Here is a 57,671-nt window from a genome sequence, read left to right as displayed (position 1 = left end):
ATTATCCATAACAATATAGCCGCCATCCCTTTTAATATAAGACTTTATATATTTAAGATTGATAAAATGAGATCGATGAGGCTTGTAAAATGTAGTTTGATTTTCAAGAAGTTCAACAAAATAGCGTAATGGCTTACTAATTAGAAAGTCCTCTGTATTTGAGGTGAAAATTTTTGTGTACATGCCATCCGCATTCATACAGATGATATTATCGAATTTTAAAAAAATAATACCATCTGCTACAGGTAAGGCAATCTTATCAAAAGATGATTTTTCTAAAGAAGCCTTAAGTTCTTCTAACTTTCTATTGGTCTGTGACTTGCCAGTAAATTTCAAGGCCTTATCAACTGCTTGCTTAATTTGGTACGCGCGCACTGGTTTTAACAAATAGTCTATAGCAGATAGCTGAAAGGCTTGTATGGCATATTCACTATAGGCTGTAGTAAATATGACTTCAAAATTAAATACCTCTTTTTCAATAAAATCTAAAATTTCTAAACCAGAATGTTCAGGCATTTCAATGTCTAAGAATACAATAGTAGGTGTTTCAGATTTAATAAGCTCAACACCTTGCAACAGGTTGTCTGCTTCAAAAATAGTTGTTATTTTAGGACAGTTTTCTTCAATTAAAAGTCTAAGAACGTGTCTTGCTCTTTTTTCGTCGTCTATTATTAATGCTGTCATTACTGTATGGGAATATTGATGGTTGCACGTGTACCTTTTGGGTCTTCTGTATCACCCAAGTCTTCAATTTGCACGCCAATTTTATGCTTAGACTTGTAGTTCAAAAGTTCTAATCGACTTTGGTTGGCTTTCAGGGCAAAGGACTTATGAAATCTCAATTGTTTAGCTTTGATCTCATTGGCTTTTTTTCTGCCTATTCCGTTATCCTCTATGATACATTGCACAAAATTTTTGTCAAAATTCAAAAACTGAACCGTCAGTATACAGGTACCTTTTTTATGTAGAAGTCCATGCTTTATGGCATTTTCTACATAAGGTTGAACAAGCATAGTAGGAATTTTAGTGTTGTCCATATCTAAAACTTCGTCTACAATAATATCCGTTTGTAAATAGTCTTCAAAACGCAACTGCTCTAACTCTAAATATAGTTTTAAACTCGCTATCTCGTCGCTAAGCGTAATAGACAATTCGTCACTAAATTTTAGATAACGCCTTACCAAATCCGAGAATTTACCCAAATAATCACTTGCCAAATTGCGCTCGTTCGATAAAATATAATCTTGAATGGAATTCAAAGCATTGAACACGAAATGTGGATTCATTTGTGATTTAAGTGCCTTTAGCTCAGAGTTTCTGTATTGCTTTTCTAAGGCCAATTGTTTCTGTGCTGCTTTTAACTCTGAAGCAATAAGCTCTTTTTTTCTTTTAGTCTGTTGTTGTTTAAAATACGTTAGAAATGTAAATAACAATAATAGTAAGACTACACTACTTGCTATGAAATAGAGTTGATTCTGCTTGGCTTCAGTCTTTGCAATCTTGGCTTCCTGTTCGGCTATTTCCTTAAGGTTAATCGCTTTTTCTGTATCGTATTTAGTTCTTAAATCTTCTATGGTCTTCATCTGTTCTTCAGAAAAGACACTGTCCTTAACCTCGTATGATTTTTTTAAATACTCAGATGAGCGTTTATAATCCTGAATGTTACTGTAATACTCGCTTTGGTTAGAGTATACGTAGCGCAATTGCCTAAAATTGGTGCCTTGTGCTTCGTATATTTCTAGAGCCTTATTATTGTAATCAATGGCTTTTTTGAAGTCCTTTAAACCAGCATAAACTTCTGCCAAGTTCAAATATGTATGTGCTTGGTTGGTTTTTTGATTGGTTTCCGTAAAATAATCAAGAGCATTGTTCAAAGACCTTATGGCATCCTTAAATCGTTTACTCTTAGTGTAAACGCGTCCCAAAGAGCCTTCTGCTATGGCAATACCTACTTTATAACCTTCACGTTTGGCGATACTCTTTGCTGCTTTATAATGAAATGCTGCCTCATCGTAATTTGTGAGCTGTTCAAGTGCACTGCCCAAATAAAAATGTGTTGCTGGTAATTGCGGATGGTTGGGATTTTCGGTTTTTAACAATTTTAAGCTTAAGTCGTAGTTCTCAATGGCTTTTTCTGGTTCATTCATTAAATCGTAGATACGACCTAAATTGTTAATCGTCCTTATCTGTCCGTAATTGGTATCTAAACTATCCTGAATACTTTTGGATTGCAACGAAAATCTTAACGCTTCTTCATACTTACCAGTTTGGTAAAAATACGCACCATAATTGTTTAAAGCGTCAATTAGCCCTTCATTATAGCCGGTAGACTTGCTCAGATTAATGGCTTCTTTAAGCACACTATCGTTATTTGAAATATCCTTTGCCGTGTACTGTGCCGAAAGCAAATTAAGCAAATCTACCTTTTTAGTTTTTTCTAATTGTGGCTTATTTATTTCGACAAGCAAGCTATCTAAATCCACAATTTGTGCACTTGCGGCTTGAATACCAATAAGAAAAAGAAGAACAGCATTTAGTATCATTTTTAGCATAAGGCGATTTAAAGAATTTAAAAATACCATAAACCACATCAAATCTGAAGTCATAATTTCTGAATTGTCAGTTACAGTTTTTAAAGCCTAAATATAGCTTGATTCATTTAGAAGTCCAGAACGTCATTTCAGAAATTCAATAAGAATATCACTAGTGTAAATGAACATATTTGTGTTCTAAAAATAAAATTTAACCTAGTTATGAGGAACATTACAATTTATTACGCACAAGCTGTGCGTAAATCAAAATTACTCATTGTCCTAAGCTTATTTTTCTTAGGACTTTGTAGTGCACAAAACACAATTTATGTAAATCAGAATGCCACAGGAAACAATGATGGTACCAGTTGGGCAGATGCTTTTATTTTATTAGAATCTGCTTTAACAGCCGCAACACAGAATACAGATATTTGGATTGCTGGTGGAACGTACAAACCAGATGTTCCAGGCGGGTCGAGGTTTAGTACTTTCTTAATTTCTCAACCTAATGTCAGAATCTATGGTGGATTTGCAGGTAATGAAACCCAATTGAGCCAGCGTATCTATGGACAGAACGAAACTATTCTTTCGGGTGATTTAAATGGTGACGACAATGCCAACATTGATTATTTTGAACCTACACGGTTAGATAATAGTTATCGTGTTTTACAAATTCTATCCCTTTCTGATGGCATTGTACTTGACAGGTTGACAATTACAGGTGGCCACTCTAACGCGGCTAATAATACAGATGGTGCGGGTATTAGAGTTGGCTCAACAGATTTAACAGTTACCGATTGTAAAATTTACAGAAATGTAGCAAGGAATAGAGGTGCTGGAATTTATCTTAATCTAGGAGGTGGCAATGGCACCCAAAGAACATTTGAGGTCAACCGTTGTCAGTTTATTGAAAACCTCACCAGAGAAGGTGCTGGAATTCACTATACGCATAACAGTAATGATGCATTGAACTTTAGCGTCAGAAACAGTTTATTTATAAGAAACGAAACAAGAAATATTGGAGATCCAGGAACCTCTGGAAGTTCTTGTTTTTTTAGTTCAGTGGGAAATTACACAGCGGATTGGACTAACAATACCAGTGCATTCAATATCGAAAATGGTACATTTCATAATGGTCCTCAAAATGCTATTAATCATCGTACTACCTTAACTGTTAGCTCACCAGCTACAAATGGTCAAACGTTCTTTATTTATAATAGTATATTTTACAATAACACTTTATTCAATGGAAATCCTTTGCCAGGTTTAGGATTCAATAACTCAACTGCGTTTCCATTTTTTAATATCTCGAATTCAACAGATGAAGGTGGTTTTGCAAATACTCTAACAAGTGCAGGGCATACTTGGACAGCTGTAAATACATCAAATCCTCAATTTGTAAATCCCAATAATAATGACTTTAGTTTAGCAGGTGCATCACCAGCTAGAGATACTGGTAATGCCAATGCACCTTTTGGTAGTTTAGATGTAGAACACAATACAAGAAATCAAGGTTTTACAGTAGATAGAGGTGCTTATGAAGCCACGCCAATTCCGCCGGGTACCATAGTCTACGTAGACCAAGATGCCACTGGCGCAAATGATGGTAGTAGTTGGGTAGATGCTTTTACAGATCTGCATTCTGCATTAAATGCTGTCGCGTTTCAAGGGCAAATATGGATAGCTGAAGGCACATACAGGCCATCACCAACAGGATTTAGAACAGAATCCTTTATTGTAGACACACCAGAAATAGAAATTTATGGTGGTTTTGCAGGCACAGAAACCCAGTTATCTGAACGTATTTATGGTACAAATATAACCTATATTGATGGCGACAATTTTGGTGACGACAATGGTAGCAGTCTAAATTATTTTAGTGCAGTGCGTATTAACGACAACGCATTCAATGTTATTGAAATTACAGGCAACGGTTCTGGTGTGGTGTTTGATTCTGTTTTTATAAAAGGCGGACACGCGAACTCTGGGACATCCACACAATCTGGTGGTGCCATTCTTGTAGATGAAAGTGTTACTGAGTTAACCCTAAATAAAGTCATAGTAGCCGATAATATTTCTAGAAATACAGGTGGTGCCATTTCATGGTCACCTAACAACAGTGCTCAACTAAACATATATGGTTGCCGTTTTGCAAGGAACTACAGTAGAAACGGCGGCGCATTATTTTTTAGCATTACAAATTCTGGTAATTATAACATTGAGATAATCAACAGTATTTTTGAGTTCAATCTCGCTGCAGACATTGGGAATGTACAAGGCAGAGCAGGAAGTAGCTTATACGCTGCGGTTAACAATAGTTCCGCAACATTGAACACATTATTGGTAAATAATACCTTTGCCGCTAATACAGATGGCGGGACAATATTAGCTCAATCACAAAGAACTACAGTGGCCATTGGTCAAATAAGTGGTTCTGCTAGTACCAATGTTTATAATTCTATTTTCTGGGAAAACCTAAATAGTTCATCATCTTCAACTAGTTTGGCCAACGCAGTTGGAAGCCTAAATTTCTCATCTGGCAGCTGGGATGTAAGGTATTGTTTAGATGCTTTTTTCTTTAGCAATATCACAGGTAACTCTAATGCTACGGTTAATAATATCATAACCCAGGATCCTTTATTCGCATTAGCTGCTAATTCAAACCATCAATATTCTATTATAAATGGCTCACCAGCCATAGATGCAGGTAATAATTCTTTAGTGCCCGCTAATAGTATCACAGATCTCTTAAATAATCAACGTATATTTAGTACTAATGTTGATATGGGAGCTTATGAGTTTAACTCAATACCATTGAGCAGTAATGGTTTAAATAATACATCCAATACTGATATAAAAATCTATCCAAATCCAACTACCGATTTTCTGAATATTGCTACTAATAATAAGGTTTTACAACTTAGAATTTTTGACATTAATGGTAAAGAATTTTTGAATAAGGAACAAAGTACTACTACTATTGATATTAGAAACTTAAATAGTGGTATTTATTTTATTCAATTATTTATTGATAACTCTAGCGTCATTACAAAAAAGATAGTGAAGCTATGAATAAGGATAGTTTTTAGTTTAGTTAATAGAGAAAGCCCGATAAACTCCTAGTTTGCTGGGCTTTTTTAAATTAAATAAAAAAGCCGCACCTAAAAACGAACAAAAGGTACGGCTCAACTATATTAATAGTAGTTAATAGCAATTATAAGACACACTTATAATGTATTGGTCACATATATTATTCAGGAAAACTATTAAGGTTTAAGGTTTTTAATGCTTGGTCTTTGTCTTCATAAATAAAGTAAACCTTAAGTTCTGGATGTGATTTTAAAAACTCAGAAACTTTTTCAATTCCCATAGCCTGAAAAGCAGTTGCATAGCCGTCTGCAGTCATACAATCGCCTGCAATTACAGAGACACTCAGAATACTTGTTTTAGTTGGATACCCAGTTTTAGTATCAATGATATGGGCATATTTGTTTCCGTTTTCATCGATTTTAAATTTTCGGTATGTACCAGAAGTAGCCATAGCTTCATCTCTTAATTCAATGGCTTTAAATACAGATTGTTCTCCATCAAAACGAGGTTCGTCTAAGCCAACTTTCCATGGTGATTTTTTTTGAATATTTTTTCCTTTTGCTCGTATTTCCCCACCTATTTCAACTAGGTAATTTACTATATTTTTCGATTCTAAAAATTCTGCGATTACATCTACACCGTAACCTTTAGCAATGGCATTAAACTCTAAATAAGTAGAGGGAGGTTTACTAATGATATTGTTTGTAAGTTTTATTTTGTTAAAACCTACAAACTGCATCAAACTATCAATTGTAGTGCTGTCGGTTAAAAATTTATTGGTTTCAGCACCAAAATTCCATGCGTTAACAACATTGCCTATAGTTGGGTCAAAAACACCTTCGGTTTTTTCGTAAATAGATTTCGAAGTATTAAAAACTTCAACGAAATAATGATCTACTTCACTTATTTTATTTCGGTTTAATTTAGAAATATCAGAATTAGGAATATATGTTGATAGTGAATTGTTTACCTCATTAAACAAGCTATCTATTTCTTTTGAAAAATCTGTATTCTCATTATCAGCATATTGAATAGTAAATCCTGTTCCGAAAACAGGCCCTGATAATTTTACCAACGTGCTGTCTTTTTTCTGTTGCTCTTCTTTACAAGAAAAACTAACAAGAACAGCGAGTAAAAGGATTATTTTTTTCATGATTAATTTAAATTCATTTCTATGACTTGGATACCATTGTATTCTATAAGGTATTCTTCGTTAAGGTAGATTGGTAAATTTTCGCCATTAGGGTTTCCAAGCCCAACTCCTGCATATAAAACTTTAGCATCCTTTTCATAAGCATGTTTCTTGAAAGTTTCCATCCAAACTACATCGTAATTATTAGGATTCTCAGGTAGTATTACCGCTCTTACAACAACAAAATAGTACTGACTGTTCTTATCGATACAAACAAATTGTGGATGTCGTTTTAGCTTGCTATTTACCGCAATAAATTCAAAACCACGAGATTCTAAATCTTTACCTACATGGTTCATGGCCAGGTTATGAAGTTCTTGTGCTGTTAGTGCTTTGCTCATGTTGCAAAGATACAAAGATGCTTACTTAAATCTAACAAATTTTGCGCTACTAAATGTATAATTAGAAACAGGTGTAATAGCGTCATCTTCTAATTTATACCATGGTGAAATAGAAGAGTCGGTTAAGTTTTTTACAAGATGTACACTTTGTGCTGGAGTATTGCCTTGAAACAATAGAAATAATTTTTCGCCTTTGTTATTAATGGCTTCGTCGCAAAGCATTACAATATGTCCTGGACTACCACCTTTTATGAGCATATCTCCAATTTTCAAATCTTTAGATTTAATAGATTTTAGTTCATTGTAAAGCGACAATGTACCTGAGTAAGTGTATATAAGATTTAAATAATTGTAAAAATTTTCTTTACTATGATTAGCTCTTGCTGTTTTATGAAAAGAGACTTTATTTCCATTAATTTTTGGTCGGTAACCTTCTGCATATTTTGTCCATGAGCAATAATGACCAGATGTAAAGTTAAAGCCAATTTCATCCTTTCTGTTATTATCCCAAAGGTATTCGCTTCTTATTCTAATAAGGGCATCTGCACATTGCTGCAAACCATTTTTCGGTACAGGCACTTGTAAGATACCGATATGTCCTCGTTGCCAAAAGTAATCTGTATTATCGTAGTTTATAATTTTGCTGCCAAAGGCTTTGAGTTTATAATTTCTAAGGTATTCTTCAAAACCACCTTTTGGATATGCAACACGTTTGTAGCCTTCAGGTATGTTAACTCTAGATTTTATGGTTAAACTATCCTTATTAATTAAACTTGGGGTTTCGATTACTGCTTTAACCGTATCGTAAGCATTCTCAACAGGTTTAAATTGAAATGCAACAAAAACCAAACCAATGATAAACAAGAGGAGTATTAGTTTCTTCATAACCGATAAACGTTATTTTTTAAAGATTTCGTATTATATTCCTGTTTTTATTTAACATCAATATGTATCCACTATCAAAACGTTTGGGTTTAATCTTAGGTCCTTTATTGTTCATCCTCCTTCAAGTTTTTCAGTTTAGCTTGATTTCAGAAAAAGCTGATGTTGTTATTGCGGTTGCATTTTGGATGATTATCTGGTGGATAACAGAAGCAGTTTCTATTTCGGTAACTGCCTTGTTGCCTTTGTTTCTATTTCCTTTGTTTAAAGTGATGCCAATGGATGAGGTTGGTGCTAATTATGGAAGTCCGATTGTATTTCTATTTTTTGGTGGTTTTGTTTTGGCGTTAGCTTTGGAAAAAGTAAATCTACATAGGCGCATTGCCCTAAGCATAATAAGACTTACAGGTACAACTCCCAATAAAGTTATATTAGGTTTTATGCTGGCTACAGCTTTTATGAGCATGTGGATAAGTAATACGGCTAGTGCTGTGGTAATGTTGCCAATTGCCATGTCTGTAATAAACCTACTTATAAATGATGCTGATGGTTTTACCAAGCAAGATCAAAATTTTGCACTAAGTGTAATGCTTGGTATTGCGTTTTCTGCCAATGCTGGTGGAATAGCAACAATTATTGGTACGCCGCCAAACTCTATTCTGATCGGTTTACTAGAGAATGAATACAACATGGAAATATCCTTTTTGAATTGGTTAATTGTCGGTTTACCTTTTTCAGTCATCTTAATCACTATAATTTATTTTGTTCTGATAAAAATGTTCCCGAATAAGGGGTTGATATTTGATGCTTCAAAAACAGTAGTTGAAGATGAATTAAAGAAATTGGGTAAGCTCTCACCAAAGGAAAGACAAGTGCTGATAACATTTGCTGTAATAGTGTCGCTTTGGATTTTTAGAACAGTAATTAATGGTGTATTTCAAAAACTTGAACTAACAGATACCATGATTAGTATTCTGGGTGCTTTAGCTTTGTTTACTGTACCTTATAGATTAAGCAAAGGCGAGTTTATTTTAGAATGGAAAGACACCCAAAAATTAGCTTGGGGAATATTGATTTTATTTGGTGGCGGACTGGCTTTAGCAAAAGGCATGTCTGCAAGTGGTATTGTAGATATGGTGGCAGAAACGATTTCTAAAAGTGAAATAAGTGTTTTATTCACAGCTTCGTTACTTATCTTCTTAATGTTATTTATGACGGAGTTAATGAGCAACGTCGCATTAACAGCTGTGTTAGCGCCAGTAGTGGCTGGTATTGCCATCGGACTAGAAGTACCAATATTATATTTGCTTATACCTGTTACCATGGCAAGTAGTTGTGCATTTATGTTACCAATGGCGACACCGCCAAATGCAATTGTATTTGCCAGTGGTTTTGTAAAAGTACATCAAATGGCAAGGGTAGGAGTGATATTAAACCTTATCTCCGTACTCTTGTTAATTTTAATGTTTCGGTATGTATTACCATTAATTTTTTAAAAATTCAATTATGAATTTTAAAACCGTAAAACCAATATTTATTGTAAATCTTTTGATTTTAAACCTACTCTTTTTTAACTGTAAGTCAGTAGAAAAATTGCCAGACCCACTACAAGCAGGTTGGAAAGGAAAGAACGTTTGTGAAGTTGTTGAGGAGAACAAATCTGTACGTATCTTAAAATGTAAGTTTCCTCCAAATGTGGGTCACGAGAAACACTATCACAACCCACATTTTGGTTATACCTTATCTGGAGGTAAATTTAGAATTACAGATACAACAGGTACTAGAGAGGTAGATGTGCCTGAAGGTTATAGCTTTTCTAATGATGTTAAAACAATCCATAAAGTGTTAAATATTGGTGAAACTACAGCGGTTTTTTTGATTGTAGAATACAAATAAATTAAATAATTAGTATCTTTTATTGCGAAAAAGAAAGACTATGAAAACTACAAGCAGACGTTTTGATGAGGCTTTGAAAAAACTCTACACAGCCTTTCATAACAAAACACTCAATCCCGAAGACTGTAAACAATGTGCCGTAGGGAATATTCTAGATAATAATGATATCTGGAAACATATGACCAATTTGCACGGTTCTATTAAATTAAACTATGTTGGCTTAGTACATCAAAATTTAGGTAGACGATTTAATGGTTACACACCAATAGAGTTGTTAAAAATTGAAGCTTCTTTTTTAGAAGGTTGCGGTTACCGTTTGGGCAAGACCTATTGCCATAAGCCTGATTTCTATAAAAGTCAAGATATATTATTTAATGGATTAAATGCCGTTGTTGCAACTTTATGTGAGTTGGATGGCGTTAAAAATATTATGGATTGCAGTTCGCTGTTTGATTATGAACTTAAAGATGATTTCAATCTACAACGTGCTTAGGTACCAAATACTGAAACCTATTAAAAAAGCAATGCCCAACCAAGACAAAATATGTAAGCCTAAACTCGGTTTCCAGGCTTTTGGAGTATGTTTGCTACAGAGCAGTTTGTAATTTATTATAGCATAGAAAGGTGCTGTTACAAAAGATAGAATTGTAGCTACTTTAATCAATAATCCCATCTCAGAAGCTAGAACTAAAAAGATAATTATGGTGCCGAAGGTCAAAATTAGTATCCAACTTAGATAACCTTTTCTGTAGCTTTTATTGTTTAATATTTCTAAACTTTTGTTCATGGCTCTAGGTGAAGCATCTAGAGTAGTGATAGTAGTGCTAAACATGGCTGTAAATGCGGCAATACCAATAATAATATGTGCCCAATCACCAAGACTTTTGGTATATAATTCTATAAGTTGATTAGAAAATACAGCAGCTTTATTACTAAAGCTATTACCAGAATCGTACATTATAAAGTAGCCTAAACTGACAAAAGCAATTCCTAAAAGTATAGCGCCAAAAAAACCGACGTTGAAATCTAATAAGGCATTCTTTGGAGTAAATGAACCTTCGTCTTTTTTCTTTTCTAATGCCCAAATAGAATGCCATACAGAAATATCTAAAGGTGCTGGCATCCATCCCATAAAGGCGATTAAAAAAGCAATTTCAATTTTATTGTTTGGTAATACCTGATTGAAACCTATGGTTCTCTCAAATTCAGTAAAAGCAAAATAGACAGCAACCAAAGTGCTTATGGTAAGTATAATTATAATCACCTTAATAAGCTTGTCTAAGGTGTTGTATTTTCCAATTAATAGAATGAACAGACAAATAAAGAGTAAGATAATAGTCCAGATTTCTACACTGCTTATGTTTTCAATACCAAAATTTAAAAAAGAAATATCACCAAAGAGTGAATTGGCCAAGCCAGCCGTAACGATGGTTACAGCAGCTTGAATTGTAAACATAGTAGCTAAGCTTAAAATGAAATAGGCCATTAAAATAGGCTTACCCATTTTATGATAACCTTCTAGCAAACTCTCTCCCGTTGCTGAAGCATATCTTGGTCCAAATTGAAAAAAAGGATATTTGAATAAGTGAACAAGCAATAATGCCCATAAAAGACCTAAACCAAAATCAGCACCAGCTCTTGTAGACTGTACCAAGTGCGAAACACCAATTGCTGCACCAGCAAATAGTAAACCAGGACCTAATTTCTTTATTTGAGATAACATTACGTTTTAGTAATAATAGCTGCTAATAGCTTTTTTGCTCGTAATAGTTTTACCTTCACGTTGTTAATGGGTTCTTTAAGTTCCTCGGAGATTTCTTTGTAGCTTAATTCTTGAAAATACCTTAGATTAATAACTTCTTGATAATGCGGTTTCAGTTTTTTAATATCTCTGAGTAGTTTGGCAAGATTTTGTTCCGTGATAATTTTGTCTTCAGGTGAAGGAGAATCATCAATAATCTCTAAATAGTTGTCTTCGTTATCTTTTGATGTATTTTGTATGGTCTTTTTTTGCTTTCTTACTAAATCTATATGAATATTTTTAGATATAGTAATTAACCAAGTTTTAAACTTATAATTATCATCATAAGTATCAATTTTATCAAAAGCCTTAGAAAATGTTTGGATGGTAATGTCTTCGGCATCATTTTCATTTTGAGTGCGCATTAGCTGAAAAGAATACACATCATTCCAAAAAGTGTCAAGAAGAAAATTAAACGCAATCTGGTCATTTTGTTTGGCTCTTTTAATTGCGTCTGTTATTTCCAATGTTTAGGTGTAGATATAAGATTAGCAATAAAGATACTTAATTGTGTGGTAACTAAAAATAATTCTAGAAAAGGTGCAAAAAAGATAAGATTAATATCGTCTAGTTTTTTTGCTGTAAGCCCAAAACATAGTAGTTGAATAGCAAAACGAAGAGCAACAAGTGCTAATACCCATTGCATTTTATACCCTAGAATTATGAGTGTTACAGCAAAAACCCAAAACAAAAGTTGCGATGCGTAAAATAAGCCTAGAAGGATTTTGTGTTTTGTTTTATAAAATGAGGCAGTACTTACGTGTCTGCGCTTTTGCAATATCCAATCTTTGAATGTTTTTTTTGGTTCTGAGATTGTAAAGCTTTCTTTTGAAAAACAGATGTCTGTATTTTTAGCTTTTGCAACTTCGTTTATAAATAAATCATCGTCTCCAGATTTTACAGCCATGTGGCCATTATAACCGTTGTTATTAAAAAACAATTCTTTTCTATAAGCCATGTTTCTGCCAACTCCCATGTAAGGGATACTTAATTTAGCATATGAAAAGTATTGCAGTGCAGTGATAATAGTTTCAAACCGTATTAGCGCATTTAAGATTGAATATTTCTTTTTGGCATATGCGCCATAACCCAAAACAATAGCCTTTTGATTAGAAAATTTACTGCTTATTTCAGCAAGCCATTTATTAGAGTTTGGTTTGCAATCAGCATCAGTAAAAACGAGAAAATCGTTGCTTGAAGCTTTTATGCCGAGAGTTAAAGCATACTTTTTATTTCCCCAAAAGGCTTCATTAGATTTTACGTCTACAATTTTGGTGTTTTTATTGTTGATTTTGAAGTCTTCCATGACCTCTAATGTTTCGTCAGAGGAACTATCGTTAACCAATACAACTTCAAAACTGCTGTAATCTTGTTCTAATATATAAGGAAGGTTTTTTTTTAAATTTTCAGCTTCGTTTTTTGCACAGATAATTACGGAAAGCGGTATGTGCTTTTTTAGTTTAGTTTCTGCTCGTTGCAGCGAGAAGGAAAATAGAAATACTGAATAATAAATGAGCTGAACAACAACTGTAAATGCAAATACTATAAATAGTATAGCCAAAAAGTTCATTTAACCTTAAGAATGTTGAGGTTCGTTACAGTCTTTGAATTGATCTGGAGTTTTTCCGCAAAAACCACAAGCATCACCTTCTTTGTTTAGTATAGGATTTTGACTCGCACACGTACCAGCAAACTTACCGTCTTTCTTTGCCCAGATTTTTATGGCAATACCGGCAAAAGCTAAGGCTAACATTCCTAAAGTGAGAAGTAATAATTTCATTTTAATTAAAATTTATTGCAAAGATAATGCTTTAATACAAAATCTGTAAGCTTTAAATTAGATGATTTCTGGAGGTGTAAAATCTAAAATATTATTTGTGAAATAAAAAAAAGAGGTACAACCGTACCTCTTTGTCCTAAATCTTTTTTTAATTCTACTTCTCTTTTAGAGAGATTTCCGCAACTTCGGTATTATTCTCATTAGTTTCATCACCATCTCTACCGATTTTAATACTCAGTGCTAAAGCATCTTCCATATATGGAATTTGTTTCATCTTACGGTCAGACTCATCCAATATGCCTAAGTTCACCATTCTGTCCTGTAGTTCAGCCCATATTTGGTAATGCTGGTCTTCAGGTAACTCAGGTAATTTAATAACATCTATCATCGAGGTTTTTTCAACCGGATTTATATAAGCTACTGTCTTAAGATCTTTAGCTCTATCATTACCGCTAATAATGTATTTTCTGGCATCAGGATCATTAAGTCTACTAAGCTCTGATGATAACTCCGATAACATAGCATTATTTTTTTCTATATCACTTCTTAAGTCGTAAATCTCGTCTATAACTACATTGTTCTCATCTAGTAAATTCTGATTTTTTTGATACAAGAAAAATGATGATACAGCAAATAAAACAGCAGCAGCCGTCGCAGCAATGCTGTACCAAGGTGTTTTTCTGTGTTGTACTAACTGAATAACTTTAGTGTCGTTAGTTTCGTCCAAAGCATCTAGAATATTTCCTAAAATATTCTTAGGAACATCTACCGCACCAGCCTTAGCAATAATTTCTAAGTTATTCTGTAGCTTCTCGTAAGCTTCGGCTGCTTCAGGATAATTACTAATAAAAAACTCTACTTCCTTGGTTTCCTCATAGGAAGCTTCACCTACTAAGTATTTGTTTAGTAAGTCAGAATTTAAAAAGGTATGTAATTTTGTTTCCATAATTCTGTTATTCTGGGTCGTAAACTTTTTTAAGTTCACGTAATCCTATTTTTAATCTCGATTTTATAGTCCCAAGCGGAATGTCTAATTCGTCACTAGCTTCCTGCTGTGTCATGCCTTGAAAAAACAAGGCGTCTAACACAATTTGGTACTTTTCTTCGAGTCGTCCAACATGCTCTTTAATGTCCAATACATCCTGGTTTAAGTTGCTTGAAGGTAAGATATATACGTTTGAAGTATCGATTTGGACTTCTTTTTGATATCTATTATTAAAACTTCTCAATTTATCTATTGCTGTATTTCTTGCAATTCTAAACAGCCAAGTAAATAATTTTGCCTTTTTAGGGTCGTACTTATGAGCGTTTTTCCAAACTTTAATAAAGGTTTCTTGTAGAGCGTCTTGAGCAATCTCTTCGTTTATAGTTATTTTTAAAATAACACCATAGAGGCTGTTAGAGTAATTTTCGTATAACAGGTCCAACGCACGCTTATCGCCTTTGTCTAGTAAATCGATTATTTTCTGTTCGGTTGGTGTAACGCTCAAAATGTTAAAATCTTAGTTTTTAGATTTTTACGACATCCAAAATGGATTTGTAAACGTAAATATAGTTAAATACAGTAATATATGTATTTAGCATTATAAAGATAGAATAATCATTTTTTCTGAGAGATTGGTTAATAGCATTTTTAAAAGATTATTCTAAATTCAAAAGTCGTAATCCTTATTACGACTTTTGTTTTATATGATGTTTACTTCTGTTTCTATTGAAATATTGAATATTCGTTTTATTGTTTTTTGAATCAATTGTGCTAACTCGAATATATCACTCCCTTTAGCATTACCGTAATTAACTAAAACTAAAGCTTGTTTTTGGTGTACACCATAGTCATTGAATCTTTTTCCTTTAAAACCAGCTTGTTCTATTAGCCAACCAGCAGGAACTTTAACCAAAGTATCCGAAACTTTGTACGAAGGTACATCAGGAAAATTAGTTTGCAATTCTTTAAACTCTTCCACTGTAATGACAGGGTTTTTAAAGAAACTTCCGCTATTTCCTATGTCTTTTGGATCAGGTAATTTGCTTTGTCTAATAGCAATTACAGCATTAGATACATCTTTGATTGTTGGTTTTACAATGTTAGATATTTGGAGTTGCTGCTTAATTGCACCATAATCTGTGTGCAGTTGGTGATTTTGCTTGCTTAGTTTAAAAGTAACGCTTGTAATAATGTATTCGCCTTTTAAATCTTGCTTAAAAACAGATTCTCTGTAACCAAATTTGCAATCTTCTTTTGTAAAAGTTCTTATGTCTTGAGTATTAACGTTAATAGCTTCACAACTTTCAAATACATCTTTTAATTCTACACCATAGGCTCCTATATTTTGAATAGGAGACGTCCCAACATTACCGGGAATTAAAGATAAATTTTCAATACCACCATAGTTGTGCTCTAAACACCAAAGGACAAACTGATGCCAATTTTCGCCTGCCATGGCTTTAACAAAAACAGTATTATCACTTTCGTTTACTACTTCAATGCCTTTTAAATTAATATGAAGCACTAAGGTTTCGATATCTTTGGTGAGTAGCATGTTGCTTCCGCCACCAAGAATGAATAAAGGTTGATTTTTATTGGTTTTTAAAACTTCAGAAAGAACTGTTTTATCAGTTATATTACAATAGGATTTTGCCTTGGCTTCTAAACCAAAGGTATTAAAGGGTTGCAACGAAACATTATGCTCTATAGTCATTAATCTTTATATACTTTAAGAGCTTCTTCTAAAATTTTAACAGCAGTTTTTAGACTGTCTTCGTTAAGTACATATGCGATCCTTATTTGGTTGCGACCAACACCAGGAGTAGAGTAGAAGCCTGCAGCAGGAGCTACCATAATAGTACTGTTATTATATTCAAAAGACTCTAACAGCCAACGTGCAAAATCGTCAGAGTTTTTAACAGGTAATTCTGCTATACAATAAAAAGCTCCGTTAGGTTTAGCAACTTTAACACCAGGGATATTTTCTAAACCTTCAATTAAAATATTTCTTCGTTTTACATATTCTTCTTTAACATCATCAAAATAGCTTTGTGGTGTGCTAAGAGCAGCTTCACTGGCAATTTGAGCTAAAGTTGGTGGGCTTAATCTTGCTTGGGCAAACTTTAATGCAGTTTTTATAACGTCTTTGTTTTTAGAAACTAAATACCCAATACGAGCACCACACATGCTATAGCGCTTAGATACTGAGTCTATTACTATGGCATGCTCTTCTAAGCCTGGTTCTTGTAAAATTGAGTAGTGTTCTATACCGTCATAAACGAATTCTCTGTAAACTTCGTCTGCGATTAAGAATAAATCGTGCTTCTTAACAATTGCAGCAAGTTTACTTATTTCTTCTTCTGAATATAAATAACCTGTAGGATTACCTGGGTTACAAATAAGAATAGCTTTGGTTTTTGGTGTGATGAGCTTTTCAAATTCTTCTATTGGCGGAAGCGCAAAGTTATCTTCAATCTTAGAAATTACAGGAACCACTTTAATGCTAGAGGCTGTTGAGAAACCATTGTAATTGGCATAAAATGGTTCAGGTATGATAATTTCATCATCCTCGTCCATAATACTTCCAAAAGCAAAAAGTAAAGCTTCACTTCCACCTGTTGTTACAATGATATCGTTATGGGTTACTTCAATAGCATTACGTAAATAATATTGAGCAATTTTTTTTCTGTATTCCTCAGAACCTTCAGATCTTGAATAGGCAAGAATATCCAATGAATGAACTTTGACAGCATCTAAAGCTACTGCGGGTGTTTTTATATCTGGTTGTCCTATATTTAAATAATAAACAGTTTTTCCCTGTTTGTGAGCTTCTTCAGCATATGGTACCAATTTTCTAATTGGTGACTCAGGCATGTTAATACCTTTCTCAGAAATTTTAGGCATGGTATAAATTTTAAAGTGCTAAGTTCCGAAATTTCTTAAAGTTTCTACAAAAAATAACATCGAAAATATATAGTTAAATAAAGATTTGTAAATTCAGTTAAATCAAATCAATATTGAAAAGACGTCTTACATATTTAATTTTACTTTGCTTATGTTGGAATAGTTGGTCAATCATCGCTCAAGGTCAATTCCTTTTGAAAGATAAGGTGAGTCAGAAAATTACTTTTGAATTTGCAGCTAATCTTATAGTAATCCCTGTAGAAGTTAATGGTGTAGAACTATCATTTGTATTAGATACAGGTGTTAGTAAGCCTATTTTGTTTAATCTAACAGAAAATGATTCGCTCGATTTAAAAAACACAAAAACATTTTATCTGCATGGTTTAGGCGCAGATGGAAAGATTGAAGCTATAAAGTCTAGTTATAATAGGTTTAAGATAGGTGACGCTGTAGGTAGTAATCAAGATTTGTATGTGGTGTTTGATTCGGATATTAATTTTACACCTCGTCTGGGTGTAGTTGTGCACGGTATAATTGGCTATGACATTTTTAGGGATTTCGTTGTTGAGATTAATTATAGGTCTAAGTATATAAGGTTGCACAAACCTGATTTATTTAAACCTAAACTATCTAAAAAATGGCAATCAATACCTTTAGAAATTCATAATAACAAGCCTTATCTAAATGCTAGAGTTACGTTTGGAGATAATGCTGAAAATGTAAAATTACTAATGGATACTGGTAGTAGTGATGCCTTATGGTTATTCGAAAATAAAGAAAAGGGTTTAATACCTAATGACTCTCTTTTTTTTAGAGATTATTTAGGTAAGGGTTTAAGTGGTTCTGTTTATGGCAAGAGATCTAAGATTAAAAGTTTTCAGTTAAGTAACTATAAGCTTACGGATGTGAATGTTGCTTATCCAGATTCTTTATCTGTGGACGTCAATAAAATTCATAAAGGGAGAAATGGAAGCGTAGGAGGTGATATTCTCAAGAGATATAACATGTATGTAGATTATAGCAATGAAAAACTTTATATAAAGAAAAATAACTATTACAAGAAACCATTTACGTACAATAATAGTGGTATTGTATTAGAGCATAATGGCAGTATGTTTGTAAATGAGCGTATTAAAGTTCCTTCAACAGATGGTTATAGTGAAACTTATAATCCTAATGCTATAAAGATAGATGTTTCTATAAGTCATAGAATGCTATTGAAACCAATGTATAGAATAGTAGAGTTACGCAGATCTTCTAACGCATATGCATCTGGTCTCAGAATAGGTGATATTTTACTAGGTATTAATGGAAAAGAAGTCTTTAATATGAAACTGAATCAAATAAATGAAATCTTGTTTGGCAAAACAGGAAAACCAATAAGGCTAAAAGTTGAGCGTCATGGTGAGGTGAAGGTTTTTAAATTTAAGTTAGATGATGCCTTAAAAAGAAATGAGCCCTCAAATTGAGAGCTCATTGAAATATAATGATAATTAAGTTTATTGCTCAATCATACTTTTTTCTTTTTTCTCTAGAACACTTGTCTTATCAGGATCTATAACTAATCCCTTAATCTTAAGCGCTACTGTTGGAGTTTCTGCATTAGAATACACAGTGATGGTTTTTCTAATAGGATTAACTCTCTTTGTGTCGTACTTTACTTCTATTTCACCTGTTTCACCAGGCATAATAGGCTCTTTAGGCTTTTTTGGTACTGTACAACCACATGTAGATTTTACATTAGATATTACCAAAGGAGCATTTCCGGTATTGGTAAATTCAAACGTTCTAACACCATCAGAACCTTTTTCAATAGTTCCGTAATCAATAACGGTTGTCTTAAACTCTATCTTAGCTACTTTCTTTTCCTGAGCAAAAGACCCCAAACTTATTAAGCCTACAAATAGAATTGCTATTAAATTTTTCATCATTTAAGTTTTAAATTGATACTATCAAAACTACTTACTTTTTTACTCTCCTCAAAATTAATTAGATGTAATACATGCTATTTAACAATTTTTGATGTCTACAGCCACATAAAACAGCCTAATAATTTTTCAAAAAAAGAAATATAAGTACTTTTGTTAGTTACTTTGCAAAAACAATACCAAATATGGAAATCCCATCAAAATATAATGCAACTTCAGTAGAAAATAAGTGGTATAGCTACTGGATGGAAAATAAATATTTTCACTCTACACCAGACGATAGAGAGCCTTACACCATTGTAATTCCGCCACCTAACGTTACAGGAATTTTACATATGGGACACATGCTGAATAATACAATTCAGGATGTGTTAATTCGTCGAGCTCGATTGTTAGGTAAAAATGCATGTTGGGTTCCTGGTACAGACCACGCATCTATCGCTACAGAAGCTAAAGTAGTTGCCAAGTTAAAAGAACAAGGCATAGATAAAAATGATTTAACACGCGATGAATTTCTAAAACACGCTTGGGATTGGACGCATGAATATGGCGGTGTAATCTTAGAGCAATTAAAAAAATTAGGATGTTCTTGCGATTGGGACAGAACTAAATTTACGATGGATGATGATATGTCCGAAGCCGTTATAAAGGTGTTTGTAGACCTTTATAATAAAGGACTGATATATCGTGGTTACAGAATGGTTAATTGGGATCCTGAAGCTAGGACAACACTATCTGACGAAGAGGTAGAGTATATAGAAAAACAAGGAAAGCTTTACTATGTAAATTATAAAATTGAAGGTTCTAACGATACCCTAACGATTGCTACAACGCGACCAGAAACTATTTTAGGAGATTCGGCAATTTGTATCAATCCAGAAGATCCAAGGCATCAAAATCTTAAAGGTAAAAAAGCAATTGTACCAATTTGTAATCGCGTAATTCCAATTATCGAAGATGATTATGTAGATGTAGAATTTGGTACAGGTTGTTTAAAAGTAACACCAGCACACGATGAAAATGATAAAGTGTTAGGCGATAAGCATAATCTTGAAGTTATAGATATCTTTAATGAAGATGCTACCTTGAATAGTTATGGTATGCATTACGAAGGGCAAGATCGTTTTGCTGTTCGTAAAGCCATTGTTAAGGAGCTAGAATCTTTAGGACAGATTGAAAAAATTGAAGATTATACCAATCGTGTTGGTATATCAGAGCGTACAAAAGCGGTTATAGAGCCACGTTTAAGTGACCAATGGTTCTTAAAAATGGAAGATTTGGCTAAACCAGCTTTAGATGCAGTACTTACGAATGGTGAGGTGAAGCTTTTTCCAAAGAAGTTTGAAAACACGTACCGTCACTGGATGGAAAACATCAGAGATTGGAATATTTCACGTCAGCTACTTTGGGGACATCAAATTCCTGCATATTACTATGGAGACGGGAAAGAAGATTTTGTTGTTGCCGAAACTAAAGAAAAAGCATATGAGCTTGCTGTCACTTCGAGCGTAGTCGAGAAGTCTTTTAAAATTGAAGACTTACGTCAGGAAACTGACGCACTAGACACATGGTTTTCGTCTTGGTTATGGCCAATGAGTGTTTTTGATGGAATACGAAATCCAGAAAATGAAGACATAAAATACTATTACCCAACTAATGATTTGGTAACAGGTCCAGACATTTTATTCTTTTGGGTAGCCCGAATGATCATTGCAGGTTATGAGTATAAAGACCAAAGACCATTTGAAAATGTTTATTTAACCGGATTGGTAAGAGATAAGCAAAGACGAAAAATGTCTAAGTCGCTTGGTAATTCACCAGACGCCTTAAAGCTTATCGAAGAATATGGTGCAGATGGTGTGCGAGTGGGCTTGTTATTAAGCTCCGCAGCTGGTAACGATTTGTTGTTTGATGAAGCCCTTTGCCAACAAGGTAAAGGTTTAGGAAACAAAGTTTGGAGTGCGTTTTATTTAACAACACTTTGGGAAGTATCTAATAAAATTGAACAACCACAATCGAGTAAAATTGGTCTGGAATGGTTCGAAGCTAAATTTCAAAAAGTATTAGTAGAGATTGAAGATCACTTTAGCAAATACCGTCTTAGCGATGCGTTAATGGCTATTTACAAATTGATTTTTGATGATTTCTGCGGATGGTTACTAGAGATCGTAAAACCAGCTTATGGTGAGCCAATTGATGCAAAAACATACCATAAGTTAATCGCACTATTTGAAGACAACTTAAAAATTATGCATCCATTTATGCCATTTATCACTGAAGAAATATGGCAAACTATGAAATCAAGAACACCAGAAGAAGCCTTAATCATAGCAAAATGGCCAGCTCAAAAAGATACTAATGATGTATTAATTTCGCAGTTCGATTTTGCGTCTGAAGTCATTTCAGGAATACGAAACATTAGAAAACAAAAGAATATAGCGTTCAAAGATGCTATAGGATTCTCAGTTGTAAATAATGAAAATGTTGAACCTGAGTTTGATGAGGTTATTACAAAAATGGGTAACCTAAGCAGTTTTAATTACGTCAACGAACCTGTTGAAGGCGCTTTAACCTTTAGAGTAAAATCTAATGAATATTTCATTCCTATGGAAGGAAGTATTGATGTAGAAGCTGAAATTAAAAAGCTAACTGAAGAATTAAATTATACAGAAGGTTTCTTAAAATCAGTTCAAAAGAAGTTGTCCAATGAGCGTTTTGTAAATAATGCGCCAGAGCAAGTTGTAGCTTCAGAAAAGAAAAAAGAAGCAGATGCTTTAGCTAAAATTGATACAATTAAAGCAAGCTTGGAAAGTCTTAAATAGTTAAATTTTCTTAAAAATTCTTAAAAGATTAATACTGCAAAATAGTTGTTTTTGCAGTATTAATCTTTTATGTGCGCTTATGTATAAATAAAAATTATATATAACATATTAAACATATATAAAAATATATAAAAAAGGAATGTCATCTTTGCACCGTAATAAAAAGACAACGCAATAATTATGATAAAAATATCATTAGCCAAAGGAGATGGTATTGGTCCTGAGATTATGGACGCAACACTAAACATTTTAAATGCCGCTGGTGCAGATCTTACCTTTGAAGAAATAGAAGTAGGCGAAAAGGTCTATTTGTCTGGTAACTCTACAGGTATATCAGATGAAGCTTGGGAGTCTATAAGAAGAAACAAAGTTTTGTTAAAAGCGCCAATAACAACACCGCAAGGAGGTGGTTATAAAAGCTTAAATGTAACTATGCGCAAAACATTAGGCTTGTACTCTAATGTAAGACCTTGTAGAAGTCTTCATCCGTTTGTAACTACAAAACATCCAGAAATGGATGTAGTTATAATTAGGGAAAATGAAGAAGATTTATATGCAGGTATAGAGCATCAGCAGACGGATGAAGTAGTGCAGTGTCTTAAACTGATAAGTCGTCCTGGTTGCGAAAAAATTGTCACCTACGCATTTGAGTATGCAAAAAAATATGGTAGAAAAAAAGTAACCTGCTTTACAAAAGATAATATTATGAAGCAGACCGATGGTTTGTTTCACCAAGTATTTGATGAAGTAGCAGCACGCTATCCAGAAATTGAAAATGAACATTGGATTGTGGATATAGGTTCTGCCTTATTAGCTGACTCTCCAGAAGATTTTGATGTTATAGTAATGCCAAATTTATATGGAGATGTAGTGTCAGATATAGCAGCACAGATTACAGGTTCAGTTGGTTTAGCTGGTTCAGCAAACATTGGGCAAGAGTGTGCCATGTTTGAGGCTATACATGGTTCTGCGCCAGATATTGCTGGTAAAGATGTGGCGAATCCATCTGGTTTAATAAATGGTGCCGTAATGATGCTAAATCATATAGGACAAAGTGATGTGGCCGAAAAAATACAAAACGCATGGTTACGAACTATAGAGGATGGTGTGCATACCAACGATATTTACGACCCTATAATGAGTACAAAACGTGTTGGTACAAAAGCATTTGCTGAAGCGGTTATTGCTAATTTAGGTAACAAACCAAAACAGTTGCCAGCAGTAATTTTTGAAGATAATACACCTTTAGTATTGCCTAAATACCAAAGAAAGCCATCGCGACAAAAGCAAATTGTAGGTGTAGACTTATTTGTTGATTGGAATGGGTATGATGCTAATATTCTGGCAAAGGAACTTCAAAAACTTAACAACGAGGAACTCGAGTTGTCCATGATAACCAACAGAGGTATTAAAGTATGGCCAAATGGTTTTGAAGAAACGTTTTGCACAGACCATTGGAGGTGTAGATACACGGCTAAAGAAGGGAAAGAATTGTCTAAAGAAAAAGTGGTAGAGGTGTTACATGCAGCTTTACAAAATGGTATTGATGCCATTAAAACAGAAAACCTATATACGTTTGATGGTGTAAGAGGATATTCTCTAGGCCAAGGACAATAGGAGTTAGTTCTTTTATACACCCTAAAGGTTAGGTGGCTAATTAGTAGTAGGGTTAATACCGTAACTATCAACCTTAAGGATGTTTTTTTTATTGAAACAAAGACACTAAGATTTTTTGATAATACAATAGTCTTTAAATTTTTTCATAGGTTGTTAGATACTAATTGCTCTGCTGTTATGATAGGTTGTGCTAAAAATCATGACAGTATTGTTTATTGCAATAGAGATTAGTTAGTAAGACTTGTATTAAACTAAAATCTGGTGTCTTTTTTACCACTCGTTTATTTTATTACTATCAAGCTTAATAAAAATGAATAGTAAAATGGTAAAACCCCAAAGACCCGAGCCTCCATAGCTAAAAAAAGGTAAAGGAATTCCAACGGTTGGTATTAAGCCCATTACCATACCAATATTTATGGTAAAATGAATAAAGAGGATTGAAGCAACACTGTAACCGTATACACGACTAAATTGAGACTTTTGGGCTTCAGCTAAATATAAAACACGTACTATTAAGAACACAAAGAGTAGCACAACTATACTACTGCCAATAAATCCCCATTCTTCTCCTACGGTACTAAAGATGTAATCTGTTTCTTGTTCGGGTACAAATTTACCGGTTGTCCTAGTCCCTTCAAAAAATCCCTTTCCTGTGAGTCCACCGGAGCTTATAGCTTGCTCAGATTGAATAAGATTATAGGCCTCTGCCTTGCGCATTCTTTCGAGTTTCGCTGGATCTTTTTCTAATCGTAACCAAAGGCTAATTCTGTTTTGTTGATGAATCTTTAAGCCATGGTTATAGAAGAGTTTTACACCATATGCAAATCCAATAGCGATGAGTAAAACCAATGCGTACTGAATTTTAGATGCACGTTTCTTTTTACGTATAAAAAAGCGAATGACGAGTGCTAGAGCTGCAACTATACCAGTGATTAATACACCAAATTTTAAAGATAGTACAGCCAAAAAGATAAGCGATAAAGCCACAATGAGATATATCTGTTGTAAGCCTTCTCTGTAAAATACGAAGAAAAAAGCTGTGTAGACAATAGTACTTCCTGCGTCGTTTTGTAATAAAATCAATAAGGCAGGGATAAAAATAATAGCAGCAACACGAATTTGGTCTTTTAACGTTTTCATGTTGGTCTGAATGTCGCTTATATACTTAGCTACTGCTAAAGCTGTGGCAAACTTGGCAAACTCACTTGGTTGGATTGTCATACTACCTATACCATACCAAGAGCGTGCTCCATTAACATCTTTACCAAAAATGAAGAGACCTACAAGCGATAAAAGGGCGAACAAATAGATAACACTAGAAAACCGTTCGTAAAACTTGGCTTCGAGCGATAAAATTAGAATGATTATAATGAAGGTGAGTCCAATAAATACTAATTGTTTACCATAGAGCTCAGTCATGTTAAAATAGCTCGTGACCTCGCCATCATGAGATGCTGATAAAATATTAACATAGCCAAAACCAACCAATAAAAGAAAAAGTATAATGGTAATCCAATCGAACTTAAAACGTCTTTGGTTTTCTCTGAGCATCAACTATTGTTTTAAGGCTTCTTGTTCTTCAAGTTTAATAGCGTAATTATCTATAACTTGAAGTGTTGTTTCACCATTAATTTTGAAAGGTTCGCCCGAAATCGGCTTAGCATACTCATTTTCAAGACTGTGTGTTAGTATCCAATTTTCTAAATCGGTTCTTGTTATGTTGCCTTTAATATATTTTTCAATCATTAAACTTGCCATTCTTCCAGCAAAACGACTTCCCCAGTATCCATTTTCCACAAAAACAGCAATGGCGATTTTAGGATTATCTTTTGGTGCAAAAGCTACAAAAATCGAGTGGTCGGTCAGCTGGGTTTTTTTGCCGTCAATTATAGCAAAATTTTCGGCTGTTCCTGTTTTTCCGCAGATTTCTATCCCTTCAACTTTTAAAGCTTTAGCTGTACCATCATTGTAGACATCAAACATACCTTCTATTACAGGTTCAAAGTGTTTTCTGTCGATAGTGGTATACTTTGGAGTTGTGAATTTTGATGGAATTGTATCGCCTTCAATAGTTTTAATGATATGTGGAGTGTAATAATACCCACGATTTCCAATAGCAGCAGCCATGTTTGCTAGTTGTATTGGTGTAGCTTCAACTTCTCCTTGACCAATAGCATTAGATACAATATATGTTGAGCCCCAACGATTATCTCCATAAGCTCTGTCGTAATAATCACCATCTGGAATACGACCTGGACGACCAACTGATAAATCGTTATTTAGGAAATCTCCTAAGCCAAAACTCTTGGCATGCTTTGCCCATTTGTTCATACCATCTCCTGCGTCATTATATTTGTCAATAATTCGTCTGTAGACGTTAACAAAATAAGCATTGCAGGATTGCGCTATTCCCATATTCATGTCAACTGGGCTTCTATGATGATGGCAACCCGTTAGTTTTCTACTACCATAGTAATAGCCCATTCTACAACTAAAGGTGTCATGCTCATCAACGACTCCTTCTTGCAAGCCGATTAATGCATTGATAACTTTAAATGGCGAACCTGGTGGATACTGGGCTAAGAGACCTCTATCAAATAGAGGTTTTGCAATACTATCATAGTGCAATTTTGTGTAGTTTTTAGATCTGTTTCTGCCGACCAAAATATTTGGATTGTAACTTGGTCCAGTAACCATAGCCAAAATCTCACCACTATTAGGTTCTATGGCAACAATACCTCCACGCTTATGTTGCATTAAAAGTTCACCATAAGCTTGTAATTCTGAATCTATAGTGATGGTAATATCCTTGCCAGGTACAGGTAAGGTATCTAATTTTCCTTCTTGAAAAGGCCCAATATTTTTATTAAACCTGTCTTTTTGAATAAATTTTATACCCTTTGTACCTCTAAGAATTTCTTCATAAGATTGCTCTACACCTTGTTTACCAATTAAATCTCCCAATCTATAATAAGGTTGTTTTTCTATAATACTACGGTTAACTTCACCAATATCTCCTAAAACATTCGCGCCAATAGTGGTTTGGTAAGATCTTAGGGATCGTTTCTGAATGTAAAAGCCTATATACTTTCTCATTTTTTCCTGAAGCACAGCATAATCGGATTTTGATAACTGTGGGACAAATGGTGAAGGTAACCTAGGGGAGTAGTTTTTTGCGCGTTCTAATTTTTTGTCAAATTCTTCTCTGGTAATTTTCAATAGATTGCAAAACTCAATAAGTTCTAATGAGTCCATAGGCTCAACTTCCCTTGGAATAACCATAACATCGTAAGATGGTTGGTTGGCCACTAATAATTTGCCATTTCTGTCGTATACATAACCACGCTTAGGATAGGTGTACTCCTTTTTTATTGCAGAATCTTCAAAAATATCATATTCATAACCACCATAGACTTGTAAATAGAACAAACGTGCTATAAAAACAATGCCAACAAGTATAACAGTAGTTAAGAGTAAAAGTTTTCTCATTTTTTGTTTCGACTAAATAGAACTATGATTAGGATACAAAGTATTATAGTAAAAATACTAGAGAATAACGTTTTTTTCAAGATTAAAAGTATGCTAGAAATGTTAAAAACTTCTAGAGAAAACAAAATAAGATGATGAGTAATTGTGCCAAGCGTTACGTAGGTGATCAAACTACCTAAGTCGGTGTTGCTAAACTTCACGCTCTGGTGCTCATAGAGCATGCCAAATGATGTTTTTAAAAAAACGGGTCTGGCATATGCTAAAAAAACCGAAGCAGCAGCATGGACTCCGCCAGAATCCATAAAAACATCAACAAACATACCTAATAAAAAGCTTGTAAGGAGTAAAACGAGACGATCTTCCCTTATAGGAAAGAGGAATATGAAAATGATATAAATGTATGGATTAATATAACCCAAAAAGTTTATATGACTACAGATAACAACTTGAATTAGAAGTAGTAAAACAAAGCGAATGCTATTTACACCTAGAGCACTATTCATTACTACTGTTTTGTAATTTTAAAATCTCGTCTCTGTCTTTGTTCTCAATAATGTAAACTGTTCCTATGTTTGTCATATCATTAAACAGTTTTACTTGGATTGTGTATGTATCTCCACTAATATCAGTTTCAAAACTTTCAATGCTCCCAATGTTAATTCCTTTTGGGAAAATTGAAGATTGACCACCAGTAACAATGGTGTCTCCAGCTTTTACAGGAGCAAATTTAGATACATCGATAAGCTGAACAAATTCTGGAGATTTTCCGTTCCAGGTTAAAGAACCTATGTGGTTTGAGTTTTTTAGTTTAACATTAATTCTGCTTTTTTTGCTCAAAATAGAAAGTACAGTAGCATAATTTTTGGAAGTATTGTCAATGATACCAACAATACCTTTTGATGTTATAACTCCAAAATCTTGCTTAATGCTATCGTTCTTACCTTTATTAACGGTTAAAAAATTATTGGTTGACGAATAACTGTTCTTATAAACATCAGCAATGGTTATTCTGTAATTTTTTTTTGAGATTGAAGTATCAATAACCGTATTGTTTTCAGAGTTTATAGAATTGAAAAGTTGTTCTTTTAAGCGTTTATTTTCTTCAGCTAAAATTTCATTCTCTTGTTCTAAATCGAAATACTTATCAATTGAATTTACAGTACCATAGACACCACCAGAAAGTGCGTTAGCAGAGTTTATAAATTTACTTCTGTGATAAGAATGCGATTGAATAGTAAGTGCTAAGCAAATACTAAAGAGGAATAAAAACAACAGAAAGGTTTTGTTTTTGATAACAAAATTGATGATTTGTTGCATTTATTTCTCGTTTATTTTATCAATACGCTTTTGTATTTTGGCAAGTTTTTAAGAACAATTCCTGTACCTCTTACTACAGCTCTTAATGGGTCTTCGGCTATATAAACAGGTAAATCTGTTTTTTGAGATAAACGCTTGTCTAAACCTCTTAGCATAGATCCACCACCAGCGAGATAAATACCTGTGTTGTATATATCTGCAGCTAATTCCGGAGGAGTTTGTGATAAGGTTTCCATTACGGAATCTTCAATTCTTAAGATAGATTTATCTAATGCTTTAGCAATTTCTCTGTAAGATATCTGCACTTGTTTAGGCTTACCAGTTAATAAGTCACGTCCTTGAACACTCATATCCTCTGGTGGTAATTCTAAATCTTCAGTAGCAGCACCAATCTGAATTTTTATTTTTTCAGCAGTTCTATCACCAACATAAAGGTTGTGTTGCGTACGCATGTAGTAGATAATATCGTTTGTAAATACATCACCAGCTACTTTAACTGATTTATCACACACAATACCGCCAAGTGCTATAACAGCGATTTCAGTAGTTCCACCACCTATATCAACAATCATATTTCCTTTAGGTTGCATAATATCTACACCAATACCAATGGCAGCTGCCATTGGCTCATGTATTAGGTAGACTTCTTTGCCATTAACGCGCTCACAAGATTCTTTTACAGCTCGCATTTCAACTTCAGTAATACCAGAAGGAATACAAACAACCATTCTCAACGCAGGATTAAAAAACTTTTTCTTAAGCGCAGGTATGTTTTTTATAAACATACTTATCATTTGCTCAGAAGCATCAAAATCTGCAATTACTCCATCTTTAAGAGGTCTAATTGTTTTAATGTTCTCGTGGGTTTTACCTTGCATCATGTTGGCTTCTTTACCAACAGCTATTATTTTATTGCTAATTCGATCTCTCGCTACTATAGAAGGACTGTCAACAACAACCTTATCGTTATGTATAATTAGAGTGTTTGCGGTTCCTAAATCAATGGCTATTTCTTCTGTTAGGAAATCAAAAAATCCCATGCGCGTTTATAATATTATTCGGGTTATTCTTGTCAAAGTTTTTTGACTAAGCGTAAATGTAATAAATTATACGTTATTTCTGCCTTTATAGATGTTTTAACTCAATATATTTTTTAATGCTTAAAATGACGTGTTCCTGTAAAGACCATAGCAACATTATTTTCATTACAATAATTGATGCTTAATTCGTCTTTTATAGAGCCGCCAGGTTGAATTACAGCTGTAATACCAGCATTATCTGCAATTTCTACACAATCTGGGAATGGGAAAAATGCATCACTAGCCATAACAGCGCCTTCTAAATCAAAATTGAAAGATTTAGCTTTATGTATCGCTTGGTTTAAGGCATCTATACGACTTGTTTGTCCTGTTCCGCTTGCTAAAAGTTGTTTGTTTTTGGCAAGAACTATGGTGTTAGATTTAGTATGCTTACAAAGTTTTGAAGCAAAAATTAAATCTTCTTTTTCAGCATCAGTTGGTGCTTTAGTTGTAGCTGTTTTTAAATCTTCTAAACTATCAGTTTTGTTATCTTTATCTTGAACTAAAACACCATTTAGACATGTTCTAACAGTTTTTTCAGATAGTTCAACATCATTTAAGATTAAAAGAATTCGGTTTTTCTTTCCTTTTAAAATTTCTAAAGCGTCGTCACTAAATGAAGGTGCGATTACAACTTCACAGAACAATTTATGGATTTCTTCGGCAGTTGCTTTATCAATCTCTGTATTTGAGATTAAGATACCACCAAAAGCAGAAACGGGATCACCAGCTAACGCATCTACATACGCTTGATGAATGGTATCTCTTTGTGCAAAACCACAGGCATTATTATGCTTTAAAATAGCAAAAGTTGGTTCTTCACCCTTAAATTCTAAAATAAGATTTACAGCAGCATCAACATCCAACAGATTATTATAGCTTAATTCTTTACCATGAAGTTTTGTAAACATGGCATCAAAATCACCAAAGAAAAATCCTTTTTGGTGAGGGTTTTCACCATAACGCAATACTTTTCCTTTTGTCTCACTAATCTTTAAAACTGGTTCTTTTTCATCTTTATTGAAATAGTTAAAAATAGCAGAATCGTAGTGAGAAGAAACATTAAAAGCCTTTGCAGCAAAATGCTTACGGTCTTCTTCAGAAGTTTCTCCATTTTTAGATTCAAGTAATTCTAAAAATTCAGCATAATCATCTACAGAAGATACACAAGTAACATCTGCATAGTTTTTAGCGGCAGCTCTAATGAGTGAAATACCTCCAATATCAATTTTTTCAATGATATCTTGATTACTAGCACCAGAAGCAACAGTTTTTTCAAAAGGATATAAATCAACAATGACCAAATCAATTTGTGGAATATCAAACTCAGCAAGTTCGGCAACATCACCTTCGTGATTTTGACGATTTAAAATACCACCAAAAACTTTTGGATGTAAAGTTTTAACCCTTCCACCTAATATTGAAGGATAAGATGTAACATCTTCTACAGGCACAACGTTAATGCCTAAATCTTTGATGAATTTTTCCGTTCCACCAGTTGAATAAATGGTAACGTTGAGATCGTTTAATTTTTTTACTATTGGTTCTAATCCGTCCTTACTAAATACCGAAATTAGCGCTGAGGATATGGTTTTGTTGCTCATAATGTTGTGTTGTGATTTTGATGCTGCAAAAATAAAATAAACAATACGATTATCTTTGTGGTTATATGAGTTTCTTTAAGTTTTTTGTAACAATAAATTGTTGAAAACGTCCTATCTTTAAATTGTTTTAAAACAACCAACATATGCTTGTCTATTTAAGAGTATTCAAAGAGAGTTTTTCGTTTGCACTAAATGCTCTCAGAAATAATAAGTTACGTACCTTTCTGTCACTTTTGGGCGTTACCGTTGGTATCTTCTCTATTATTGCCGTTTTAGCCGCTGTAGATTCATTAGATAAAAACATTAAGGAAAACCTATCAGGACTTGATAAAAACACCATGTACCTCACTAAATATTCTTTTGGACCAACAGAAGTGCCAAGATGGAAACGTGATAATTTTCCGCAAACAGAGTATGATGATTATGAGTTTGTGAGACGTAATGTACCAGATATTGAAGAGTCTGCCTATGTGATTTTTGGTGGTAGAGAAACTATCCGTTACCAAGCAGAAACATTAACTAATATTGAGATTACACCGATTTCTCATGGAATTTATGTTATAGATGATTTAAAAATCGACAAAGGTAGATTCTATTCAGAATTAGAGTCAGATACGGGAGCGCCTGTTATTGTTATTGGTTACGAATTAGCTGAAAATTTATTTGATCAGTCTAATCCAATTGGTAAAGTGGTGAGAGTATATGGTAGAAAGTTAACAGTGATTGGAGTTTTAGAGAAATATGGATCAGGTTTAGGTGACTCGCCAGACGTTAAAGGCTTTGTGCCTGCAAATTTTGTGAGACAATTTAGAAATGGAGGTGTAGATGGTCTGCCAGGTGCTGTAGTTATAAAACCAAAATCTGGGGTAGATATGGGTGCTTTTGAAAGTGTTTTAAAGCAAAAATTCAGAGCGTATAGAGGTCTGAAAGCTGATGAAGACGATGACTTTTTTATTAATAAATTATCTGGTTTAGTATCTTTTGTAGATGCTATTATTGGAACACTTAACCTTGTTGGTTGGGTAATAAGTGGGTTTTCACTTTTAGTAGGTGGCTTTGGTATTGCCAATATTATGTTTGTGAGTGTAAAAGAGCGTACAAACCTTATTGGAATTCAAAAATCTTTAGGAGCTAAAAACCGTTTTATTTTATTTCAATTTTTATTCGAAGCCGTAATTTTAGCTGTTGTAGGTGGCTTAATCGGTCTGTTTCTTGTTTATATAACAGCCTTAATAATGAATGGAGTAGTGGGAGATGACTTTAACTTTGTCTTATCTTTTGGCAATATGTTCCTTGGTTTTGCTCTTTCTACATTTATAGGATTAATATCTGGAGTAATACCTGCAATATCAGCATCTCGACTGGATCCTGTTGAGGCTATTAGAACTGGAATGTAGTATTTTAGTTAGTAGTTAGTATTGTGATTAAATAAAACTAGCAATTTCTTTACAAACAAACTCTAGAAAACGTTCATCAGCTTCAGTAAATGGGTCTGGAGTATTCGAGTCTATATCAATTTGCCCAATATTTTCACCATTTATAAAAATAGGAATTACAATCTCAGCTTTTACGGTTATACTACAAGCTATGTAATTATCTTGCGCAGACACATCTGGTACTACGAAGTTTTTATTACTCACGGCAACTTGTCCGCATATGCCTTTGCCAAAAGGAATTATGGTATGTTCGGTTGGTTCTCCTACATATGGCCCAAGTTTTAACTCGTGCTTGTCTCCGTTTTTAAAATAGAAACCGACCCAATTGTAATAGTCTACATTGGCTTCAAGAAGCTCACAAATTTTTAATAGACGCTCGTCTATAGTAAAGTTAGTGTTAGATGCTATTGATTTTATTTCGGGTTTTAGAGTTTCAAAAGTCATAATTGCAAATTTTTGGCAAAAATATCTAAAAGCGTAAACTTTTAAATTAGGGTTTTCATAAATTTAACAGCCTACAATTAATAATATTTTATTTGAGAGAACTCTTAACAAAATATAAGCTCGTTATAAGATTCATTATCACCTTTTTATTGGTATATGGTGTGTTAACCATTGGTTATAATATTTATTTAAAATTATCTGATGGTTCTAAGCACTATCCTGATTACATGACCAATTTGGTCGCTAGACAGACTAATTCTTTGCTGAATAGTGTGGGATATAAGGCTGAAGTTATACCACATCCCAAAGAACCTTCAATGAAGGTAATCATTAATGGAAAATTTGTGGCCAGAGTTATAGAAGGTTGTAATGCTGTGAGCATTATCATTTTGTTTCTATCTTTTATTGTCGCTTTTGCAGGTAAGATAAAAACAACAGTACTCTATTGTTTTGCGGGTAGTATAATCATATATGCTTTTAATCTTATCCGAATAGTGATTTTATCAGCAGGACTTTACCATTACCCATGGAGACGCGAGGTCTTACACAATGTTATTTTCCCAATGGTAATTTATGGGACTGTATTTATCCTTTGGATGTTTTGGGTTAATAGATTTTCTAAAAATGTAAAAGCAAATGCCTAAACTTACGCGCTACATATTGGCTGTTTTATTGTTACTCGTTTTGGTGGCGATTAGAGGTTTTGAGGATTATTTGTTCTACGATCCTTATCTCACGTTTTTTGAAAACGACTATCTCTATATAGATAATCCTAGACGCGAAGTAGCTAAATTAGTGTTCTATACAAGTTTGCGATATTTGTTAAACACATTGGCATCGATAGGGATTTTATATCTGATTTTTAATGATAAAATCATGATAAAATTTTCAGTTTTGCTGTATACGATTGCCTATGTGTTATTACTCATCCCTTTTCTATATTTTGTTATTAATCCCAAGCAAGAAGACTACTATTTATTCTTCAATATCAGACGATTTTTGATACAGCCAATAGGTTTAATTTTACTCTTACCAGCATTTTACTATTACAAACTTAATCGTTAAGGATTTTATAAAATCATTTCCGTTTGTGTCAATTTTGTAACTTTGCAATGTGAAATATTCATTTCTAAATAGAACCATTGCTATAGCACTATCTTTTTTAGTGTTGTTTTCTACGCTTTCTTTAACTGTAGAAAAGCATTTCTGTGGTGATACCTTAGTGGATATTGCAGTATTTTCAAAAATAGATTCATGTTGTGGTGATGCCAATGACTCCGATGCATTTGAGACTACAAAAAATACATGTTGTAAAAACGAAGTGGATGTCGTTGAAGGGCAAGATGAATTAAAGATTACCTCAATTGATGATCTAACAAGCATAGAAAAGCAAATACTTATTGCTTTTCATTTTACTTATATCCACCTGTTTGAAAGCTTACCTAAAAAAGCAATACCAAACAGAGACTACTCTCCTCCCGAAATAGTGAAAGACATTCACGTTTTGGACGAAACTTTCCTTATTTAGACAATTTAAAATTTTCAAGATTTTGTATTCGTTGAGAATACTAACCGAAGATAATTTTAAATTAAATAATTAATGACACACACATATAAGGTTACAGGAATGACCTGTAACGGTTGCAAGGCCTCTGTAGAAAAGGCTCTATCTGAACTGTCTGATGTAGATAAGGTTGAGGTTAATCTTAATGACAGTACTGCAACCATAACAATGCAAAAGCATATCGAAGTAGATACACTTCAAAATGCACTATCAGATAAATACACAATTTCAGAGCAAAACACTAAAAATGTTTTTAGCTCTACTCAGCCTAATGATGAAAAGAAAAGAGAAATAAAGCAGTTATTTCCGCTGTTTCTAATTTTTGGTTACATCATTATGGCCTCAACCTTACTAAACATAAAACCATGGAATATTAATGGCTTTATGCTAGATTTTATGGGCTTATTTTATATTGTTTTCAGCTTTTTTAAGTTTTTAGACCTTAAGAGTTTTCCAGAAAGTTTTAGAATGTACGACCCATTGGCCAAAGCTGTTCCAGCTTATGGATGGATATACCCATTTATTGAGGTTGCCTTAGGTCTAATGTTTCTTATGCGCTTTCAAACAACTATTGCTCTGATAGTTACTTTAGTAATTTTAGGAATTACAACTTTTGGAGTTACCAAAACATTATTAGATAAAAAATCTATTCAATGTGCTTGTTTGGGTACAGCATTAAAGTTGCCAATGACCAAAGCGACCTTTATTGAAAATGCTATAATGATAGCTATGGCCATATTTATGATTAATAAAACTTTTGTTGTATGAAAAAGTTTGTAATTATAATGCTGCTTTTGCCCTTTATAGGGCTATCTCAAGATCAATTAGAGGGTGTAATTTTAGAAACAAGTACAGGCAAGGAAATGCCTTTGCCTGGTGCTAATGTTTATTGGTTGGGTTCAACTATTGGATCAATAACTGACGAAGATGGCACTTTTTCGTTACCATATAAATTTTCTTATAATAAGTTGATTATAAGTTATGTAGGATTTAAAACAGATACATTAACGGTAAATAAAAACAGATATGTTAGACACGTATTAGAACCTTCTGAAGAATTAGAAGCAGTAACAGTTACGGCGAGAAAACAAACAACTTCAAAATCATTCCTCAAAGCAACTAATACGATTACTGTAAGTTCAGATGAACTACTAAAAGCAGCCTGTTGTAATTTGTCTGAGAGTTTTGAAACCAATCCGTCTATAGATGTAAATTTTGCTGATGCGGTTTCAGGAACAAAACAAATAAAAATGCTAGGCCTAACTAGTCCATATATATTGATTACTACCGAAAACATTCCTGCTATTCGAGGAGCATCCCAAGCTTATGGACTAAGTTTTATTCCAGGTACTTGGGTAGAAAGTATTCAGATTACTAAAGGAGCAGGTAGTGTAGTAAATGGTTTTGAAAGTATTGCAGGCCAGATAAACACAGAATTAGTCAAACCTACTACGGACGATGCGTTGTTTGTGAACCTTTATGGTGCTACAAGTGAGCGTCTAGAATTTAATACGCATTTTAATACAAAGGTGTCAGATAAATGGAGTACAGGAGTGTACCTTCATGGTAATACACATCAAGAAAAGCATGATGTTAATGATGATGGTTTTTTGGATATGCCATTGTTTAACCAAATAAACATGATGAACCGTTGGCAATACACAAATCCAGAAAAAGGTGTCGTTAGTTTTATAAATTTAAAATATGTTAATGACGAAAAGCAATCCGGACAATTAGGATTCAATCCAGAGATTCACAAAGGAACTACAGAATTTTGGGGTAGCGAGATTAATACAGAGCGCTTTGAGGTAAGTACAAAGCTAGGCTATGTAAACCCCGAAATTCCCTACCAAAGTTTAGGATTTCAAACCGCTTTTAGCCATCATAAACAAGATTCTTACTTTGGATTAAATCTTTACGATATAAAACATAACAGTTTTTATTCTAACTTGGTCTATAACAGCATAATTTCCGATTCGCGTCATAAGATAAAAACAGGTTTAAGTTTCACCTATGATCATTATGATGAACTTGTTAACACAGAAACTTTTGAGCGTACAGAGAATTCCATTGGTGCGTTTTTTGAGTATTCATATGACAATCTCGATAAATTAACTATGACTGCTGGTATGCGCGTGGATCAGCACAACAGGCTTGGGTTTTTTGTAACTCCTCGATTACATGTGCGTTATACACCTTGGGAAAAATCAGCATTGAGATTTTCTGTCGGAAGAGGAAAACGAAGTGCCAATATTTTTGCTGAAAATCAGAGTATGTTTGCTAGCTCAAGACAAATCAATATTTTAAATTCAGGAGGAAAGATTTATGGTTTAGATCCTGAAATTGCTTGGAATTATGGTGTGAGTTATCTGCAAGGTTTTAATCTTTTTGATAGAAAGGCTGATATAGCGTTTGATTTTTATAGAACGGATTTTCAAAATCAGGTTGTGGTAGATTGGGAAAACCCTTTTGAAGTAAACTTTTATAATCTTGAAGGAGATAGCTATGCTAATAGTTTTCAATTTGAATTTAACTATAACCTATTTAAAAATTTTGATTTACGTACAGCTTACAAGTTCTACGATGTAAAAACCGACTATAATTCTGGTGAATTAGAAAAGCCATTAGTGCCTAAACATCGCGTATTTGCTAATGCTGCTTATGAAACAGATCAGAAAGATAATGGTGCACAATGGAAGTTTGATGCAACGTATAATTGGTTAGATTCTCAACGCTTTCCTAGCACCACCCTAAGCGATATCGAATATCAATTAGATGAATATTCGCCAACTGTAGCTACTTTAAATCTTCAGGTAACAAAGGTCTTTTCACCTAAGTTTGAAGTATATTTAGGAGGTGAGAATGTAACTAACGTAAGGCAAAATAATCCAATAGTTAGTGCGGACAATCCTTTTGGTTCAAATTTTGATACTAACTTTGTATATGGACCAATATTTGGGAGCATGTACTATGCAGGATTACGATTTAGAATAAAATAAACTGTCATTACTGCAGCAGGAATCTATAATAAAAAAATAAATAATTAAATTCTGAAACAAGTTCAGAATGGTAAAAACAACAATAAAATGAAACAAGTAACTTTAATTATAGCATTATTAGTAACTACAATGACATTTGCTCAGAATAAGAATGCCAAAGCTTCTATGGAAGTAGATGGTGTTTGTGGTATGTGTAAAGAACGTATAGAAAAAGCTGCGATTAGAACTAAAGGTGTGAAATCTGCAGTATGGAACGTGGATACACATGAGCTTAAATTGATTTATGACGAGCGTAAAACAGATTTAAAAACTATTTCTAAAAATATTGCTGCGGTAGGCCATGATACAAAAGAAATAAAAGCCACAGATGAGGCTTATGATTCAGTTCACCCTTGTTGTAGGTATCGTGATAAAGATGTCGTTAAAGACCATGAAGGTCAAGAGAAAGCAGAAAACAAAAATTAATCATAAAGCCTGATCATAAGTTCAGGCTTTTATTTGACAAAACCGTAAAAAAATAAAAGCCCTCAACTTTCGTCAAAGGCTTTTGCTTTATCATTTAAACTCAACCATGTTATTGGCAATATTGAGTTCCTTTAGTATTGAGGTTATCGACCTACATCATGCCTGGCATTCCGCCTCCACCCATCGGTGGCAAAGCAGGAGTATCTTCTTTAATATCAACTAAAGCGCATTCAGTAGTCAAAATCATACCAGCTACAGAAGCTGCATTCTCTAACGCAATACGAGTTACTTTCTTAGGGTCTATAATACCTGCTTTAAGCATGTCTACATATTCTTCAGATTTAGCATCGTAACCAAAGTCTTTTTTACCTTCTAATACTTTATTGATAACAACAGATCCTTCACCTCCTGCGTTTTCAACAATAGTTCTTAAAGGAGCTTCAATCGCTTTATTAACGATTTGTACACCTGTAGTTTCGTCAAGGTTGTCTGTGGTGATTTTTTCTAAAGTCTTTTTAGCTCTTACTAAAGCAACTCCACCACCAGCAACAATACCTTCTTCTACAGCAGCACGTGTAGCGTGTAAAGCATCGTCAACACGATCTTTCTTTTCTTTCATTTCAACTTCAGAAGCTGCACCAACATATAATACAGCAACTCCACCAGCTAATTTTGCTAAACGCTCTTGAAGTTTCTCTTTATCATAGTCAGAAGTAGTTGTTTCTATTTGAGCTTTAATTTGGTTAACTCTTGCTTTAATATCAGAAGAATTACCGTTACCATTTACAATAGTTGTGTTGTCCTTGTCTATCATTACAGACTCGGCTGTACCTAGCATAGAAAGGTCAGCGTTTTCTAAAGAGAAACCTCTTTCTTCAGAGATTACAGTACCACCAGTTAAGATTGCAATATCCTCTAACATTGCTTTACGTCTGTCTCCAAAACCAGGTGCTTTTACAGCAGCGATTTTTAATCCTCCACGTAATTTATTTACAACTAAAGTAGCTAAAGCTTGTCCTTCTACATCTTCAGCGATGATTAATAATGGACGGCCAGATTGCGCAACTGGTTCTAAGATTGGAAGAATTTCTTGTAAGTTAGAAATCTTCTTGTCGAATAATAAAATGTATGGATTTTCTAAATCAGCAATCATTTTATCAGCATCAGTCACAAAGTATGGAGATAAGTAACCTCTGTCAAACTGCATACCTTCTACAACATCTACATAAGTATCTGTTCCTTTTGCTTCTTCGACAGTAATTACACCTTCTTTACCAACTTTGCCAAAAGCTTCAGCGATAAGCTCACCAATAGTATTGTCGTTGTTAGCAGAAATAGAAGCTACTTGCTGAATTTTTTCAGAAGAGTTTCCTACTTTTTTCGCTTGTTTTTCTAAGTCTGCAGTAATGGTTTCTACAGCCTTATCAATACCACGTTTTAAGTCCATTGGGTTAGCACCAGCAGCAACGTTTTTTAAGCCTTCTTTTACAATAGCTTGTGCTAAAACGGTTGCGGTTGTTGTACCATCACCAGCTAAATCGTTGGTTTTAGAAGCGACTTCTTTTACCATTTGAGCTCCCATGTTTTCTAGCTCGTCTTCTAGTTCAATCTCTTTTGCTACAGAAACACCATCTTTGGTTACTTGAGGTGCTCCAAATGATTTACCTATAATTACATTACGACCTTTTGGCCCTAAAGTTACTTTTACTGCATTTGCTAAAGCATCGACACCACGTTTTAGTCCGTCGCGTGCTTCAATATCGAATTTTATTTCTTTTGCCATTTTTTTAAATTTTTTAGCTTTTTGCCTCTAGCTATCTGCTATTGGCTAATACGTTTGTTAATTGATTTTAGGGTGCTAAAAGCCAAAGGCTAATAGCCAAAGTTTTTAAACAATTGCCAAGATGTCGCTTTCGCGCATCATTAAATAGTCTTTACCTTCTAACTTTAACTCAGTGCCACCATATTTACCATATAAAACAGTGTCACCAACTTTAACAGTTAAAGGTTCATCTTTTTTGCCATTGCCAATTGCAACAACAGTTCCTTTTTGCGGTTTTTCTTTTGCATTGTCTGGAATAATGATACCCGAAGCTGTTTTGGTTTCAGCTTCCATAGGTTCTACAAGAACTCTGTCTGCCAAAGGTTTAATGTTTAAAGCCATTTGTTATAATATTTTTGATTAATTAAAAGTTGTTTTAATGCTTTGTTATTATTCGAAAATTATGCCAATACAAATAGACTGACAAACTTGCAGATATACCTGTCGGAAATTTATAGTACAAAAAAAGCCAACTTTTAAAGTTGGCTTTACATTATTGTAATAGAGAAGTATTAGTTCCCTTCAGTATCGTTTGTTGTACCAGCATCTTCTGTATTAGATGGAGTAGATATTGGCATTTCTGTAGCTTCATTTTCATCTAAAGCTTTAGAATCTATATTGTTCCCAGAGTCTATTGTAAGGTTAGAGGCAAGGATTAATACAATTAAGGCTGCGCCTAAAAACCATGTGCTCTTGTCTAAGAAGTCTCCTGTTTTCTTTACACCACCTAATTGTTGTGTGCCACCACCACCAAAAGATGATGATAAACCTCCACCTTTTGGATTTTGTACCATAATCACTACGACTAATAAAAATGCAACGATTACGATTAAAACTAAAAATATTGTAAATGCACTCATTTTATATTGTGTTATTATCTTTTATTTCTTCTACCAGTTTTATTTGGTCTGCAAAGAAACTACTTTTTTCTGGATATTTCAAACTTAAAATTTTATAAGATTGAATGGCTTTGTCATAGTTTTTTTGTTCTAAATAAATCCTTGCCAAAGTTTCAGTCATTAAGCTGTCAGAAACGTTATCATCGTTGTTTACCAACTTAGGTTTCGGTGTATTACTGGCAACGGGTTTTATCTTAGGATTTTCGCTTATAAACTTATCAATAAGATCTAGTTTACTGGCTAATGGTTGCGCTGTATCCTCTTTTTGAGTATCTGAAATTTCAGCTTCCGTTTCCCTTTCTATGGGTTTAAAACTTGTTATTTTTAACCACTCGGTAAAAGAATGATTCTCATTTTTGTCAAATTCTAGAGGTTTTCCAATACTTAGTTTTTCTTCTGGCGTTATGTTTTTAACATCGACTGAAATTATAGAATCTTCAAGCTTTAGAGTTTCTTCCTTAGGAGTATACTGTGTTTTTGCCTCAAACAGGTTTGGGTCTAAAACACCTTCGGTTGCTTTAATGTGTTCTTTTAATGCATCATCAATGGTCACACTTTTGTTAACCGAAATATCGTCAACTTCATTAACGTCTATGGATTTAATGTATTCTGAGTTTTGCTTAATTTGATTAGAAATTTCGTTCTGATTAAAAATTTCTGAGGTAATGTAATCAAACAAAACACTACGATCTGCTGTATGCGCAGCAGTTACTTTTAGCGCATTATTGTATTTGTAACTCTCTTTTTGTTTAAGACCTTTTAAGTATAAAGCACGTAAAGGTTGAAAGTATGGATACTCATTAATTTTTGCCAATAATGCATCTGTCTGAGTAGCCGTAACAGCCTCAGGATGCTGAAGTAAATATGTTAATTCTTTTAGTTGCATATATTACCAATTGGCTAATGATGCATTAAAAATATCTTGTGTTAATCGCTCAAAAATAACCTCAAAAGCTTCGTCTTTTGTACCTCCAACTAATTGAGCATTTGCATCAAAGTCAAAGAAAAATGAAAAACGTTGTTCAAAATCTTTATCTTCATCTAGTGTATTAAAATAACGTACGTTAACACTAATAGTTAGGCGGTTTTGGGCAGCTGTGTTTTGTGCGGTAGCTGTCATTGGAGCGATTCTATATTCGGTAATTTCTCCTTCAAACAGTAAGTCTCCGCCAGTATTTACAAGATTTAGACTGGTTTGGTTTTGAATTAAGTCTTGTAATGCATTTGTAAAATCTATGTCTAAACCTGGCTCAACAAGTTCGGCATTATTCTGAAAAAAGTTGACTTGAAATGTTTTGGCATCACCAGTGTCTGCACCTGTAAAAGAATAGATACCACAACCTGTTAATGTGATTGTAAATAAAAGTATTGCGATGTATTTTAATAATTTCATCTAAAGTGTTTTTAACTGAACGCACTTACTTTTTTAATAGTGCTTGTGTTGTACTAATCTTTTCTTAAAGATCGTATTGCTTTATTTTTCTATAAAGTGTACGCTCGCTTATTCCCAATTCGGCAGCAGCCAATTTGCGCTTACCATTATGACGCTCTAGAGATTTTTTAATAAGTTCTAACTCTTTGTCTTGTAAAGATAAGGTTTCTTCCTCTTCAATCTCTTCAGCAAAATGATACTTATCATCAACGTCTATTGTATTAGCGTCGTTATCTTCTGTATGCTGTGGTATGGATAGTACTTCTAAGTTATCAATCTCAGATGCTGTTTCATAACTTTCGTCATCATCATCTCCATAAATTTTCTGAATGAGGTGCTCGTTTTCTTTTTTAACATCAGAAACACTTCCTGACTTCATTAATTCCATGGTTAACTTTTTAAGGTCGTTCAAATCACTTTTCATGTCGAACAACACCTTATAAAGTATTTCTCTTTCGCTACTAAAATCACTTTCAGATTTAGAAGTATTAATTACAGCTGGTAAGCTTGTGCCAGTATTAGGTAAGTAATTCTGAAGTGTTACGGCATTTATAGTACGATTGTGCTCTAAAACCGAAACTTGTTCAGCAACATTTCTCAATTGACGAATGTTACCATTCCAACGGTATTTTAAAAGTAAGGCAACTGCATCGTCAGTTAACTTTACAGTTGGCATTTTATATTTTAAAGCAAAATCGCTAGCAAATTTTCTAAATAATAAATGAATATCCTCCTTGCGGTCACGCAATGCTGGAAGATTTATTTCGATTGTACTAAGGCGATAGTAAAGGTCTTCTCTAAACTTTTCTTTCTTAATGGCTTCAAACATATTAACGTTTGTAGCTGCTACAATTCTTACATTAGTTTTTTGAACCTTACTAGAACCTACTTTAATAAACTCACCATTTTCCAAAACACGAAGTAAGCGTACTTGGGTTGTTAATGGTAATTCACCAACTTCATCTAAAAAGATGGTTCCGCCATCAGCAACTTCAAAATAACCAGAACGTGTTTGTGTGGCACCCGTAAAAGCACCTTTTTCGTGACCAAACAACTCGCTGTCTATAGTGCCTTCTGGGATGGCGCCACAGTTTACCGCAATGTATTTGCCATGCTTTCTGTGGGAAAGCTGGTGTATAATTTTAGGAATACTTTCTTTACCAACACCACTTTCACCTGTTACAAGCACAGAAATATCTGTAGCAGCAACCTGAATGGCTTTTTCTATGGCACGATTAAGCTTAGGATCGTTTCCTATAATGCCGAAGCGTTGTTTTATAGCTTGTATGGATTCCATATTTTAATTGGCGTATGTAAAAATTTCGTTGAACCCAGTCGTGAGTGAAACCCCATCTTCTTCTAATGAGATTTCATAGGCTCTTGTGCTTATTCTATCAGAGTTGTCATAAGTTACATCGAAATTATAAAGTTCTCCGTTAATACTTGTTGCTATACAGTTATTAGAAGCGAAATCATGAGATAGAGCATCCCCTAAAGTATCTTCATAATCATCATTTAAAATAGAAAGCATATTCCCTAGATTATAGATCTGGTTCGGAATAGGATTTTCAAAATTATCGTAACTATAAGTGATGTTTAGATTGTTATCGCCTGTGGTAATACTAGTTGCGCAATTACCATCTTCATTAAAGGTTACGGTTTCAGATAATATAAGGTTTCCATCGTCAAAAGACTCTTTTTTGAAAAATCTATTGTTCTCATCTAATGTAAAAACAGTGCTTATTGTAGTGCCAACTTCTGTTCTTGTTATGGTGTTACCATTATAAGAAAAGTTGTATTCGTAGTCCTCTTCATTATCTTCAAAATAATTGTAAGTAATATTAGAAATATTGTTGCCATCATATGTTATTGAAGTAGTATTAGTAGTTTGTCCTAAACTATTTATAGACAAAAAACTTATTACTTGTCCTTCAGAATTTGTTTCAACAGTTTGTGTTTCTGTAACAGTTTGTGTTTCACCTAAAACTGTAGCTGTTGTTTCAATTTCACCATAACCTAACGAGTTTTCTTCTAAGAAGTAATCTGTTTTTACTATGGTTTCAAAAGGGAATCCAAATAAAGACGTGTTAAGTGTAACATCTAATTCGTATTTACTTAATGTTATATCATCGGAGCTACCATTTCCGCCACCATTATTATTTCCACCACCACTGAAGGCAGGATCCAAAGGTTCGTTTTCACAAGCTGTTACTAATGCAAATGCACAGAATAGTAATAATATTTTTTTCATTAATAAATCAATTAAGAGTTGTTTTTTGAATAACCCACAGCTTCACCAATAAGTGTAGCGCTTGTACAGTCTAAAATTTTCACCATTACGAAATCACCAGGTTTATAATGTTCTTTTGGAAACACGGCAACCATATTCTGACTGTTTCTGCCAGACCAGTGTTGGTCTGATTTTTTAGAAGACTTTTCAATAAGAATTTCTTCTACTTTACCAACATGCTGCTGGGTTCTGTATAAGCTATGTCTACGTTGTAAGGCTTGTATTTCGTTAAGGCGTCGTTGTTTAACATCAGCAGGTACGTCATCTTCCATTTTTCTGCCCGCAAGTGTACCAGGGCGCTCAGAGTACGCAAACATAAAACCGTAATCGTATTTTACATAGTCCATTAAGGTTAGAGTATCTTGATGATCTTCTTCTGTTTCGGTTGGGAAACCAGCAATCATATCCTGACTAATGGCTACATCTGGTATGATGCGACGAATATTATCGATGAGTTCAAAATATTCTTCGCGCGTATGAAGACGATTCATTTCTTTGAGAATACGGTTGCTGCCACTTTGTACCGGAAGATGGATGTAATTGCATATATTTTCATACTTCGCCATGGTTTCTATAACATCTAAAGTCATATCCTGAGGATTAGATGTAGAGAATCTAAAACGCATCTTTGGCTGTGCTTTGGAACATAATTCTAATAGCTTGGCGAAGTTTACAGCTGTTGCTTTTTGCAATTCTGACGCTTTCTCAAAATCCTTTTTAAGTCCACCTCCGTACCATAAATAGCTATCAACGTTTTGTCCTAAAAGCGTAACTTCTTTATAGCCTTTATTCCATAAATCGTTTACTTCTTCAATGATGCTTTGAGGGTCTCTACTACGCTCTCTTCCTCTGGTAAAAGGGACTACGCAAAAAGTACACATGTTATCGCAACCACGTGTAATTGAAACAAATGCACTAACACCATTACTGTTAAGACGTACAGGCGAAATATCTCCATAAGTTTCCTCCTTAGATAAAATAACATTAATGGCTTCTCTACCTTCTTCTACTTCGCTAAGTAAATTAGGTATATCCTTATAAGCATCAGGTCCAACGACCAAATCAACAATTTTTTCTTCTTCTAAGAATTTTGTTTTTAGACGCTCTGCCATACAACCCAATACACCAACCTTCATGCTAGGGTTTTTATCTTTTACCTTATCGTAATACTTAAGGCGTTTTCTAACAGTTTGCTCAGCTTTGTCTCTGATAGAGCAAGTGTTTACCAAAACTAAATCAGCATCTTCAAGGTTTTGGGTTGTGTTGTATCCTTGTTCAGACAAGATAGAAGCTACGATTTCGCTATCGCTAAAATTCATCTGGCAACCATAACTTTCTATAAATAGCTTTTTAGTATTACTATCTTTTTGGTCTAATACCAAGGCTTTACCTTGTTTGTTTTCGTCGATTATTTTTTCCATAATATTTCCCATGATTAGGGAATCGCAATTTCTAGTTTCAATTGACAATAAGTGTGCAAAGATAGGATTAATTTATGTATTCTGACAATCTGGCAGATAATTGTTTTGCAATTAATATTCTCTGAATATTCAAATTTATTTCATGCTGTTTCTTTTCTTTAAAGGAATATTTAAAAGAATTGAAATGTTAAATGTCAGTCTCATAATTATCTTTTTTATTCACTATTTATATGTTGTGTGTCTGAGATAAAAAGTATGGTATTTAATACCAAATTAGGATTGTAAATTTATTTTCACATACATTTGTAACCTCAAAAAATTAAATAATGCCGAAGAATCTAGTTATTGTTGAGTCTCCAGCAAAGGCCAAAACCATAGAAAAATTTTTAGGAAAAGATTACAAAGTAGAGTCTAGTTTTGGACACATTTCAGACTTGCCTTCAAAAGAGTTGGGAGTTGATGTAGAGGGAGATTTTGAGCCAAAATATAAAGTGTCTAAAGATAAACGAGACGTAGTAAAGAAACTGAAAGAGTTAGCTAAAAAAGCCGAAATGGTTTGGCTGGCCAGTGATGAGGATCGTGAGGGAGAAGCAATTGCGTGGCACTTGGCAGAAGCGCTAGATTTAGATAAAGAAAAGACGAAGCGTATTGTTTTTCATGAGATTACAAAAAGTGCAATAAATAAGGCCATTGAGAATCCTCGTGGCATAGATTATAACTTAGTAGATGCACAGCAAGCTAGACGTGTTCTAGATCGTATTGTTGGTTATGAATTGTCTCCGGTTTTATGGCGAAAAGTTAAAGGAGGTTTATCAGCAGGTAGAGTACAGTCTGTATCTGTAAGGCTTATTGTTGAGCGTGAGCGCGAAATACAAGACTTTAATCCAGAAGCATCTTACAGAGTAGATGCGGAATTTACATCAGAGGACGGGAAATCATTTAAAGCTAAATTACCAAAGAACTTTGGTTCAGAAGAAGAGGCTTTAGAATTTTTAAATAATAATAAAGGAGCTACTTATCAAGTAGCTGACCTACAAAAAAAGCCAGCAAAAAAATCACCTGCAGCACCTTTTACAACATCTACATTGCAGCAGGAAGCATCCAGAAAATTAGGGTTTTCTGTAAGTAGAACTATGAGCAATGCTCAGCGTTTATACGAGGCTGGTCTTATAACATATATGAGAACAGATAGTGTTAATCTATCTGATGAGGCAAGACAAGGAGCTGAGAAAGAGATTGTCTCAGCTTATGGATCAGAATATAGCAAACCAAGAAATTACAAAGGAAAATCTAAAGGTGCTCAAGAAGCTCACGAAGCAATAAGACCAACAGATTTTTCTAATCATTCAGTAAATGTAGAACGCGATCAAGCACGACTTTACGATTTAATTTGGAAGCGTACGATTGCATCGCAAATGAGTGAGGCTAAACTAGAGCGCACTAACTTAAAAATTCAAATTAATAGTTCTAATAAAGTAGGTGAGCAATTCTCTGCTAATGGAGAAATCATAACCTTTGATGGATTTTTAAAAGTATACCTAGAAGGTACAGATGACGAAGACGCTGAACAAGATGGAATTTTACCAGATTTAAAAGTAGGTGAAGCGTTGTCTAATAATTATATTACGGCAACACAACGTTTTACCAGACCTCCTTCAAGATTTACGGAAGCATCGTTAGTGAAGCAGTTAGAGGAATTAGGTATTGGTAGACCATCGACATACGCACCAACAATTTCTACAATTCAGAATAGAAATTATATAGAAAAAGGGACTCATGAAGGGGATGAAAGAGCCTACAAACAATTAGTCTTTTCAAACCAAAGTATTAAAGAAAAGAATCTTACAGAAAAAGTAGGTTCTAATAAAGGTAAATTGGTGCCAACAGATGTTGGTTTTATTGTTACTGACTTCTTGGTAAATCATTTTGAAAGTATTTTAGATTATAATTTTACGGCAAGGGTAGAAGAAAGTTTTGATGATATTGCAGAAGGTAAAGAAGATTGGAAAGCAATGATGAAAGATTTCTATAAAGGTTTTCATCCTCAGGTTGAAGATGTTCAGGAAAATGCTGAGCGTGAAACGGGAGAGCGTATTCTTGGTACTGATCCAAAAACAGGTCGTCAGGTAAGTGTACGTTTAGGTAAGTTTGGTCCTATGGTACAAATTGGTACTGTAGATGATGAAGAGAAACCTCAGTTTGCCAGCTTATCACCAGACCAACAACTTAATACTATTACCTATGAAGAGGCTATGGATTTGTTCAAGCTTCCAAAAGCTTTAGGTCATTATAAAGATGATGAAGTTGAGGTGAATAACGGACGATTTGGCCCTTATGTTAGATACGGTAAGAAGTTTGTCTCGTTACCAAAGGGAGTTGATCCATTAAGTGTAGAATTAGATGAAGCTATAGTATATATTAAGGAGAAAGAAAAAGCAGATGCTCCTATATATACGTATCAAGGTTTAGAAGTTACAAAAGGCAAAGGGCGCTTTGGCCCATTTATTAAATGGAACAATATGTTCATAAATGTGAATAAAAAATACGATTGGGATAATTTATCTGACGAAGACATTGTAACTTTGATCGAGAATAAAATCCAAAAAGAAAAAGATAAACTTATTCATGTTTGGGAAGATGAAGGTATTAGAGTAGAAAAAGCACGTTGGGGAAGACATAATGTTATAAAAGGCAAGCAGAAAGTTGAGCTAGCTAAAACAGTAGATGTGTCTGATATGACCTTAGAAGAAGCAAAAGCTATTCTAGAAAAAAATGCTCCCAAAAAGAAAACCAGAAAAACCACAAAGAAGAAAACGACCACCAAAAAGAAGTAATACTTTATGAATTTTAATTTTCTAACGCCTGTTTCAGATGCGGTTTTAGCTCACTCAGAACTATTAGCGCAGCAAGCGCTCGGAAAAAAAATCAAAATTCACTCAAAGCAAAATGGTATCCCAGATTTAGATGATGTTCAATTAGCAATCATCGGAGTTCTGGAAAATAGAAATGATGTCAACTATATAGGTGTTGATATTAATTTTGATACTGTTAGGAAAACACTTTATACACTATTCCCGGGAAATTGGAGTTCAACTATTGCAGACCTTGGTGATATATTGCCAGGCGAATCTGTAGAAGACACCTACTTTGCTATCCGTACCGCAATCAATGTCTTGGTAGAAAAAAATATTATTCCGATAATAATAGGGGGAAGTCAAGATTTAACCTATGCTAATTATCGTGCATATGATGATTTAATGCCAATGGTTAATATTGTCAATGTAGACACTAACTTCGATTTAGGAGATGCTAATTTGCCAATTAAAAATAATAGTTATGTAGGGAAGATTATTGTTGAAGAGCCTTATAACCTTTTTAATTATTCGGCAATAGGCTATCAAACATACTTTAATTCTCAAGAGGAAATAGATCTTATGGAGAAGTTGTACTTTGAATCTCACCGTTTAGGCGAAATATCTGGTGATATAAATAAGGTTGAACCTTTATTAAGAGATGCTCATATAGTTTCTATTGATTTAAAATCTATAAGAGCTGCTGAGGTAAGTGATAGTTTAAAGTATTCACCTAATGGATTTTCTGGAAAAGAAATTTGTGCAATTACTCGGTATGCTGGTATAAGTAATAAAGTGTCTTCATTTGGGATTTATGAATACAGTAATTCTAAAAATGATTCTGCTTCTTCTATGTTAATAGCTCAAATGATATGGTATTTTATAGAAGGAGTAAATTGTAGGGTGAAAGATGACAATTTTAACAATGAAAATGAGTTTCAGAAATACAATGTTTTAGTTGAAGACGACGAACTCATATTTTACAAAAGCTTAAAAACTGGACGTTGGTGGATAGAAATTCCTTTTTTACCAGATGTTAATAATAAATTAAAAAAGCACACGTTATTACCATGCATGCATGCCGATTATGTGCTTGCTACTCAGGGTGAAATACCTGAACGTTGGTATAAAGCCTATAGGAAGAACAGCTTTTAAAAAGGGCACTTAGTCGATAATTTAACATTTAAACTATCGATGAAATGCATTTTTTAAGGACGAAATGCAAAAAAAAATCGAAAAAAGTTGTTTTTTAGAAAATATATAAATATGTTTACGACCTTAAAATTAAGGACGACTAATTTAACCTCGAGTTACTATGAATATTAAGAGATTTATTTTACTTACCGCTGTATTGGTTTTGGTTGCCAGTTGTAATTCTGGAGACCGCGGACAATTAGTAGGTGTTAAAGGTAAAAAATGGCATCCAGAAAAGCCTTACGGTATGACTTTAGTACCTGGTGGCGCTTTTATTATGGGTAAATCAGACGATGATATCGCTGGTGTAAAAGATGCTCCGACAAAAACGGCTACAGTACGTGCTTTTTATATGGACGAAACTGAGATTACAAATAGCGAGTACAGACAGTTCGTTTTTTGGGTACGAGATTCTATTCTTAGACTTAATTTAGCTGAAATGGCTGACTTAGAAGGTAAAACTCCAGGTAATGGTGACATCGGTGAGTTTGCTTATTTAGATGCTAATCCAGAAGAGTTAAATGCTTACGAAAGTTACATGCAGAATACATATGGTAATGAGCAGAGAAAAATTAATCACGATGTCGATTTAATTTTCGATACTGACGATTATCCAGATGAATTGTATGCAGAGGTTATGGATGGTATGTACTTACCATTAGAAGAATCTTATAATGGTCAAAGAACTTGGGATGTAAAGCAATTCAAATTTCAATATACATACATGGACATAGCTAAGGCAGCTAAAGATAGAAGTCTTAAGCGTTCTGAGGTTATTGAACAGGAAGAAGTAGAGGTGTATCCAGATACTACAGCTTGGATTAGAGATTTCGCTTATTCATACAACGAACCAATGCATAATGATTATTTCTGGCACGATGCTTACGGTGATTATCCTGTTGTTGGCGTATCATGGAAACAAGCGCAAGCGTTTTGTCAGTGGAGAACACTATATCACAATGGTTACCAAAAGAGTAAAGGAAGACAGCCTATAAATTCATACAGATTACCATCAGAGGCAGAATGGGAATATGCTGCTCGTGGAGGATTACAAGGAGCTTCATATCCTTGGGGTGGACCTTACACTAAAAATGATAGAGGTTGCTTTATGGCAAACTTTAAACCATTAAGAGGTGATTATGCAGCTGACCAAGCATTATATACTGTAGAAGCAGATGCTTATGATCCAAATGATTTCAACTTATATAACATGGCAGGTAATGTTTCAGAATGGGTTAACGGTTCTTACGATCCTGCTTCATACGAATTTTCATCTACAATTAATCCTAATGTTAATGATCCAGAAAACTCTCGTAAAGTAGTAAGAGGAGGTTCATGGAAAGATGTTGCTTACTTTTTACAAGTAAGTTCTAGAGATTATGAGTATGCGGACTCAGCAAGAAGTTATATAGGTTTTAGAACTGTACAAGATTACATGGGAACTGAGGTAACCAAGAATGCAGCAACTAACTAAAACAAAATTAAAACAATAACCCAAATTAAATTAACCTACTTAAGTTATCATCCATTTAACTTAAACTAAAAAAACTAAACAAATTATGGCACAAAAAGGTAAAATTACAATCACTAACATGATCTACGGATTAGGAGCAGCAATCGTAATCGTTGGAGCATTATTTAAAATTCAGCACTGGCCTTTCGGTTCAGAGATCTTAACAATAGGTATGGTTGTTGAAGCCTTAGTATTCATATACTCAGCTTTTGAGAGACAACAAGCGGATTTAGATTGGTCTCTAGTATATCCAGAATTAGCTGGTGGTCAATCATTAGGAAAAAAGAAAAAAGAAGAACCAAAAGATGCTGAAGGATTATTATCTAAAAAATTAGATAACTTATTAAAAGAAGCTAAAATTGATGGAGAATTAATGGCAAGCTTAGGAAATAGCATTAAAAACTTTGAGGGTGCAGCTAAGGGTATCAGCCCAACTGTAGATTCAATGGCAGCTCAAAAGAAATATAGCGAAGAAATGTCTTTAGCAGCAGCTCAGATGGAGTCTTTAAACAGCCTTTACAAAGTACAAATGGAAAGTGCAAATCGTCAAGCTGCAATCAACGAAGAAGCTGTAGAAAATGCACAGAAATTAAAAGAGCAAATGGCATCTTTAGCATCAAACCTATCATCATTAAATGGTGTTTACGGTGGAATGTTATCTGCAATGAACAAAAACTAATTAGTTTTTATAATCAATTTAATTAATTAACATTTAAAAACTAATTTACAATGGCAGGAGGAAAATTATCTGCAAGGCAGAAAATGATTAACTTAATGTACTTAGTATTTATTGCTATGATTGCAATGACTACAAGTAAAGAGATACTATCTGCGTTTAGCTTATTTAATACCAAATTCGAAAATGCAAACGAACTAGCAGTTGCATCTAATACAAACCTTTTAAAAGGTCTTGAGAAGCAAGCTGAGGAAAAACCTAAAGACTTTGGTGTTGCTTTTAATAATGCCCAAAAGGTAAGTTCTATTTCTAATGAATTCTTCACGTATTTAGAAGGTCAAAAGAAAATGATCTTAGACAAAGGAAATTATGCGGCTAAATTTGCTGAGCAAGGTGGCTTACCAGCTGAAGAGATGGACAAAGGAGATGCTTTAGATGAGCACTGGTTTACAGGTGACCGTATGACAAAAGCAGGTCAGGCTTTCGTAGAGAGAATTAATAAATACAAGGCTGATATCAATGAATTGTTAGGTGATGATGTTGCTTACAATCCAGCTAAAGAAAATTTAGAGCGTCGTTTTAGTACTTCAGAAGTAACTAATAAAGATGGTAAGAAACAAAGTTGGTTAGATTACAACTTTAAAGGATTTCCAGCTGTAGCTTCTTACACAAAGCTTACTGCAATGCAAAACGATATCAAAGCAACTGAAGCAAACCTATACAATGTGTTTTTAGGAAATACAGTTGATGAAGCTACATCTTTAAAGAACTATACAGCTATCGTTATACCAGATAAGAATGCATTTTTCGCTGGTGAGAAGTTTACTGGTTCTGTAGTTTTAGGTAAGTATGCTAATGTAACTCCAACAAAATTAAAGGTTGGTGATACGGATTTAGATATGAACAGAGAAGGTGCAATTGACTCTACAGGTGCTGCTAGAATTGAGTTTACTGTAGGTAACGTTGGTGAGCATGATATTAAAGGACAATTTACGTTCTTAGAAAAGGGTGAAGAATTACCTATTGATTTCAGTGGAAAGTATGTGGTTGTACCAAGACCAAACTCTGCTACAATTTCTGCGGATAAGATGAATGTTGTATATCGTGGTGTTGCTAACCCAATGACTATTTCATTTGCAGGTATTGCTGATAACAAAGTACAAGCTAGCGGAATAGGATTAAAACCTGTAGGTCAAGGTAAATATGTTATGAATCCAGGTTCTGGTAAAGAAGTAACTATCAATGTTACCGGCACTTTAGATGATGGTTCTAGAGTAAGTGACCGTAAAACATTTAGAATTAAAGATATTCCTGCACCAACAGGTGTTATAGCTGGTCAGACAGGTGTTGTGAAGTTGCCTAAACGTAACGTTGAAATAGGTACAGTAGGAGCAGAGTTAAAAGATTTTGTTTTTGATTTACCAATTCAAGTGACATCATTTAAAATTAAAGTTCCAGGGCAACCAACTGTAAATGTTGCAGGAACTAAAATGAATGCACAAGCTAAAGCTGCTATTAAAAAAGCACGTAGAGGTGACAATATTACAATCTTTGATATCAATGCTAAAATACAAGGTAATTCAAAGTATAGATTGCAGAACGTTTCACCTGTAGTAGTAGAAGTTACAAGTAACTAATCCCAAAAAAGGATTAAATTATATATAGTTGTAAAACTTTAGATAGAGTTTAAGAAAACCCAAATTAATTAGTAAGATGAAATTTAAAAGCTTTTTATGTACAGGATTCATTGTGTTAGCTGCAAATAGTTTATTTGCTCAAGCAAATATCCTAAATGCAAAAATACCTGAAGAAATAGGTATGAAGACAGAAGCCGAATTACTGTTAGATAATGATAAACCATTAGAATATGGTTATGTAGGTGATAGAGACATCTTATTCTCAAAAATGATTTGGGAGAAAGTTGTATTAGATGAACGTGTTAACTTTCCACTTTACTTCCCTGTTGAAGGTAATTTAGGTGATGATCGTAAGTCTTTGTATCAGGTTTTAAAGGAAAACCTAGATAGTGGAATGATCTCTAAAGTATATGGCGATTCGTATTTCACTGAAGAGCGTACATTAAAAGATATGGAAGCGTCACTCAGTATGCGTAAAATAACAGATGCTGGTATTAGATATATGAACGAGAATGGTGTTGGTGAAGATGAAATTCCTGAAGAATATATTATTGAAAGAAATATTGAAGCAGCGGATATTAATTCATATTTAATTAAAGGTCTTTGGTATTTTGATAAACGTCAAGGTGAGCTAAAATATCGTATTTTAGGTATTGCACCAGCAGCACCAGATGTTAACTTTATAGATTCAGAAGATTCTGAAAATAGCGAACCAATACCAATGTTTTGGGTTTTTTATCCAGAAGTAAGAGATATTTTACACGAAGCAAAGGCCTTTAACAACGATAATAGTGCTTCGCCAATTTCTTTTGATCACTTACTTAACAGTCGTCGTTTCCACGGAGTTATCTACAAGGAAGAGAATGTTTATGGTGACAGAGAAGTAAAAGAGTACGTTGCTGAAAATGCTCTAATGCAATTACTAGAATCTGAGCGTATCAAAGATAAGATCAGAGATTTTGAACAAGATATGTGGAGTTACTAATAACTCTAAAATATAAAAGAAAACGCTCACTTATTAAGTGGGCGTTTTTTATTTCTATCATTTCTGCGTAGGCAAGGATCTTTTTGATAATTTCGCAAATGTGAAACAAGTTGATTATATCATAGTAGGTTGCGGTTTAGCTAGTATTGCCTTTTGTGAGCAGCTACGAACTAACAATATAACATTTATTGTTTTTGACGATGGTTCACAGCAGTCATCTATTGTTGCAGCAGGTTTATACAACCCTGTAATTTTAAAACGGTTTTCAGAGGTTTGGAAAGCAAAAGAGCAGTTAGATATTGCTTTGCCTGTTTACAATAGAATTGAACAAGATTTAAATATAAAAATTGACTATAAACTTAGAATTCTTAGAAGATTTTCTTCAATTGAAGAGCAGAATCTTTGGTTTAATGCTACCGACAAACCGAAACTAGAACCATTTCTTTCAACAGAATTAGTTAAAAATAATAATGACGCTCTAGACGCACCATTTGGATTTGGTGAGGTATTACACGCAGGTCGCTTAGATACTAATGCACTCATAGATGCTTACAAGGATTATCTAAAACAAATTAAAAGTCTTGAGGAGTCTAGTTTTATCTATGAAAAACTACAAGTTTTACCTCATAGTCTGATATATGATGATATAGAAACTCAACAAATAGTTTTTGCAGAAGGTTTTGGTGTAAAGAAAAACCCTTACTTCAATCAAATTCCTTTAAATGGCACAAAAGGTGAAGTTTTAATTATTAAAGCTCCAAAACTTAATATTGACTACGGAGTAAAGTCTTCAGTCTTCATTATTCCTATAGAAAATGATTTATATGCAGTAGGTGCAACCTACAATTGGGCAGATAAAACCAACCAACCAACAGAAGAAGGTAAACAAGAACTTATTTCTAAACTTAAGACGTTTTTAAGATGTGATTTTGAAGTCGTTCAACACTTAGCAGGTATACGTCCAACGGTAAAAGATAGAAGGCCTTTAGTTGGTAGACATCCTGAACATCAAAATTTATATGTATTAAACGGATTGGGTACTAGAGGTGTTATGATCGCACCTTACGTGGCGGAAAAGTTATATCAATTTGTTGAAAATGATAAACCTTTGGATTCTGAAATTAATATAAAAAGATTTACTTATTAGCTAGAGATTTATCGTATTTCATAAAAATATTAATCCAAATATTTCTCGAAAGTCTCATAATCACAGGAAATAAGAGCACTAAGGTTAATACAATACTAATAAATGCTGTTGTAATTGAGGTTTCAAAGATTATGTAAGTTGTTATAAAAGCGGCAACAGCAAAAGCAATACCTACACCATAACTCACATACATAGATCCATAAAAAAATGAAGGCTCCATTTGGTATCTTGTCTTGCAATGCGAGCATTGATCATGCATTTTTATAACTTTAGAAATTACATAAGGATTTTTATTTAAATACATAGATTCTTGATGACATTTTGGGCAAACACCAAAAAGTATACTATATAATTTCATTCCTTTTCGTATCATAACTAAATCCTTTACTTTTGCGTTTTTTAAGGCTTACAAAGATAAATTATTGCCTTTCAACCATTGTAACAATTGTAACATTTAACACAGTTGTTCTTATGAAATTTAATTATGCTAAACATCCATAATCTATCTATATCATTTCAAGGGGAATACTTGTTTGAAGATATTACATTTAAACTTGGCGCTGGAGATCGCATTGGTTTAATTGGTAAAAATGGAGCTGGTAAATCTACAATGCTAAGAATTTTAGCCAAAGAACAAGAATCAGATTCTGGACAAATTGCAGCAGATAAAGACTTAAAAATTGGCTTCCTTAAACAAGACATCGATTTCGATTTTGGTAAAACCGTTTTAGAAGAATCTTATGAAGCTTTTAAACAGATTAAAGCGTGTGAAGCGAAGCTAGAACATATTAATACTCAATTAGCAGAGCGCACAGATTACGAAAGCGAAGCTTATAACCAATTAATGATTGATTTGAATGACATTCAACACCAATACGAAATATTAGGTGGTTATAATTATCAAGGCGAAACCGAAAAAATTCTTCAAGGTTTAGGTTTTATGCGTGAAGATTTCAATAAGTTAACAGATACCTTTTCTGGCGGTTGGAGAATGCGTATTGAACTTGCGAAACTATTGCTTCAAAATAACGATTTACTACTGTTAGATGAGCCAACAAACCACTTAGATATCGAATCTATTATTTGGTTAGAAAACTTCCTAAAAACATACCCAGGTGCAGTTGTAATTGTATCTCACGATAAAATGTTTTTAGATAATGTAACCAACCGAACCATTGAAATTTCATTAGGAAGAATTTACGATTACAACAAACCATACACAAAATTCCTTGAGTTAAGAAAGGAAATGAAAGTGCAGCAATTGGCAGCACAGAAAAATCAGGAAAAACAAATACAGCAAACCGAAAAACTGATTGAAAAATTTAGAGCCAAGGCTTCAAAGGCAACAATGGCACAGTCGTTAATTAAAAAACTAGATAAGATTGATCGTATTGAGGTTGATGAGGATGATAACAGTGTAATGACTTTAAATTTCCCTGTGTCTATAGCACCAGGAAAGGTCGTTGTTGAGATTGAAAATGTATCAAAGCATTATGGCGACCTACAGGTTTTAAATAATGTGAATCTAACTATACCGAGAGATGTAAAAACAGCATTTGTCGGCCAGAATGGTCAAGGAAAATCTACATTAGCAAAAATCATCGTTGGTGAATTAAACCACGATGGCAAGGTGAATA

52 protein-coding genes (2 of these 52 running past the window's edge) are annotated in these 57,671 nt (G+C 33.9%); 22 read left to right on the top strand and 30 right to left on the bottom strand.

Translation table 11 applies throughout. From position 1 onward, the window contains the following. Positions 1-684, bottom strand: partial view of a LytR/AlgR family response regulator transcription factor gene (locus FC091_RS05570; protein WP_138433285.1) — the 5' portion only. Its footprint begins 66 nt before the window's first position; 684 of the gene's 750 nt are visible here — the first part of the coding sequence; its start codon is at positions 682-684; its stop codon lies off the left edge, out of view. Continuing rightward, positions 684-2,606 (bottom strand): tetratricopeptide repeat-containing sensor histidine kinase, encoded by a 1,923-nt coding sequence (locus FC091_RS05565; protein WP_138433284.1) that lies wholly within the window; start codon positions 2,604-2,606, stop codon positions 684-686. The genes FC091_RS05570 and FC091_RS05565 overlap by 1 nt, the downstream gene beginning before the upstream one ends. A gap of 147 nt (positions 2,607-2,753) precedes the next feature. On the opposite strand from FC091_RS05565, the gene FC091_RS05560 reads away from it, so the two are divergent. Continuing rightward, positions 2,754-5,603 (top strand): T9SS type A sorting domain-containing protein, encoded by a 2,850-nt coding sequence (locus FC091_RS05560; protein ID WP_138433283.1) that lies wholly within the window; start codon positions 2,754-2,756, stop codon positions 5,601-5,603. A 178-nt stretch (positions 5,604-5,781) separates the two neighbouring features. Here the strand turns inward: FC091_RS05560 and FC091_RS05555 are convergent, their stop codons facing one another. From FC091_RS05555 to FC091_RS05545, 3 genes are read right to left on the bottom strand one after another with little or no spacing between them, the layout of a single operon-like run. After that, positions 5,782-6,774, bottom strand: a complete 993-nt coding sequence (locus tag FC091_RS05555) for an FAD:protein FMN transferase (protein WP_138433282.1) — start codon at positions 6,772-6,774, stop codon at positions 5,782-5,784. Between the two features lie 2 nt (positions 6,775-6,776). Next, complete coding sequence (locus FC091_RS05550) at positions 6,777-7,154, bottom strand: Na(+)-translocating NADH-quinone reductase subunit F (RefSeq protein ID WP_138433281.1); 378 nt, start codon at positions 7,152-7,154, stop codon at positions 6,777-6,779. Between the two features lie 21 nt (positions 7,155-7,175). Then, positions 7,176-8,039 (bottom strand): DUF4846 domain-containing protein, encoded by an 864-nt coding sequence (locus FC091_RS05545; protein ID WP_138433280.1) that lies wholly within the window; start codon positions 8,037-8,039, stop codon positions 7,176-7,178. Between the two features lie 62 nt (positions 8,040-8,101). On the opposite strand from FC091_RS05545, the gene FC091_RS05540 reads away from it, so the two are divergent. Genes FC091_RS05540 through FC091_RS05530 form a run of 3 tightly spaced genes read left to right on the top strand, consistent with a single transcriptional unit; the run spans position 8,102 to position 10,425 of the window. After that, positions 8,102-9,532: an SLC13 family permease gene (locus FC091_RS05540; protein ID WP_138433279.1), complete on the top strand. Its 1,431-nt coding sequence runs from the start codon at positions 8,102-8,104 to the stop codon at positions 9,530-9,532. A 10-nt stretch (positions 9,533-9,542) separates the two neighbouring features. After that, positions 9,543-9,932: a cupin domain-containing protein gene (locus tag FC091_RS05535; RefSeq protein WP_138433278.1), complete on the top strand. Its 390-nt coding sequence runs from the start codon at positions 9,543-9,545 to the stop codon at positions 9,930-9,932. Positions 9,933-9,972: 40 nt separating this feature from the next. Further along, positions 9,973-10,425: a Na(+)-translocating NADH-quinone reductase subunit F gene (locus FC091_RS05530; protein ID WP_138433277.1), complete on the top strand. Its 453-nt coding sequence runs from the start codon at positions 9,973-9,975 to the stop codon at positions 10,423-10,425. Here the strand turns inward: FC091_RS05530 and FC091_RS05525 are convergent. From FC091_RS05525 to FC091_RS05490, 8 genes are all read right to left on the bottom strand, one after another. Next, on the bottom strand, positions 10,411-11,655 hold the full coding sequence (locus FC091_RS05525; protein ID WP_138433276.1) for an Nramp family divalent metal transporter: 1,245 nt from the start codon (positions 11,653-11,655) through the stop codon (positions 10,411-10,413). The two genes, FC091_RS05530 and FC091_RS05525, sit on opposite strands and share 15 nt — an antisense overlap. Beyond that, positions 11,655-12,200 carry an RNA polymerase sigma factor gene (locus tag FC091_RS05520; RefSeq protein ID WP_138433275.1) on the bottom strand — a complete coding sequence of 182 codons (546 nt, stop codon included), beginning with the start codon at positions 12,198-12,200 and terminating at the stop codon, positions 11,655-11,657. The genes FC091_RS05525 and FC091_RS05520 overlap by 1 nt, the downstream gene beginning before the upstream one ends. Further along, positions 12,191-13,303 (bottom strand): glycosyltransferase, encoded by a 1,113-nt coding sequence (locus tag FC091_RS05515; RefSeq protein ID WP_138433274.1) that lies wholly within the window; start codon positions 13,301-13,303, stop codon positions 12,191-12,193. Before FC091_RS05515 ends, FC091_RS05520 begins: the two co-directional genes overlap by 10 nt. Positions 13,304-13,309: 6 nt before the next feature. Then, entirely contained in the window at positions 13,310-13,513 is a 204-nt protein-coding gene (locus tag FC091_RS05510) for a membrane or secreted protein (protein ID WP_138433273.1), read from the bottom strand. Between the two features lie 154 nt (positions 13,514-13,667). Beyond that, entirely contained in the window at positions 13,668-14,459 is a 792-nt protein-coding gene (locus tag FC091_RS05505) for an anti-sigma factor domain-containing protein (protein ID WP_138433272.1), read from the bottom strand. Positions 14,460-14,466: 7 nt separating this feature from the next. Beyond that, positions 14,467-15,003 carry an RNA polymerase sigma factor gene (locus FC091_RS05500; RefSeq protein WP_138433271.1) on the bottom strand — a complete coding sequence of 179 codons (537 nt, stop codon included), beginning with the start codon at positions 15,001-15,003 and terminating at the stop codon, positions 14,467-14,469. A 195-nt stretch (positions 15,004-15,198) separates the two neighbouring features. Continuing rightward, positions 15,199-16,212 carry a UDP-N-acetylmuramate dehydrogenase gene (gene murB / locus FC091_RS05495; protein ID WP_138433270.1) on the bottom strand — a complete coding sequence of 338 codons (1,014 nt, stop codon included), beginning with the start codon at positions 16,210-16,212 and terminating at the stop codon, positions 15,199-15,201. Beyond that, positions 16,212-17,402 (bottom strand): pyridoxal phosphate-dependent aminotransferase, encoded by a 1,191-nt coding sequence (locus FC091_RS05490; protein ID WP_138433269.1) that lies wholly within the window; start codon positions 17,400-17,402, stop codon positions 16,212-16,214. Before FC091_RS05490 ends, murB begins: the two co-directional genes overlap by 1 nt. 113 nt (positions 17,403-17,515) lie before the next feature. Between FC091_RS05490 and FC091_RS05485 the strand changes: the two genes are divergently transcribed. After that, positions 17,516-18,871, top strand: a complete 1,356-nt coding sequence (locus FC091_RS05485) for a retropepsin-like aspartic protease (protein WP_138433268.1) — start codon at positions 17,516-17,518, stop codon at positions 18,869-18,871. 30 nt (positions 18,872-18,901) lie between these two features. On the opposite strand, the gene FC091_RS05480 is transcribed toward FC091_RS05485, so the two are convergent. Then, positions 18,902-19,330 carry a DUF1573 domain-containing protein gene (locus tag FC091_RS05480; protein ID WP_138433267.1) on the bottom strand — a complete coding sequence of 143 codons (429 nt, stop codon included), beginning with the start codon at positions 19,328-19,330 and terminating at the stop codon, positions 18,902-18,904. A gap of 185 nt (positions 19,331-19,515) precedes the next feature. On the opposite strand from FC091_RS05480, the gene FC091_RS05475 reads away from it, so the two are divergent. Both FC091_RS05475 and FC091_RS05470 read left to right on the top strand, forming a co-directional pair. Then, a complete protein-coding gene (locus tag FC091_RS05475) occupies positions 19,516-22,152 on the top strand; it encodes a valine--tRNA ligase (protein ID WP_138433266.1) in 2,637 nt (878 codons plus the stop codon). Positions 22,153-22,332: 180 nt separating this feature from the next. Beyond that, entirely contained in the window at positions 22,333-23,769 is a 1,437-nt protein-coding gene (locus FC091_RS05470; protein ID WP_138433265.1) for an NADP-dependent isocitrate dehydrogenase, read from the top strand. A gap of 270 nt (positions 23,770-24,039) precedes the next feature. On the opposite strand, the gene rodA is transcribed toward FC091_RS05470, so the two are convergent. The 6 genes from rodA to purH all read right to left on the bottom strand — a co-directional run bounded on the left by rodA (position 24,040) and on the right by purH (position 31,258). Next, positions 24,040-25,320 carry a rod shape-determining protein RodA gene (gene rodA, locus FC091_RS05465; protein WP_138433264.1) on the bottom strand — a complete coding sequence of 427 codons (1,281 nt, stop codon included), beginning with the start codon at positions 25,318-25,320 and terminating at the stop codon, positions 24,040-24,042. Between the two features lie 3 nt (positions 25,321-25,323). Continuing rightward, the gene (locus FC091_RS05460; protein WP_138433263.1) at positions 25,324-27,258 is read right to left on the bottom strand and encodes a peptidoglycan D,D-transpeptidase FtsI family protein; all 1,935 of its coding nucleotides are present in this window, start codon (positions 27,256-27,258) and stop codon (positions 25,324-25,326) included. After that, positions 27,255-27,761, bottom strand: a complete 507-nt coding sequence (locus FC091_RS05455; protein WP_138433262.1) for a rod shape-determining protein MreD — start codon at positions 27,759-27,761, stop codon at positions 27,255-27,257. The genes FC091_RS05460 and FC091_RS05455 overlap by 4 nt, the downstream gene beginning before the upstream one ends. Then, a complete protein-coding gene (gene mreC, locus FC091_RS05450) occupies positions 27,754-28,575 on the bottom strand; it encodes a rod shape-determining protein MreC (RefSeq protein WP_138433261.1) in 822 nt (273 codons plus the stop codon). Before mreC ends, FC091_RS05455 begins: the two co-directional genes overlap by 8 nt. 11 nt (positions 28,576-28,586) lie before the next feature. Beyond that, positions 28,587-29,615 (bottom strand): rod shape-determining protein, encoded by a 1,029-nt coding sequence (locus FC091_RS05445; protein ID WP_138433260.1) that lies wholly within the window; start codon positions 29,613-29,615, stop codon positions 28,587-28,589. A 113-nt stretch (positions 29,616-29,728) separates the two neighbouring features. After that, entirely contained in the window at positions 29,729-31,258 is a 1,530-nt protein-coding gene (gene purH / locus FC091_RS05440; RefSeq protein WP_138433259.1) for a bifunctional phosphoribosylaminoimidazolecarboxamide formyltransferase/IMP cyclohydrolase, read from the bottom strand. 143 nt (positions 31,259-31,401) lie between these two features. Here purH and FC091_RS05435 point away from each other — a divergent pair, with 143 nt between their 5' ends. Continuing rightward, positions 31,402-32,655 carry an ABC transporter permease gene (locus tag FC091_RS05435; RefSeq protein WP_138433258.1) on the top strand — a complete coding sequence of 418 codons (1,254 nt, stop codon included), beginning with the start codon at positions 31,402-31,404 and terminating at the stop codon, positions 32,653-32,655. 27 nt (positions 32,656-32,682) lie between these two features. On the opposite strand, the gene FC091_RS05430 is transcribed toward FC091_RS05435, so the two are convergent. Next, positions 32,683-33,138, bottom strand: coding sequence for a GAF domain-containing protein (locus FC091_RS05430; protein WP_138433257.1), 456 nt, complete (start codon positions 33,136-33,138; stop codon positions 32,683-32,685). Between the two features lie 92 nt (positions 33,139-33,230). Here FC091_RS05430 and xrtF point away from each other — a divergent pair, with 92 nt between their 5' ends. The 6 genes from xrtF to FC091_RS05400 all read left to right on the top strand — a co-directional run bounded on the left by xrtF (position 33,231) and on the right by FC091_RS05400 (position 38,166). Next, complete coding sequence (gene xrtF, locus FC091_RS05425; protein ID WP_138433256.1) at positions 33,231-33,782, top strand: exosortase family protein XrtF; 552 nt, start codon at positions 33,231-33,233, stop codon at positions 33,780-33,782. After that, positions 33,775-34,203 carry an exosortase F system-associated membrane protein gene (locus FC091_RS05420; RefSeq protein WP_138433255.1) on the top strand — a complete coding sequence of 143 codons (429 nt, stop codon included), beginning with the start codon at positions 33,775-33,777 and terminating at the stop codon, positions 34,201-34,203. The genes xrtF and FC091_RS05420 overlap by 8 nt, the downstream gene beginning before the upstream one ends. Positions 34,204-34,252: 49 nt before the next feature. Further along, positions 34,253-34,666: an HYC_CC_PP family protein gene (locus FC091_RS05415; RefSeq protein WP_138433254.1), complete on the top strand. Its 414-nt coding sequence runs from the start codon at positions 34,253-34,255 to the stop codon at positions 34,664-34,666. 72 nt (positions 34,667-34,738) lie between these two features. Beyond that, positions 34,739-35,470 (top strand): heavy metal translocating P-type ATPase, encoded by a 732-nt coding sequence (locus FC091_RS05410; RefSeq protein ID WP_138433253.1) that lies wholly within the window; start codon positions 34,739-34,741, stop codon positions 35,468-35,470. Continuing rightward, positions 35,467-37,701 (top strand): TonB-dependent receptor, encoded by a 2,235-nt coding sequence (locus tag FC091_RS05405; protein ID WP_138433252.1) that lies wholly within the window; start codon positions 35,467-35,469, stop codon positions 37,699-37,701. Before FC091_RS05410 ends, FC091_RS05405 begins: the two co-directional genes overlap by 4 nt. An 87-nt stretch (positions 37,702-37,788) precedes the next feature. After that, positions 37,789-38,166, top strand: a complete 378-nt coding sequence (locus FC091_RS05400; protein WP_138433251.1) for a heavy-metal-associated domain-containing protein — start codon at positions 37,789-37,791, stop codon at positions 38,164-38,166. Between the two features lie 151 nt (positions 38,167-38,317). Here the strand turns inward: FC091_RS05400 and groL are convergent, their stop codons facing one another. The 8 genes from groL to miaB form a co-directional block, all read right to left on the bottom strand. Beyond that, positions 38,318-39,949, bottom strand: coding sequence for a chaperonin GroEL (groL, locus tag FC091_RS05395; protein ID WP_138433250.1), 1,632 nt, complete (start codon positions 39,947-39,949; stop codon positions 38,318-38,320). 105 nt (positions 39,950-40,054) lie between these two features. Continuing rightward, positions 40,055-40,330, bottom strand: coding sequence for a co-chaperone GroES (locus FC091_RS05390; protein WP_138433249.1), 276 nt, complete (start codon positions 40,328-40,330; stop codon positions 40,055-40,057). 170 nt (positions 40,331-40,500) lie between these two features. After that, entirely contained in the window at positions 40,501-40,848 is a 348-nt protein-coding gene (gene secG / locus FC091_RS05385) for a preprotein translocase subunit SecG (protein WP_138433248.1), read from the bottom strand. 1 nt (position 40,849) lies between these two features. Continuing rightward, complete coding sequence (locus FC091_RS05380) at positions 40,850-41,773, bottom strand: hypothetical protein (RefSeq protein WP_138433247.1); 924 nt, start codon at positions 41,771-41,773, stop codon at positions 40,850-40,852. A 3-nt stretch (positions 41,774-41,776) separates the two neighbouring features. Further along, positions 41,777-42,280: an LptE family protein gene (locus FC091_RS05375; protein ID WP_138433246.1), complete on the bottom strand. Its 504-nt coding sequence runs from the start codon at positions 42,278-42,280 to the stop codon at positions 41,777-41,779. A 64-nt stretch (positions 42,281-42,344) separates the two neighbouring features. After that, positions 42,345-43,616, bottom strand: coding sequence for a sigma-54 interaction domain-containing protein (locus FC091_RS05370; RefSeq protein ID WP_138433245.1), 1,272 nt, complete (start codon positions 43,614-43,616; stop codon positions 42,345-42,347). A 3-nt stretch (positions 43,617-43,619) separates the two neighbouring features. Next, positions 43,620-44,570 carry a hypothetical protein gene (locus tag FC091_RS05365; protein WP_138433244.1) on the bottom strand — a complete coding sequence of 317 codons (951 nt, stop codon included), beginning with the start codon at positions 44,568-44,570 and terminating at the stop codon, positions 43,620-43,622. An 11-nt stretch (positions 44,571-44,581) separates the two neighbouring features. Beyond that, positions 44,582-46,030: a tRNA (N6-isopentenyl adenosine(37)-C2)-methylthiotransferase MiaB gene (gene miaB / locus FC091_RS05360; RefSeq protein WP_138433243.1), complete on the bottom strand. Its 1,449-nt coding sequence runs from the start codon at positions 46,028-46,030 to the stop codon at positions 44,582-44,584. Between the two features lie 326 nt (positions 46,031-46,356). On the opposite strand from miaB, the gene topA reads away from it, so the two are divergent. From topA to FC091_RS05325, 7 genes are all read left to right on the top strand, one after another. Beyond that, positions 46,357-48,864: a type I DNA topoisomerase gene (topA, locus tag FC091_RS05355; RefSeq protein WP_138433242.1), complete on the top strand. Its 2,508-nt coding sequence runs from the start codon at positions 46,357-46,359 to the stop codon at positions 48,862-48,864. A 6-nt stretch (positions 48,865-48,870) separates the two neighbouring features. Then, positions 48,871-50,037, top strand: coding sequence for a formimidoylglutamase (locus tag FC091_RS05350; protein WP_138433241.1), 1,167 nt, complete (start codon positions 48,871-48,873; stop codon positions 50,035-50,037). Between the two features lie 166 nt (positions 50,038-50,203). Next, on the top strand, positions 50,204-51,550 hold the full coding sequence (porK, locus tag FC091_RS05345) for a type IX secretion system lipoprotein PorK/GldK (RefSeq protein ID WP_449441488.1): 1,347 nt from the start codon (positions 50,204-50,206) through the stop codon (positions 51,548-51,550). Between the two features lie 85 nt (positions 51,551-51,635). After that, positions 51,636-52,268, top strand: coding sequence for a type IX secretion system motor protein PorL/GldL (gene porL / locus FC091_RS05340; RefSeq protein ID WP_138433239.1), 633 nt, complete (start codon positions 51,636-51,638; stop codon positions 52,266-52,268). Positions 52,269-52,318: 50 nt separating this feature from the next. After that, on the top strand, positions 52,319-53,902 hold the full coding sequence (gene porM / locus FC091_RS05335; RefSeq protein ID WP_138433238.1) for a type IX secretion system motor protein PorM/GldM: 1,584 nt from the start codon (positions 52,319-52,321) through the stop codon (positions 53,900-53,902). A gap of 76 nt (positions 53,903-53,978) precedes the next feature. Next, the gene (gene porN, locus FC091_RS05330) at positions 53,979-54,887 is read left to right on the top strand and encodes a type IX secretion system ring subunit PorN/GldN (protein ID WP_138433237.1); all 909 of its coding nucleotides are present in this window, start codon (positions 53,979-53,981) and stop codon (positions 54,885-54,887) included. A gap of 100 nt (positions 54,888-54,987) precedes the next feature. After that, positions 54,988-56,034: an NAD(P)/FAD-dependent oxidoreductase gene (locus tag FC091_RS05325; RefSeq protein ID WP_138433236.1), complete on the top strand. Its 1,047-nt coding sequence runs from the start codon at positions 54,988-54,990 to the stop codon at positions 56,032-56,034. Here FC091_RS05325 and FC091_RS05320 read toward each other — a convergent pair. Next, positions 56,024-56,407: a DUF983 domain-containing protein gene (locus FC091_RS05320; protein ID WP_138433235.1), complete on the bottom strand. Its 384-nt coding sequence runs from the start codon at positions 56,405-56,407 to the stop codon at positions 56,024-56,026. The two genes, FC091_RS05325 and FC091_RS05320, sit on opposite strands and share 11 nt — an antisense overlap. 111 nt (positions 56,408-56,518) lie before the next feature. Between FC091_RS05320 and FC091_RS05315 the strand changes: the two genes are divergently transcribed. Continuing rightward, positions 56,519-57,671: the 5' portion of an ABC-F family ATP-binding cassette domain-containing protein gene (locus FC091_RS05315; RefSeq protein WP_138433234.1), read on the top strand. The gene runs 764 nt beyond the window's last position; only the first 1,153 of its 1,917 coding nucleotides appear in the window; its start codon is at positions 56,519-56,521; its stop codon lies beyond the right edge, outside the window.

It is taken from the genome of Winogradskyella algicola (assembly GCF_005869935.1).
In the GTDB taxonomy this organism is placed as follows: Bacteria; Bacteroidota; Bacteroidia; order Flavobacteriales; family Flavobacteriaceae; genus Winogradskyella; species Winogradskyella algicola.
This window is presented reverse-complemented; position numbering and strand designations above follow the sequence as displayed.

Excerpts from the sequence above, each read along its gene's own strand:
- FC091_RS05565 (WP_138433284.1), bottom strand. The coding sequence starts at position 2,606 with ATGACTTCAGATTTGATGTGGTTTATGGTATTTTTAAATTCTTTAAAT.
- FC091_RS05560 (WP_138433283.1), top strand. The coding sequence starts at position 2,754 with ATGAGGAACATTACAATTTATTACGCACAAGCTGTGCGTAAATCAAAA.
- FC091_RS05555 (WP_138433282.1), bottom strand. The coding sequence starts at position 6,774 with ATGAAAAAAATAATCCTTTTACTCGCTGTTCTTGTTAGTTTTTCTTGT.
- FC091_RS05550 (WP_138433281.1), bottom strand. The coding sequence starts at position 7,154 with ATGAGCAAAGCACTAACAGCACAAGAACTTCATAACCTGGCCATGAAC.
- FC091_RS05545 (WP_138433280.1), bottom strand. The coding sequence starts at position 8,039 with ATGAAGAAACTAATACTCCTCTTGTTTATCATTGGTTTGGTTTTTGTT.
- FC091_RS05540 (WP_138433279.1), top strand. The coding sequence starts at position 8,102 with ATGTATCCACTATCAAAACGTTTGGGTTTAATCTTAGGTCCTTTATTG.
- FC091_RS05535 (WP_138433278.1), top strand. The coding sequence starts at position 9,543 with ATGAATTTTAAAACCGTAAAACCAATATTTATTGTAAATCTTTTGATT.
- FC091_RS05530 (WP_138433277.1), top strand. The coding sequence starts at position 9,973 with ATGAAAACTACAAGCAGACGTTTTGATGAGGCTTTGAAAAAACTCTAC.
- FC091_RS05525 (WP_138433276.1), bottom strand. The coding sequence starts at position 11,655 with ATGTTATCTCAAATAAAGAAATTAGGTCCTGGTTTACTATTTGCTGGT.
- FC091_RS05515 (WP_138433274.1), bottom strand. The coding sequence starts at position 13,303 with ATGAACTTTTTGGCTATACTATTTATAGTATTTGCATTTACAGTTGTT.
- FC091_RS05510 (WP_138433273.1), bottom strand. The coding sequence starts at position 13,513 with ATGAAATTATTACTTCTCACTTTAGGAATGTTAGCCTTAGCTTTTGCC.
- FC091_RS05505 (WP_138433272.1), bottom strand. The coding sequence starts at position 14,459 with ATGGAAACAAAATTACATACCTTTTTAAATTCTGACTTACTAAACAAA.
- murB (WP_138433270.1), bottom strand. The coding sequence starts at position 16,212 with ATGACTATAGAGCATAATGTTTCGTTGCAACCCTTTAATACCTTTGGT.
- FC091_RS05490 (WP_138433269.1), bottom strand. The coding sequence starts at position 17,402 with ATGCCTAAAATTTCTGAGAAAGGTATTAACATGCCTGAGTCACCAATT.
- FC091_RS05480 (WP_138433267.1), bottom strand. The coding sequence starts at position 19,330 with ATGAAAAATTTAATAGCAATTCTATTTGTAGGCTTAATAAGTTTGGGG.
- FC091_RS05475 (WP_138433266.1), top strand. The coding sequence starts at position 19,516 with ATGGAAATCCCATCAAAATATAATGCAACTTCAGTAGAAAATAAGTGG.
- FC091_RS05470 (WP_138433265.1), top strand. The coding sequence starts at position 22,333 with ATGATAAAAATATCATTAGCCAAAGGAGATGGTATTGGTCCTGAGATT.
- rodA (WP_138433264.1), bottom strand. The coding sequence starts at position 25,320 with ATGCTCAGAGAAAACCAAAGACGTTTTAAGTTCGATTGGATTACCATT.
- FC091_RS05460 (WP_138433263.1), bottom strand. The coding sequence starts at position 27,258 with ATGAGAAAACTTTTACTCTTAACTACTGTTATACTTGTTGGCATTGTT.
- FC091_RS05455 (WP_138433262.1), bottom strand. The coding sequence starts at position 27,761 with ATGAATAGTGCTCTAGGTGTAAATAGCATTCGCTTTGTTTTACTACTT.
- mreC (WP_138433261.1), bottom strand. The coding sequence starts at position 28,575 with ATGCAACAAATCATCAATTTTGTTATCAAAAACAAAACCTTTCTGTTG.
- FC091_RS05445 (WP_138433260.1), bottom strand. The coding sequence starts at position 29,615 with ATGGGATTTTTTGATTTCCTAACAGAAGAAATAGCCATTGATTTAGGA.
- purH (WP_138433259.1), bottom strand. The coding sequence starts at position 31,258 with ATGAGCAACAAAACCATATCCTCAGCGCTAATTTCGGTATTTAGTAAG.
- FC091_RS05435 (WP_138433258.1), top strand. The coding sequence starts at position 31,402 with ATGCTTGTCTATTTAAGAGTATTCAAAGAGAGTTTTTCGTTTGCACTA.
- FC091_RS05430 (WP_138433257.1), bottom strand. The coding sequence starts at position 33,138 with ATGACTTTTGAAACTCTAAAACCCGAAATAAAATCAATAGCATCTAAC.
- FC091_RS05420 (WP_138433255.1), top strand. The coding sequence starts at position 33,775 with ATGCCTAAACTTACGCGCTACATATTGGCTGTTTTATTGTTACTCGTT.
- FC091_RS05410 (WP_138433253.1), top strand. The coding sequence starts at position 34,739 with ATGACACACACATATAAGGTTACAGGAATGACCTGTAACGGTTGCAAG.
- FC091_RS05405 (WP_138433252.1), top strand. The coding sequence starts at position 35,467 with ATGAAAAAGTTTGTAATTATAATGCTGCTTTTGCCCTTTATAGGGCTA.
- FC091_RS05400 (WP_138433251.1), top strand. The coding sequence starts at position 37,789 with ATGAAACAAGTAACTTTAATTATAGCATTATTAGTAACTACAATGACA.
- groL (WP_138433250.1), bottom strand. The coding sequence starts at position 39,949 with ATGGCAAAAGAAATAAAATTCGATATTGAAGCACGCGACGGACTAAAA.
- FC091_RS05390 (WP_138433249.1), bottom strand. The coding sequence starts at position 40,330 with ATGGCTTTAAACATTAAACCTTTGGCAGACAGAGTTCTTGTAGAACCT.
- secG (WP_138433248.1), bottom strand. The coding sequence starts at position 40,848 with ATGAGTGCATTTACAATATTTTTAGTTTTAATCGTAATCGTTGCATTT.
- FC091_RS05380 (WP_138433247.1), bottom strand. The coding sequence starts at position 41,773 with ATGCAACTAAAAGAATTAACATATTTACTTCAGCATCCTGAGGCTGTT.
- FC091_RS05375 (WP_138433246.1), bottom strand. The coding sequence starts at position 42,280 with ATGAAATTATTAAAATACATCGCAATACTTTTATTTACAATCACATTA.
- FC091_RS05370 (WP_138433245.1), bottom strand. The coding sequence starts at position 43,616 with ATGGAATCCATACAAGCTATAAAACAACGCTTCGGCATTATAGGAAAC.
- FC091_RS05365 (WP_138433244.1), bottom strand. The coding sequence starts at position 44,570 with ATGAAAAAAATATTATTACTATTCTGTGCATTTGCATTAGTAACAGCT.
- miaB (WP_138433243.1), bottom strand. The coding sequence starts at position 46,030 with ATGGAAAAAATAATCGACGAAAACAAACAAGGTAAAGCCTTGGTATTA.
- topA (WP_138433242.1), top strand. The coding sequence starts at position 46,357 with ATGCCGAAGAATCTAGTTATTGTTGAGTCTCCAGCAAAGGCCAAAACC.
- FC091_RS05350 (WP_138433241.1), top strand. The coding sequence starts at position 48,871 with ATGAATTTTAATTTTCTAACGCCTGTTTCAGATGCGGTTTTAGCTCAC.
- porL (WP_138433239.1), top strand. The coding sequence starts at position 51,636 with ATGGCACAAAAAGGTAAAATTACAATCACTAACATGATCTACGGATTA.
- porM (WP_138433238.1), top strand. The coding sequence starts at position 52,319 with ATGGCAGGAGGAAAATTATCTGCAAGGCAGAAAATGATTAACTTAATG.
- porN (WP_138433237.1), top strand. The coding sequence starts at position 53,979 with ATGAAATTTAAAAGCTTTTTATGTACAGGATTCATTGTGTTAGCTGCA.
- FC091_RS05320 (WP_138433235.1), bottom strand. The coding sequence starts at position 56,407 with ATGATACGAAAAGGAATGAAATTATATAGTATACTTTTTGGTGTTTGC.